This window comes from Pseudomonas sp. IT-P44 (assembly GCF_949768225.1).
GTDB classification, from domain to species: Bacteria; Pseudomonadota; Gammaproteobacteria; order Pseudomonadales; family Pseudomonadaceae; genus Aquipseudomonas; species Aquipseudomonas migulae.
Window position 1 is genome coordinate 1 of the sequence record NZ_CATKQM010000024.1, and the last position, 55,510, is coordinate 55,510.

Sequence of the window (55,510 nt, forward strand, 5' to 3'; positions counted from 1 at the left end):
CCGAGCATTAGCGAGGCACCGAACGAAAGGGGCAAAAGCGCTTGGTTACTTGGCGCTTCTCCAAGTGACTCGCCGTAAGGGCGAAACCCATATCCGCCATCACCAAACCAATGGATATGTACACCAGCCAAAGCCCGTGCAACCCAGAATCCCCCACAACCCCAGCATTAATTCGAAACAATCTCGCCGCTCTTTACCGGCTAAAGTAGTCAAAATGCCTCTTTTTTTGACCGCCATCCGAGTCGAGATCCCTCCATGCGAATCCATCTGCGTCTGGTCGCCCTGAGCGCCCTGTTCATTTCGTCCCTGGCCCAGGCCGCCGACCTCATCCCCATCGAGGTCCACCGCGACGCCAACTGCGGCTGCTGCAAAAAGTGGATCAGCCACCTGGAGGCCAATGGCTTCAAGGTCGAGGATCACGTCGAAGCCAACATGAGCGAATTCAAGCAACAACACGGCGTGCCGCCACGCCTGGCGTCCTGCCACACCGGTTTGATCAACGGCAAATTCGTCGAAGGCCATGTCCCGGCCGATCAGGTGCTGGCCTTGACCAAGCGTGACGATCTATTGGGCGTGGCCGCGCCCGGCATGCCGATGGGTTCGCCCGGCATGGAAATGGACGGCATGAGCGACGCCTATCAGGTGATCGGCCTGAAAAAGGACGGCGCTGACGTGGTGGTGGCGGACTACCCCGCCGCCCATTGATGTCTGCAGCGTACATCGGGCTGTTTTTCGCCGCATTCGGTGCGGCGACCCTGCTGCCGTTGCAGTCCGAAGCGGTCCTGGTGGGGCTGTTGCTCAGCGAGCAGTACTGGCTCTGGTCGCTGCTGGCAGTTGCGACGCTGGGCAACGTGCTCGGCTCGCTGCTGAACTGGTGGTTGGGTCGCGGTATCGAGCGGTTTCGCGAGCGGCGCTGGTTTCCGGTCAGCCCACGCCATCTGGACAAGGCCCGCATTCATTATCAGCGCTACGGTCATTGGTCGTTGCTGTTGAGTTGGGTGCCTGTCATCGGTGACCCACTGACGCTGGTCGCCGGCGTCATGCGCGAACCGCTGGGGCGCTTCCTGCTGATCGTGACGCTCGCCAAAGGCGCCCGTTACGGCGTGCTGGCCCTGGCGACTTTGGGCTGGATCGGTTGAACCATCACCCGCCGCGATTGCCTGTGCTTAATGCCGCCCTAATCATGCCGATCCAGCATCGCCGATTTCCTCTGGAGTCCACCCATGCCCCTCGCACGCTCCCGCTGGCTACCGAGCCTGCTGCTGACCGCCGCACTGCCGGCCATCGCGGCCGAAGGTCCGGAATATGGCCCCGAACTGCAAGGCTTCGAATACCCCTATACGCTCAAGCATTTCGCCTTTGAGTCCCAGGGCCAGTCCCTGCAAATGGGCTACATGGACGTCGCCGCGCACGGCAAGGCGAACGGGCGCAGCATCGTGCTGATGCATGGCAAGAATTTCTGCGGCGCAACCTGGGACACGTCGATCAAGGCCTTGAGCGACGCCGGTTACCGGGTCATCGCGCCGGACCAGATCGGTTTCTGCACCTCCAGCAAACCGGACAATTATCAGTACAGCTTCCAGCAACTGGCGGCCAACACCCAACAACTGCTCAAAGCACTCGGCATCCAGAAAGCCAGCCTGCTCGGGCATTCCACGGGCGGCATGCTCGCCACCCGCTATGCGCTGCAATATCCCGAGCAGGTCGAACAACTGGCGATGGTCAACCCAATCGGTCTTGAAGACTGGAAAGCCCTCGGCGTGCCGTATCGCACGGTGGATCAATGGTACGAGCGTGAGCTCAAGGTGACGGCGCAAGGCATTCACGACTATCAGCGCAACACTTATTACGACGGCCGCTGGAAACCCGAATTCGACCGCTGGGTAGACATGTACGCAGGTATGGCCAAAGGCCCGGGCAAAACCCGGGTGGCGTGGAACTCGGCACTGATTTACGACATGATCTTCACCCAGCCGGTGTACTACGAATTCAAGGACCTGAAGGTGCCGACGCTGTTGCTGATCGGCACTGCCGACTCCACGGCCATCAACAAGGACATCGCCTCACCCGAGGTCAAAGCGAAAATCGGTCACTACGACGTACTCGGCAAACAGGTGGCGAAACTGATTCCTCACTCGACGCTGGTTGAATTCCCCGGCATGGGCCACGCGCCGCAAATGGAAGAACCGGCAAAATTCCACCAGGCCCTGCTCGCCTGGCTGAACAATTCCAACCCCGTTCATTGATGAGGTAAGGCGGATGGCTGTGCAGATTGCGGTACTCGATGACTGGCAGGATGTGGCGCGGCAGGTGGTTGACTGGTCGGCACTGGACGCCATCGGCCAGGTGAGTTTCATCCATGACTACCCGGCGGATAACGAAACGCTGGCAGCACGGCTGGCCGGGTTTGAAGTGATCTGCGTAATGCGCGAGCGCACACGGTTCGATGAAGACCTGTTGCGTCGGCTACCGACCCTCAAACTGCTGGTCACCGGCGGCATGCGCAACGCTGCCCTCGACCTGAAAGCCGCTGCCGCGCTTGGCATTCAGGTCAGCGGCACCGACAGTTACAAACACGCCGCGCCGGAACTGACCTGGGCGCTGATCATGGCTGCCACCCGCAACCTGGTCGTGGAAGCCAACGCCCTGCGTGCAGGTAAATGGCAACAAGGGCTGGGTGGCGACCTGCACGGCAAGACCCTGGCGATTCTCGGTTTGGGCAGCATTGGCCAGCGAGTCGCCCAGTTCGGCCAGGTGTTCGGCATGCGGGTGATCGCCTGGAGCGAAAACCTCACAGCCGAACGCGCCGCCGAAGTGGGCGTGACCTACGTCAGCAAGCAGGCGTTGTTCGAACAGGCCGACGTGTTGTCGGTGCATCTGGTGCTCAGCGACCGCAGTCGCGGCTTGGTCGACGCGCAAGCGCTGGACTGGATGAAACCCACCGCACTGCTGGTCAACACGGCTCGCGGGCCGATTGTCGATGAGGCGGCGCTGATCAAGGCGTTGCAAAAACGACGGCTGGCCGGTGCGGCACTGGACGTGTTCGAGCAGGAACCCTTGCCGGCTCATCACCCGTTCAGGACGCTGGAGAATGTGCTGGCGACGCCGCATGTCGGGTACGTCAGCCAGCAGAACTACCATCAGTTCTTTTCGCAAATGATCGAGGACATTCAGGCCTGGTCAGCTGGAGAGCCGATCCGGTTGCTCAGCTGATACCCGGTCATCGTTCATCGCCGGCCAACCGGCGATGAACGCACTACAAATCTAACTGGCCCTCACCGCGACAAACGCCGCCGTCACATAAGGCACCGTCACCACATCCTTGCCCCGCAATTCGGGCTCTGCGGCGATCAGCCCGCGAATTTGCCCATCCACCTTCACCCGCTCCTGCGCGGATAAAGCCGCGACAAAACTAGTGGACACCCAGATCCACCACGAACCTGTGCGCGCGTGCCTCGAAAAGACCGCCAGAAAGAAATGAATAATTGTTCACCCTGCGGTGTTCATGACAGCGAAGACTCATCATTTCGGCCTGCGGGATAACACCTTGCGTGCATGTTGCCGGGGCGTGGTTGAACTGAAACGAATAAACCAGTGGAGATCATCCATGAATACCCGTCTTACTGTTTTTACCGTTCAGCTACTGCTCGCCTTTGCGTTGTCCGCTACCCTTGCATTGGCCAATGGTGAAGATGACGCACCGGCCAGGCCCAACTGCCCGAAAGGCCAGGTCTTCGACTCCAGGTCGCAAAAATGCGTGAGGCAGACCAGCGGCGAGGTATCCGATGCCGACCGCACCGATTACGCCTATCGGTTGGCAAAGGACGGTCGCTACGAGGAAGCCCTGGCACTGCTCGACACGCTGAAAGAACCCGACACCGCCAAGGCGCTCAACTATCGCGGCTACGCTACGCGTAAACTGGGGCGCACCGACGAGGGCATCGGTTACTACCTGCAATCGGTCAAACTCGACCCGCAGTACGCGCAAGTCCGCGAGTACCTCGGCGAGGCGTATGTGATCAAGGGTCGGCTGGATCTCGCCCAGGAGCAGTTGCAGCAGATAAAATCGATCTGCGGCAGCACCTGCGAGGAGTACCGGGACCTGGCTGAAGCCATCAACGATTCATCGAAAACCTGACAGGACGGAGGTCGCCATCGCCAGCGATCAGGCAATACGGGCAGAGCTGGGTCAGCACCTGGCGCGGTTATGGCGCTACGGCCTGCTGCTGTCCCGGCAGCGGCATGTCGCCGAAGACCTGGTGCAGGCCACCTGCGTGCGGGCGCTTGAGTGTGCCGGGCAATTTGCCCCCGGCAGCCGCCTGGACCGCTGGCTGCTGAGCATTCTGCATTCGATCTGGCTCAACGAAGTGCGCTCGCGCCGGGTGCGTCAGGGCCAGGGGCTGGTGGATGCCGACAACGCCTTGTCGTTCGACGGTGAATACGCCGCGCAAACTCACGTGCTCGCCACGCAGGTGATTCGGCGCGTCGATGCGCTACCTGAAGCGCAACGCGAAACGGTATTTCTGGCCTACGTGGAGGGCCTGTCCTATCGCGAAGTCGCCGAAGTCCTGGACGTGCCCATCGGCACGGTCATGAGCCGCCTGGCCGCGGCGCGGGCGAAACTGGCCGAGTACCCGCCCTTGCACGCGGTGTCGAACCCTTCCACAGGAGAACGTCGATGAACGATCACACGATGCCTACGGACGAGCAACTGGTGGCCTACCTCGACGACCAACTCGATAGCGATCAGCGCAGCCGCATCGACGCAGTCATCGCCGAAGACTCGATGCTCAACCTGCGCCTTCAATGGCTGGCCCGCAGCAGCCTGCCGTTCAAGGCCGCCTACGACGAACTGGCGCAACAGGCGCCCGTGGACCGCCTGCAAGCGATGCTCGACACCTTGCCCTCGCCTGCCCGGCCCGCGATAAATCGGCGCAGGTTCCTCGCGGCGGCAGCCGGCCTGGTGTTGAGCGGCGTGCTCGCGGACCGGTTGTTCCTTGGCTGGCAGGCGAGCCAGCACAAATCCAGCTGGCGAGGGCTGGTGGCGGACTACATGTCGATGTACGTGCCGCAAACCCTGGAACACTTGCCCAGCGACGAAGCCACTCAGCGCGCGCAATTGCACACCATCGACGCACGCCTGGGGCTGCGCCTTTTGCCGGCTCAACTGAGCCTGCCACGCGTTGAGCTCAAACGCGCACAAATCCTCGAATACGACGGCATGCCCATCGCCCAGATTACGTATCTGGACCCGGCGCACGGCCCCATGGCGTTGTGCGTCACCCGCTCAAACAGTGGCAGTCGCCACTTCGCCCACGAGCGTCGGCACGGAATGAACGTGGTGTATTGGGCGGACATGGAACATGCGTGGATGCTGATCGGGCACAACCCGGCGTCGGAGCTGGAGGAGATGGCGAAGGTGTTGCGCAGTCGGCTAAGCGCGTGACCTGTAGGAGCCGGCTTGCTGGCGATGGGGCCATCAGACATTGCGTTGAATTCAAGGACGCCATCGCCGGCAAGCCGGCTCCTACACAGGTTTTTCGGCGGTCATCAGGCCGGGATCGGTAACCACAAACGGAACCGTGCGCCGCCCAGCGGAGACGGTTCGACGGTGAGCGTACCGCCCTGTGCCTCCAGCGCCCGCCGACTGATCGCCAATCCCAGGCCAAAGCCGCCAGTCGCCCGATCGCGACTGCGATCCAGTCGATAAAACGGCTCGAAAATCCGCTCGCGTTCGTCATCGGGAATGCCGATCCCATCGTCATCGACCCAGATTTCACACCCCTTGGCACAGACCTGAACCCCGATCTGAATACGCTTCTCGCAATAGCGCATCGCGTTGCGCAGCAGGTTCTGAATCGCCCGGGCAGTCAGCCGAGGGTCGAGTGTGAAGCGTTCGAGCTGGCCGTGAAGCAGCACGTCGATCACGATTTCAGGGGATTCCAGCTCCTCATCGACACTGCCCAGAATGCTGTCGATGAACTCATCCAGCGACACTTCCACCTGTTCCGGTAGCCGGGCCGGATTTTGCAAGCGGCTATAGGACAGCAGCTCCAGCACCAACTCATCCAGTTCACGAATGTGCGCGACCAGCCCTTGCAGGCGCTCCCGACTGGCAGCCGGCAAATCGTCGGACAGTGCCAGCGCGAGGCCAAAATCCAGGCGGGTCAGCGGTGTGCGCAACTCGTGAGAAACCGCGTTGAGCAAATCCCGCTGCTGGTTCAGCAGGTTTTCGATATCGCCGGCCATGGTGTCGAAAACGTTGGCCAGGCTGCCGATGTTGGAGTGGGTGGGGATCTGGGTGCGCTCGCTCAAATGCCCCTTGCCGAAGCGCTCAGCCGTGCCTTTGAGCCGCTCCAGGTCGCGCCAGTGCGGGCGCAGCCACAGCAACAGGCACGCGAGCATGGTCGCGCCGATCAGCACGTTGATGCTCCAGTACAGCAAATTCACGTCCAGCGGGTCCGGCGGCACGACCATTTGCACGACGGTTTGCGAGTTCAACGGTGCCACCGCCAGCGTGCGCCAGCCCCAGTCGCCGATGCGCACGACATTCTCGCCACGCTGCAAACGTTTCTGTTCCGCCAGGGTCAGGCCGTCATCGTCATTGCGGCTGAGGACGATGTGCAGCGGGTTGAATTCCTTGTCCATCTCGGCCGCCAACGCTGGCCACTGCGTTTCGGGCACGGCGTGAAACTGCTTGACGATCAGCGACTGCAACCCGCGCGAGTAATCGAGGTTGTAGGTGACAAAGCGCTCCTGGAAGACCTTGATCACCACGTCCGGTACCAGGTAGATCGCCGCGCTGTACGAAATGATCGTCACCAGGTACAGGCGAAAGAGGATTCTGAACATCGCCTCAGCATTCCCACTCGGAACGGCTGAACAGGTAACCCTTGCCCCACACGGTCTTGATCTTGCGCGCCTCGCCGGCGTGGTCGTCGAATTTGCGTCGCAGTTTGGAAATCGCCACGTCCACCGAGCGGTCGGTGCCGTTGAATTCGATGCCGCGCAGGCGTTGCAGAATCTGGTCGCGGCTCAACACTTCGCCGGCATGCCGGGCCAGCACCACCAGCAAGTTGTATTCGCCGCTGGACAGCTCGACCAGTTGTTCACGCCAGGTCACGGTGCGTTCGGACAGGTCGATGCACAAATTGCCCATGAGGATGCGGTCATTGGCCGTCTGCGGTTCGCTGAGGCTGCTGCGGCGCAACAGTGTACGAACGCGGGCCAGCAACACGCGGGGTTCGCAGGGTTTGGTGACGTAGTCATCGGCGCCCATTTCCAGGCCCAGCACCTGATCGTGGCTGTCGTCACGGGCAGTGAGCATCAGGATCGGCAGCGTGGCCGAATCCGCGCGCAACAAGCGACAGACTTGCAGGCCGTCGAGCCCCGGCAACATCAGGTCGAGGATCACCAGGTCCGGCGGATTGACCCGCGCGCGCTCGCGCACGTGGTCGCCGCGGCTGATCACGCTGACGGAGTAGCCGTTGCGTTCCAGATAGCTGGAAATCAACTCGGAGAGCGCGGTGTCGTCTTCGACCAGGAGGATGTTGGGCATGGGTGTTTCCAGAGAGTGCAGTGGCGGCTGTTCAGGCCTCTTCGCGGGCAAGCCTCGCTCCTACAGGGATTGTTGTCGGTCATGGATTTCGCGGACGACACAAATCCTGTAGGAGCGAGGCTTGCCCGCGAAGGCGGCCTGACAGGCGCAATAAATTTCAAGCCGTGAAGGATATACGCCCTCACCCGTGCCTGAGCAAAACCATTACACAATTTCACACAGCACCAACAAAGCTTCACCGCTACCCTCGTCGCCTCCCCGTAGGATGCGGGAGTTCATTATTGGGGTATTTACATGTCGAAGAACCTGCTTGCCAAGCTCAGCCTGCTTGCCCTGGCGTTGACGCTGAGCGCGTGTGACAAATCCACGAGCGCTGAAGAGCAGGCGCCGTTGGCCACCGTGCGCATCGAGACCATCAAACCGCGGCCCCTGTCGATCACCAGCGAATTGAGCGGACGGATCGCCGCGCCACGGATTGCCGAAGTGCGCGCCCGGGTCGCCGGCGTGGTGTTGCAACGCGCCTTCCACGAAGGCAGCGACGTGAAAAAAGGCGACGTGCTGTTCCGCATCGATCCGGCACCGTTCAAGGCTGACCTGGACAGCGCCGAAGCCTCGCTGCGCAAGGCCGAGGCCAACGCCTTCCAGGCCAGGCTGCAAGAACAGCGCTACGCCCAGTTGATCGAAGGCAATGCCATCAGCGGCCAGGATTACGACAACGCCCGGGCCGCTGTACGGCAAACCGCCGCTGAAGTCGCGGCCAATAAAGCCGCCGTGGATCGAGCGAAACTGAATCTCGGGTACGCCACCGTCACCGCCCCCATTTCCGGGCGCATCGGCCGCGCACTGGTCACCGAAGGCGCATTGGTCGGGCAGAACGAAACCACGCCGCTGGCATTGATCCAGCAGTTGAACCCGATTCATGCCGACCTCACCCAGTCGACCCGCGAACTCAACGACCTGCGCCGCGCCTTCCGTTCCGGCCAGTTGCAGGAAGTGGGTCAGGGTCAGGCCAAAGCCACGCTGATTCAGGATGACGGTAGCCTCTATCCGCTGCCGGGCAAGCTGCTGTTCACCGACATCACCGTCGACCCGGGCACCGGCCAGATCATCCTGCGCAGCGAGTTTCCCAACCCGGACCTCGACTTGCTGCCGGGCAGCTTCGTGCGGGTGCGCCTGGAACAAGCGGTGAACCAGCAAGGCATCAGCGTGCCGCAACGCGCCATTCAACGCGACAGCGCGGGTGTTGCGCAGGTGCTGGTGCTCGATGCGGAACTGCGCGTCGGCCAGCAAACCGTAGAGCTGGGCGCCGTGCAAAACGATCGCTGGATCGTCACCGCAGGCCTCAAGTCTGGCGACCGCATCGTCATCGAAGGCCTGCAACACGCCAAGCCCGGCGAGAAAGTACAGATCGACGACTCCCCTCTTCCACTTGCCCAGGTTTCTGGTCAGTAAGCAGGACGCTTTTCTATGCCGCAGTTCTTTATCGACCGCCCGGTGTTCGCCTGGGTGGTTGCCCTGTTCATCCTGCTGGCCGGTGCCCTGTCCATTCCGCAGTTGCCGGTGGCGCAGTACCCCGATGTCGCGCCACCGCAGATCGAAATCTACGCCGTGTACCCGGGCGCCTCGGCGCAAACCGTGGACGAAAGCGTGGTCAGCCTGATCGAGGAAGAGCTCAACGGCGCCGATCACCTGTTGTATTTCGAATCGCAAAGCAGCCTCGGCAGCGCCACGATCAAGGCGACTTTTCAACCGGGCACCAACCCGGAAATGGCCCAGGTCGATGTGCAGAACCGCCTGAAAGTCATCGAGTCGCGCCTGCCGCAAGCGGTCAATCAGCAAGGTTTGCAGGTGGAGAAAGTCTCCGCCGGTTTCCTGCTGCTGATCACCCTGACCTCCACTGACGGCAAACTCGACGACGTGGCGCTCAGCGATTACCTGGCGCGCAACGTGATGAACGAGATCAAGCGCCTGGACGGTGTCGGCAAGGCGCAGCTGTATGGCGCCGAGCGGGCGATGCGGATCTGGATCGACCCGCAGAAACTGATCGGTTTCAACCTGACACCGGCCGACGTCAACGCCGCCATCGTTGCGCAGAACGCCCAGGTTTCGGCCGGCAGCATCGGCGACCTGCCGACCCGCACCACCCAGGAAATCACCGCAACCGTTCTGGTCAAAGGCCAGCTGTCGACCCCGGAAGAATTCGCCGACATCGTGCTCAAGGCCAATCCGGACGGTTCCACCGTGCGCATCGGTGATGTGGCGCGGGTCGAGATCGGCAGCCAGGAATACCAGTTTGGCACGCGTCTGAACGGCAAGCCGTCCACCGCTGTCGGCGTGCAATTGTCCCCCGGCGCCAACGCCCTCAGCACTGCGACGCTGGTGCGGGCGAAGATGGATGAACTGGCGCGCTACTTCCCGGCGAATGTGGAATACAAGATCCCGTACGACACCTCGCCTTTCGTCAAAGTCTCGATCACCAAAGTGGTTTACACCCTAATCGAAGCGATGGTGCTGGTGTTCGCGGTGATGTTCCTGTTCCTGCAAAACTTCCGCTACACGCTGATTCCGACCCTCGTGGTGCCAGTGGCGCTGATGGGCACCTTTGCGACCATGCTCGCGCTGGGGTTCTCGATCAACGTACTGACCATGTTCGGCATGGTGCTGGCCATCGGCATTCTGGTGGACGACGCCATCGTGGTGGTGGAAAACGTCGAACGGATCATGGCCACCGAAGGCCTGTCGCCCAAAGAGGCGACGCGCAAAGCGATGAAGCAGATCACCGGGGCGATCATCGGCATCACTCTGGTGCTGGTCGCCGTGTTTATTCCAATGGCGTTCATGCAGGGTTCGGTCGGGGTGATCTACCGGCAATTCTCGCTGTCGATGGCCACCTCGATTCTGTTTTCGGCCTTCCTCGCCCTGACCTTGACCCCGGCGCTCTGCGCAACGCTGCTCAAGCCGATTGCCAAGGGCGAGCATCACGCCAAGGGCGGCTTCTTCGGCTGGTTCAACCGACGCTTCGAGCAACTGACCGAGCGCTATCAGGGCTGGGTCGCTTATGCGCTGAAACGCAGTGGTCGTTACCTGCTGATCTACGGCGTGCTGCTGATTGGTCTGGGGCTGTGCTTCAGCCGTCTGCCCTCTTCGTTCCTGCCGGTGGAGGATCAGGGTTACACCATCACTGACATTCAACTGCCACCCGGCGCGAGCAAAAATCGCACGGTGCAGGTGGTCGAGCAGATCGAAGCGCACAACGCCACCGAACCGGGCGTCGGCGACAGCACGGTGATTCTCGGCTTCAGCTTCTCCGGCAGCGGGCAAAACGCGGCGCTGGCGTTTACCACGTTGAAAGACTGGTCGGATCGCGGCAGCGACGACTCGGCGAGTTCGATTGCCGACCGCGCCAACATCGCGCTGAGCCAGATCAAGGACGCCATGGCGTTCTCGGTCCTGCCGCCGCCGGTGGACGGCCTCGGCACCTCCAGCGGTTTCGAGTTCCGCTTGCAGGACCGTGGCGGCCTCGGCCATGCCACGCTGATGCAGGCGCGTACCGCGTTGCTGGCGGCCGCCGAGAAAAGTCCGATCCTGATGAACGTGCGCGAAAGCGCGCTGGCCGAAGCGCCGCAGGTGCAACTGATCGTCGACCGTAAACAGGCGAATGCGCTGGGGGTTTCGTTTACCGACATCGGCAGCGTGCTGTCCACCGCTGTCGGTTCGGCTTACATCAACGACTTCCCCAATCAGGGGCGGATGCAGCGGGTGGTGGTCCAGGCTGAAGGCGATCAACGCAGTCAGGTCGCCGACCTGCTGAAGATCCACGTGCGCAACAGCAGCGGGAAAATGGTGCCGCTGTCCGCCTTCGTCCAGGCCAAATGGACTCAGGGCCCGGCCCAATTGACCCGTTACAACGGCTATCCGGCGATCAGTATTTCCGGCGAGCCAAAACCGGGTCACAGCACCGGTGAAGCCATGGCGGAAATCGAGCGACTGGTCGCGCAAGGGCCAGCGGGCCTGGGCCAGGAATGGACCGGGTTATCGCTGCAGGAACGGCTGTCCGGCAGCCAGGCGCCGATCCTGCTCGGGTTGTCGCTGTTGATCGTGTTCCTGTGCCTGGCGGCGTTGTATGAGAGCTGGTCGATTCCGACTTCGGTGCTGCTGGTGGTGCCGCTCGGTGTGCTCGGCGCGGTGTTGGCCGTGACCTTGCGCGGGATGCCCAACGACGTGTTCTTCAAGGTCGGGCTGATCACCATCATCGGCCTGTCGGCGAAGAACGCGATCCTGATCATCGAGTTCGCCAAGAGCCTGTACGACGAAGGCCACGACCTGATCGACGCCACCCTGCAAGCTGCGCGCCTGCGCCTGCGGCCAATCGTCATGACGTCCCTGGCGTTCATCCTCGGCGTCGTGCCGCTGGCGATCGCCACTGGCGCGAGCTCGGCAAGCCAGCAAGCCATCGGCACCGGGGTGATTGGCGGGATGATCACCGCGACACTGGCGGTGGTGTTTGTGCCGGTGTTTTTTGTGGTGGTGATGAAACTGGTGCGCAAACGCCACAAGAAAACCTGACCGCACACATCCCCCTTGTAGGAGCGAGGCTTGCCCGCGAAGGCGTTGTAACAGTCAATAATTAACTCGACTGACACACCGCCTTCGCGGGCAAGTCGGATCGCCGCACCGCACGCTCCTACAGGGAATTGTGTGGGCCCGACGGGCCACGCTGGGCTAAGGTGTTTGCATACCCTGGCCCATCGAGTTCACATGCCCTTCCTCGCCCGCACCCACCCTCGCCTGTCCGCCGCTGCGACCCTCGGCGTCGCGGTGGGCATTCTGGCTCCGGCCGATTCGATCATCAGCAAAATCCTCTTCGGCTGGAACGCCGGGGTCTGGTCGTATCTGGTGCTGATGCTCTGGCTCGCCGCCCGCGCCAAAGCGCCGGATGTGAAACGCATTGCCGAAGTCGAAGACGAGAACGCCGGGCTGGTGCTGTTCGTGGTGTGCATCGCCGCCATCGCCAGCCTGGCGACCATCACCTTCGAACTGGTCGGCAGCAAGGACCTGGAAACCACCCGCAAGCTGTTGCATTACGGGTTTACCGCACTGACCGTCATCGGTTCATGGCTGTTGATCGGGGTGATTTTCAGCGTGCATTACGCCCGTCTGTTCTACACCTGGGCCGGCAAAGACCCGGCGCTGCGCTTCGCTGAAGGGCTGACCACCCCCAATTATTGGGACTTCCTGTATTTCTCGTTCACCATCAGCGCGGCGGTGCAGACCTCCGATGTCGGCGTGGCCACTCGGGAATTGCGCAAGATTGTGCTCGCGCAGTCGCTGATCGGTTTTCTGTTCAACACCGCGATTCTCGGGTTCTCGATCAACATCGCTGCGGGCCTGTTCAACTGAGCCGTGCACAAACGTTCTAGGCATCGCCCGCGCCACGAGCGTTAAATAACCCGGCAATCCGTCTCGCAGGTGCAGCATGACCACTCACAACTGGATCGACCTGGCCCAGGACGCCGACACCGGCATCGAGACGCTGCGCGCGCATTTCGAGGGCCACGCCTACGATCCGCACTGGCATGACAGCTATCTGGTGGGCGTCACCGAGCAAGGGGTGCAGCAATTCAACTGCCGGCGGGCCAGGCACCAGAGCACGCCGGGCAAAGTGTTTTTGCTCGAACCGGGTGACATCCACGACGGCGAAGCACCGACGGTCGATGGTTTCACCTACCGCATGCTGTACCTCGACCCGCAGTGGTTGAAGCGCGAGCTCAGTGCCGTGTTCGACAACGCGCCGGACAACAGTCAATTGAGCTTCGCCAATACCCTGGCCACCGACGTGCGCCTGGCCCACGCCACCAGCCTGGCGTTTCAGGCGCTGCACAACGGCGAGCTGAAAATCGTCCGCCAGACGGCCCTCGACAGCCTGCTCGAACGCCTCACCACTCACCTGCACTGGCGTGCCCGTTATGGCGAAGACCCGCGATTGCCGTTGGTGGCGCAGAAGGCTCGGGAGTATCTGCACGCCCATGCCCACGAGGACATCGGCCTCGACCAACTGGCCGCCGCAACGGGCGTCGATCGCTTTCGCCTGACCCGCGCCTTCAAGGCTGCTTACGGCATCGCCCCGCACGCCTATCTGGTGCAATTGCGCCTGGCCACGGCCCGCAGAATGCTCGCCCGAGGCGAACAACCGGCCACGGTGGCCATGACGCTGGGGTTCGCTGACCAGAGTCATCTGGGCCGCTGGTTCGTGCGGGCTTACGGCCTGACACCCGCGTTGTATCGCAAGCGCTGCTCAAATCTTCCAGACAGTTGACCGTGGGATTGTGAAGATCGACTTCAATGATCTTCACCGGAGTTTGCCCGCGATGCTGTCCACTTTCCCGACGTTACTGCCCTTCCTGTTGTTTGCGTTCGTGGCGTCGATCACGCCCGGCCCGACCAACATTCTGGTGTTGAGCAACAGTGCCCGATACGGCTTGGTGGCCGCCGTGCCGATCATCTTCGGCGCCTGTGCCAGCGCCGCGACAATTGTGTTGTTGGTCGGCAGCGGTGCCGGGGCGTCGTTGACCGCTTGGCCCTTCGTGCAAACCGCGATGCAGTGGATCGGCGTCGCCTGGCTGAGTTACCTCGCCTGGCAGATTTTCAACGCCCCGGCAGAGGCCGTCACCACGCAAAATGCCGACGCCCGGCTCGGTCTTTTGGGCGCTGCCGGCCTGCAACTGATCAACCCGAAAACCTGGATGATGGCGCTGGCGGTTGTCAGTGTATTTGCCGGCGGCGGTGAACAGCGCCTGACCCATGTGATGGTGTTGTCGCTGGCGTTCTTTCTGATTTCCCTGCCCTGCCTTGGGGTCTGGGCATTGCTCGGCGCGGGCTCCACGCGCTGGTTGCGCTCACCTCGCTCAATGCAACGCTTCAATCGCAGCATGGCCCTGTTGCTGTTGGGATCGGCCTGGTTGAGTCTTTGGGCCTGAATCCCATTCGTCGGCCATTGTCGGACAATCGACGATGCGGGGCTTGACGGCGTATTTGCTTTTGGTGTCTTCTGAAACCGGTTTCAGTGCGATCTCAAACGCACGGACCTTATAACTCCAATAAGAAGGTTTCAGACCGTGAACGATTTCTCCGCCGCCCAGCGCAGCCGCGTGACCATGCTTGATGTCGCCGAACATGCCAAGGTCTCCAAGGCCAGCGTGTCGCGGTTCATCGGCGAGGATCGCGCCTTGCTATCCGATGCGATTGCGTTGCGCATCGAACAGTCGATTGCCGAACTGGGCTATCGCCCGAACCAGATGGCTCGCGGTCTGAAACGTGGACGAACCCGCCTGATCGGTATGCTGGTCGCCGACATCCGCAACCCTTATTCGATTGCCGTGATGCACGGGGTGGAAACCGCCTGCCGTCAACACGGCTACAGCCTGGTGGTGTGCAACACCGACCGCGATGACGAGCAGGAATGCCAGCACCTGGCCCTGCTCCGCTCGTACAACATCGAAGGGCTGATCGTGAACACCCTCGGCCACCACCGCGACGAATTGCAGGAACTGCACCGCGAGATGCCGCTGGTGCTGGTGGACCGCAAGGTCGAGCACCTCGAAAGTGACATGGTCGGGCTGGACAACCCGGCAGCGGTCGAGATCGCCATCGCCCACCTTGAAGAACGCGGTTACCGCGATGTGCTGCTGGTCACCGAACCGTTTGACGGCACCAGTTCGCGGATAGAACGGGTCAGCAGTTTCAAGGCACAGATTGCCCGGCGTTCGGCGCTGCGCGGAACGATGATCGAAACCGGCAGTGACCTCACCGCAAACCTCAAAACCTTTCTCGATACACCCGGCCCCGGCCCGAAGGCGCTGTTCTGCGCGAACGGGATTGCGGCGCTGGCCGCGACCCATGCGTTGCGCGAATTGCAGTGCACGTTGTTCGAGGATGTCGGCTTGATCGCCCTCGATGATCTGGATTGGTACCCGCTGGTGGGCAGCGGCATCACCGCCCTCGCCCAACCGACGACCGAGATGGGCGCGAGTGCGTTTGAATGCTTGCTCAAGCGCTTGCGCGGGGATGGCGGGCCGGTGCGGACGATGGATTTTTCGGCGCGGTTGATTGTGCGTGGGTCGACCCTGGGAAATTCTCGGTGAATGTTTCGGCCCCTTCGCGGGCAAGCCTCGCTCCTACAGGACACCGACAACCCGTAGGAGCGAGGCTTGCCCGCGAAAGGGCCCGAAAGACCACCACAAAACCTCATCCTTTTTTTTGAACAAAAATGAAACCGGTTTCAGAGGTCCATGACAATGCATAAACCACCCGTTTCCATCAGCCTCTCCAGCTACGGCGCCGACCTCGTCCGCCAGCGCGGTCAAGGCCATTTCATCGATATCCTCGCAGCTGCGGGCGCCAGCCACATCGAATGGCGCGAAGAATTGCTGACCGTTGAAGACCCCGCCCAACTGGCCGATGCCACCCAGGCGCAAGGCCTCGAAAGCGTGTACTCCTCGCCGATGGAATTGTGGCTGGCCGGCCAGTCGAAACCCAATCCGCAACTGATCACCGCCCTGCAACGCGCCCAGGCCTTCGGCGCCAAATGGCTGAAGGTGTCCCTCGGTTACTTCACCGACACCAGCGACCTGCAAACCCTCGCCCGGATCCTGGGCAAAAGCGCCGTGCAACTGCTGGTGGAAAACGATCAGACCCTGCACGGTGGTCGCATCGAACCGTTCCAGCGTTTTTTCGCAGCGGTCGAGCAACACAATATGCCGATCAAAATGACCTTCGACATCGGCAACTGGCACTGGCAGGACCAGTCCGCCAGCAGCGCCGCGCGCCTGCTCGGGCGTCACGTCGGCTACGTGCACTGCAAAGCCGTGTCACGCCGGGCCGATGGCAAACTGGTTGCCATGCCGCCTGCTGCCGGCGACCTGCATTCGTGGGAACAACTGCTGCGGCACATGGCCCAAGGCGTGATGCGGGCCGCGGAATATCCGCTGCAAGCCGATGACCTGGTGCAGCTCACCACCGAGCATGTCGCCGCCCTCGCCCACTTGGGGCAAGCACGCCTGGAGAGCGCTCATGTCTGAGATCGATATCCTGTCGTTCGGCGAAACCATGGCGATGTTTGTCGCCGATCAAAATGGCGACCTCGCCAACGTCGACCACTTTCACAAACGCATTGCCGGGGCCGACAGCAACGTCGCCATCGGCTTATCGCGACTGGGGTTCAAGGTGACGTGGCTGAGCCGGGTCGGTGACGACTCTCTGGGCCGCTTCGTAATCGACACCTTGAAAAAGGAAGGCCTGGATTGCAGTAACGTTGCCCTCGATGCCGCACACCCGACCGGGTTTCAGCTCAAGTCACGTACCGACGATGGCGACGATCCCAGGGTCGAGTACTTTCGGCGCGGTTCGGCGGCGAGTCATTTGTCGCCGCAGTCGATCATCCCCGAACTGCTCAAGGCGCGGCACTTGCACGCCACCGGCATTCCTCCGGCGCTGTCCGAAACGGCGCGACAGATGTCTTTCGAACTGATGACGCGCATGCGCGAAGCCGGGCGCAGCGTGTCCTTCGACCCGAACCTGCGCCCGAGCCTGTGGGCCAGCACGCAACAGATGATCAGCGAAATCAACCGCCTCGCCGCCCTCGCCGACTGGGTGCTGCCGGGTTTGAGTGAAGGTCGTTTGCTGACCGGCTATGAAGACCCGGCTGACATCGCCGCGTTTTACCTCGACCAGGGCGCCGAAGCGGTGGCGATCAAGCTCGGCCCGCACGGCGCGTATTACCGCACGCGTCTGGATGACGGTTTCGTGGCGGGTGTGCCCGTGGAAACGGTGGTCGACACGGTCGGTGCCGGTGACGGGTTTGCCGTCGGCATGATCAGCGCGCTGCTGGAAAACCACAGCGTTGCCGACGCCGTGAAACGCGCCAACTGGATTGGCAGCCGTGCGGTACAGAGTCGTGGAGATATGGAGGGGTTGCCGACCCGATCCGAGATGTCCATCGAATTCGAGACCGCTGTTCGCGGGCAAGCCTCGCTCCTACAGGTTTAGCGCGAACCTGTAGGAGCGAAGCTTGCTCGCGAAGAGGCCATCACTACCACTGCAAAAGCTTGATCTGACCCGTTACCTGCTGCGACAAAAACAACAAGCTCAGGAGCACCACTCATGAAAACCGCAACGCTCGCCACCCGCCGCTGGTGGTACATCATGCCCATCGTGTTCATCACCTACAGCCTGGCGTACCTGGACCGCGCCAACTACGGATTCGCCGCCGCCTCCGGGATGGCCGCAGACCTGATGATCACGCCTGGCCTGTCGTCGATGCTCGGCGCACTGTTCTTCCTCGGCTACTTTTTCTTCCAGGTGCCCGGCGCGATCTACGCGCAAAAACACAGTGTGAAGAAGCTGATTTTCGTCAGCCTGATCCTCTGGGGCAGCCTGGCGACGCTCACAGGGATCGTCTCCAACGCCTACTGGCTGATCGTCATTCGCTTCATGCTCGGCGTGGTCGAAGCCGCGGTGATGCCAGCGATGCTGATCTACCTGTGCCACTGGTTCACCCGTGCCGAACGCTCGCGGGCCAACACTTTCCTGATCCTCGGCAACCCGGTGACCATGCTCTGGATGTCGGTGGTGTCGGGCTATCTGGTGCAGCATTACAGCTGGCGCTGGATGTTTATCATCGAAGGTTTGCCGGCAGTGCTCTGGGCGTTTATCTGGTGGCGCCTGGCGGATGATCGTCCGGCCCAGGCCAAGTGGCTCAGCGACGCCGAAAAGCACGATCTGGAAAGCGCCCTCGCCGCCGAACAGGTGGGCATCAAGGCGGTGAAGAACTACGCCGAAGCCTTCCGCTCGCCGAAAGTGATCATCCTGGCCCTGCAATTTTTCTGCTGGAGCATCGGCGTCTACGGCTTCGTGCTGTGGCTGCCGTCGATCCTCAAGGCCGGCGCGCAAATGGACATGGTCGAAGCCGGCTGGCTGTCGGCGCTGCCGTATCTGGCGGCGGTGATCGGGATGCTGCTGGTGTCCTGGGGCTCGGACAAACTGCAAAAGCGCAAACGCTTTGTCTGGCCGCCGCTGCTGATCGCCTCGATTGCGTTCTACGGATCGTACGCGCTGGGCGCCGAACATTTCTGGTGGTCGTACACCCTGCTGGTGATTGCCGGGGCCTGCATGTACGCGCCTTACGGACCGTTCTTCGCGATCATCCCGGAAATCCTCCCGGCCAACGTCGCCGGTGGCGCCATGGCGTTGATCAACAGCATGGGCGCGCTCGGCTCGTTTGGCGGCTCTTATCTGGTCGGTTACCTGAACAGCTCCACCGGTTCGCCGGGCGCGTCTTACCTGCTGATGAGCGGCGCGCTGATGTTTTCGGTGGTGCTGACGATTCTCCTCAAGCCCGGCGCCAGCGACCGGGAACGTCCTGCGGTTGCGCAAACACGCCCGACCGCCGCCCATCCTTGAATTGATGCAGAGATGAATACGATGAAAAAGCAGGTCGTGCTGTACAAGAAACTCTCACCGTTGCTGATGGCTCGCCTGCATGAGCAGACCGACGTGACGCTGATCGACAACCTCGACGCCGATGGCCTGGCGCAACTGCGCGAGGCCCTGCCCCGCGCTCACGGGTTGCTCGGTGCCAGTCTGAAACTGGACGCGGGCCTGCTGGATCTGGCGCCGAATCTACGCGCCATTGCCAGCGTTTCGGTGGGCGTCGACAACTACGACATCGACTACCTGACCGAGCGGCGAATCCTGCTCAGCAACACCCCGGACGTGCTCACCGAAACCACCGCCGACACCGGTTTTGCGCTGATCCTCGCGACGGCCCGGCGCGTGGTGGAACTGGCGAACATGGTTCGTGCCGGCCAGTGGAACCGCAACATCGGCCCCGTGCATTTCGGCAGCGATGTGCACGGTAAAACCCTGGGCATCATTGGCATGGGGCGGATCGGCGAAGCGTTGGCCCAACGCGGGCATTTCGGTTTCGGCATGCCGGTGATCTATCACAGCCACTCGCCGAAACCGGCGGTGGAACAGCGCTTCAATGCGCAATACCGCAGCCTGCCGGAGCTGTTGCAGCAGGCCGATTTCGTTTGCCTGACATTGCCGCTGACAGTGGAAACCGAGGGGCTGATCGGTGCTGAACAGTTTGCGCTGATGCGTCCAGAGACGATCTTCATCAACATTTCACGGGGCAAAGTGGTGGACGAAACGGCGCTGATCGAAGCGTTGCGTTCCGGGCAGATTCGCGCGGCGGGGCTGGATGTGTTCGAACGCGAACCGCTGAACCCGGACTCGCCGTTGTTGCAACTGAACAACGTGGTGGCGACGCCGCACATTGGCTCGGCGACCCATGAAACGCGCGAAGCGATGGCGACGTGTGCGGTGGACAATCTGCTGGCAGCGTTGACGGGTGAGCGGCCGAAGAATCTGGTGAATACCCGGGCGTGGAAGGATTAAGAGATTCGGCGCCTGCAAGTCAGTCTTCGCGGGCAAGCCTCGCTCCTACAGTAGTTCGCGATGCCCCGGTAGGAGCGAGGCTTGCCCGCGAAGAGGCCCTCAGGCGCGCCGAGCTTCCAAAAGATCCGCCGCACACAACGCAATCCGTCGACACGCATCCGCCAGTTTCCGTTGATCCACCACCAACCCGATCCGGATGTGCCCCGCCGCGCTCGGCCCGAACGCTTCGCCGGCCAGCACCGAAACGCCATAGCCCTCCAGTAGCCGCTCGGCGAAGTGCTGGGCAGACAACCCGGTCTGGCGCACATCAACCATCACAAACATCCCGCCATCCGGCCGTACCGCCCGCACCCCCGGGCACGCACTCAGGCTCGCGCACACCAGGTCACGGCGTTGACGGTATTCTTCGCGCATCATCGCCACTTCCGGCAGATCACCCTCCAGCGCAACCTGCGCCGCCTTCTGCACAAAGTCCGGAATGCCGAACAGCATGCACAACGACAGATGTTCCAGATGGTCAATCAAGGGTTTGGGCCCGATCACCCAACCGACCCGCCAGCCGCTCATGGCGTGGGATTTCGACAGGCTGTTGAGCGTCGCGGTGCGCTCGGCCATGCCGGGCAGGCTCGCCGGGCTGATGTGCTCGCCCTCGTACAACAGATCGCTGTAAACCTCGTCACTGATCAGCCACAGGTTGTGCCGAATGCACAGCGATGCCAGTTCCTGCCAGATCTTCAGCGACAGACTGGCACCGGAAGGGTTGTTCGGACTGTTGAGCAAAAGCGCGCGGGTTTTCGGCGTGATCAGCGCCGCGACATCCGTCGGATCAACGCGAAAGCCGTTCTCCGGACGCACCGCCACCGGCACCGCTTTCGCCCCGCAGGCACCGAACACGCCTTCATAAGTCACGTACATCGGTTCGGCGACGATCACTTCATCGCCCGGATCAAGCAGGCATTGCACGACCGAATACACCCCGCACTGGGCGCCGGGCGTCACAATCACCTGATCCGCATCGACCTCCTGACCGCTGCAACGCCGGTGACGGTTGACGATGCTGTCGCGTAGCCCGCGACTGCCGCGCACTTGCGAGTAATGCGTGTCGCCAGCCAACAGGCTGTCAATGCATGCCTGGACGATGGGACGCGGCGTATCGAAGTCCGGATCACCCACCGACAACAGCAACACATCGACGCCCTGCTCTCGTAATTCCAATGCTCGGTAATGAATCTGCCAGGCCGCAGCGCCGTCTCCGGCAATTCGTTGGGTCAAGGCTGAATAGCGCATGTATTTCTCCAATCGCGCGTGTTCCTAGTCTCAACCCTATCTCAAATCACGAAACGCGCCACCATGGCATTCAAATCAACAGCCAGGCGCGACAGTTCGTGGGTGGCAGCGCTGGTCTGGTTGGCCCCGGCAGCGGACTGGGTCGCCAGGTCGCGGATGTTCACCAGGTTGCGGTCAACTTCGCGGGACACCTGCGCCTGCTCTTCGGACGCGCTGGCAATTACCAGGTTGCGTTCGTTGATCAGATGGATCGACTGGGTGATCTGCTCCAGCGCGACACCGGCGGCTCGGGCCATTTCCAGGGTGCTGTGGGTGCGCTGATTGCTTTGCTGCATCGACGACACCGCCTCCCCCGTACCGTTCTGGATGCCGGCGACCATCTTCTCGATTTCCTGAGTCGATTGCGCCGTGCGATGCGCCAACGCCCGCACCTCGTCCGCCACCACCGCAAAACCACGCCCGGCTTCACCGGCACGGGCCGCTTCAATCGCGGCGTTCAGTGCCAGCAGGTTGGTCTGTTCGGCAATGGCGCGAATCACGTCCAGCACCTTGCCGATGTCCCGGCCCTGAGCGGCCAGGCCTTCGATCATCAGCGAGGTGTTCTGCACGTCGTGGGTCATGGTCTGGATCGCATCGACGGTTTCCACCACGCGGTCGCGACCTTCACGAGCAGCCTGGGTCGACTGGTTCGAGGCTTCGGAAGTCGACACGGCGTTGCGCGCCACTTCTTCCACGGCAGCGGTCATTTCGTTGACAGCGGTGGCGGCTTGTTCGATTTCATTGTTTTGCTGTTGCAGACCGCGGGACGCTTCTTGCGTGACCGTGCTCAGCTCTTCGGCGGCGGCGCCCAGTTGCGTGGCTGAACCGGCGATCTGCTCGATGGTTTTGCGCAAACTGGCCTGCATGGTGGACAAGGCGCCGAGCAAACGGGCCGGTTCATCCTTGCCATCGACTTCAATGACGTTGCGCAGGTTGCCGCCCGCGATGGTTTCAGCAGCCTGCAATGCACGGTTCAGCGGGGTGACGATGCTGCGGGTCAACAGCCAGGCCAGCAACACGGTCATCAGTGCGGCGATCACCGCAACGACCACGATGCCGGTGATGGCGTTGCTGTAGTGTTCGCCCGCTTCGGCCGATGCGGTCTTGGCGTCGCTGGTGTTGAGTGCCACCAGTTTATTGAGCTGCTCGCCCATCTGGTCGGTGCCGTCCTTGATCCGCGTATTGATCAGGGTGCGCATCTCATCCAGCTTGTTCTGCCGCGACAGTTCCATCATCTGGTTCTGCGCTTGCATATAGGTGTCGAGGGTGGCGGTGAACGTCTTGTATAGCGCGGCTTCTTCCGGCGGGGCGGGCAAGGCTGCGTAGCTGGCCTGGGCGCTGCGCAGCTTGTCGGTGAGGACGCCGATGCGAGTCTGGGCTTCTTGCAATGCGGCGGGTTCGCGGTTGACCAACACCCGGAACGAGAGGATGCGCATGCGCAGGACGTTTTCCGTCATGTTGCCCAAAAACCCGATGCTGGGCAGTTGCGTCGTCTCCATATCGACCGAGGCCTGGCGAATGGTCGTCATGCGGCTCACGGCAAATACACCCAGCACGATGACCAGCAAGGCAATGAAGGCAAAACCCAGGAAAGCTCGAGGCGCGATGTTCAGATTACGCAGGGACATAGGACGATACTCGGGTGATTGAGTCTTCGAGCGTCCTTGCCGTGATCACTGGCGGGCGGGCATTGAGGCGCACCGCTCAGGCTGGCGCCACTGTTGTAATAGGTTTGTGTGCGCCTGATATCTGTATCGGCTGGGGTTGAGGATTTTTGCGGGGATTTGCGAAATATATTTCAAGGGATTACGAGTGTTTCATCCGTGAAACACTGATCTTTGGTTCGCCGCGTCCCCCTGTAGGAGCGAAGCTTGCTCGCGAAGGTCGTCAACGATGACGCAGGTTGCCTGGATGAACGCGTTGCCCTCACGTTCTTCGCGAGCAAGCTTCGCTCCTACAATGGCCGTGGGGTATTCAGGTTTTGCGTTTGGCGATACGCCAGACCCGGGCGATGTCGCTCGCGCGCTCACGCAACAACCGTGGCGCCTCGGTGCACGCCTGCTCCAGGGTCATCGGCCCGCTAGCCAAGGCAAACGCGGCGTCGATGCCATGCGCGTACAGGGCCTGATAACCCTCGCCCAAGGTGCCGGCGATGACGATGACCGGTACGCCGTGTTGCCCGGCGATGCGTGCGACACCAAACGGTGTCTTGCCGCGCAGGGTTTGCGCATCGAAGCGGCCTTCGCCGGTGATCACCAGGTCGGCGCCCTTGACCGCATCGGCCAGTCCGACCAATTCGGCGACCACTTCAACCCCGGCCTTGAACTGCGCGCCCAGGAAGGCCTTGGCGGCAAACCCCAGGCCACCCGCCGCGCCGCTGCCCGGCTCGTCACGCACGTCATTGCCGAGAACCTGGGCGCAAAGCCCGGCGAAGTGCCCGAGGGCGCGATCCAGCTGCTCGACCTGCGCTGCCGTTGCGCCTTTTTGCGGGCCGAAAATCGCAGAGGCTCCGTGGGGGCCGCACAGTGGATTGTTGACGTCGGCGGCGATGTCGAAGCGCACGTCGGTCAGACGCGGATCGATGTCACTGAGATCGATGCGCGCCAGTTGCGCCAGTGCCAATCCGCCGGGCGCCAGGGTTTGGCCTTGTGCATCGAGCAGTTTCACGCCCAGCGCTTGCATCGCCCCCGCGCCGCCGTCGTTGGTGGCGCTGCCGCCAATCGCCAGGATCACCCGTTGCGCCCCGGCGTCGAGTGCCGCGCGGATCAACTCACCGGTGCCGAAGGTGCTGCTGATGCACGCATCGCGCTGCCCCGGCGGAACGAGTTGCAGGCCGCTGGCCTCGGCCATCTCGATGATGGCGGTGAGGCTCTGGGGCAACCAGCCCCACGCGGCGTCGACCGTTGTGCCCAGCGGCCCTTTGACGCGGGTGCGACGCAGTTGACCTTCGCAGGCAGCCAGAATCGACTCGACCGTGCCTTCGCCACCATCAGCCATTGGGCATTTGACCAGTTGCGCGTCCGGCCAGACTTCAACCAGACCAAGGGCAATGGCATCGGCCACGCCTTGTGCGCTGAGGCTGTCCTTGAACGAATCGGGGGCGATGACGATTTTCATGCGAATTCTCCAGTTCCAATGCCCCCATGCTGCCAGCCGGCCTGAACAATAACGCCGGTCCGCTGCACAAGTGGCACGGAGGATTATTGTTCATTTTCACAAAACGACAGGTTTACGCATCCCCCTGTAGGAGCCGGCTTGCTGGCGATGCGTGCGACGCGGTGAATCAGGAACACCGCGTTGAATCGATCGCCAGCAAGCCGGCTCCTACAGGGGCGGTGTTGTTTCGGTTTGTGGGAGTAGCTGCACGCCGAGGTACAGCGCCAGCATGCCATCGAGGCGCAACGGGTCGACGCCGCTGAGCTCGGCAATCCGCTCCATCCGGTAACGCAGGCTGTTGCGGTGAATGCCCAGCGCATCGGCGCAGGCCTGGCTCTGGCCATCGTGATCGCACCAACTGCGCAGCGTCGCCAGCAATTGGCCGTTGCCGTCCTTGGCGATGACTTTGCGCAAGGGCTTGAGCAATTCGTCCAGCGCATCATCGTTGCGATGGCGCCAGAGCATCACCGGCAATCGATAACGGGTCAGCGTCAACAGACGAGAATGCGGCAGTACATCGCGCCCATAGGCCAGCAAGTCGCCGACCCGCCGATAGCAACGGCGCAAACCCGACAAGCCATCGGCCTGCCCGCCCACGGCGATGCGCAAGATATTCCAGCCGAGGCCGTCGAGCTTCTCCAGCAAGCGGTCGTTCTCGATCGCCTGGTTGGCCGGCCGGCACCACAGCAACGACGACTTGGCCGAGCTTACGCACCAACTGTCCGGGTAACGCGAGGTCAGCCAGGCGCTCAGTGCGTCGACGGTTTGCCCCGGACCGTGCTCCATTCCCAGCTCGAACAAATACGGCACCCGCGTCAGTTGCGGCTTGAGCCCTAGCTGTTGCGCCTCATCGATCAAGCGCGGCGAATCCCCTGCCTCGCTGAGCAGCAACGCCAGCAAATCATCGCAACGCTGGCGCCGCCATTGCTGCTCGGCCTGCTGATTGCGCTGGCCCACCAGCATCTCGGCGGTCATGCGCACCAGTTCGGCGTAGGTGCGCAATTGTTCGGGTTCGCCGGTGATGCCGAGCACGCCAATCAGCCGTTGATCGAGCAACAGCGGCAGGTTGATACCCGGTTGTACGCCCTTGAGGTGGATAGCGGTTTGCGCATCGATTTCCACCACCCGCCCGTTGGCCAGTACCAGTTGCGCGCCTTCGTGCCGGGTGTTGACCCGCTCCGGTTCACCACTGCCGAGAATCAACCCCTGGCTGTCCATGACGTTGACGTTGTAAGGCAGGATGGCCATCGCCCGGTCGACGATGTCCTGGGCCAGGTCGTGATCGAGTTCGAACATTGTGGTGGTCCTTCAAAGCGCGGTTGTTCACCCGCACAGGGCTTGGTTGCAAACCCTGTGCTCAGGCACAAAGACAGCAGCCCTGAGGGTGGTCGAGACTCTCAGGGCGATCAACGTTACCCTTTGCATCGCAAAAAATCATAATAAAGAGAGAGCCCGCCATGTCACAGAGCGCCGCCGCTACCCAGGCCATCGTTGACGAAAAAAATGCCGTCTACAAACGCATTACCCTGCGTTTGATCCCCTTCATCTTCATCTGCTACCTGTTCAACTACCTCGACCGGGTGAACGTTGGATTTGCCAAGCTGCAGATGCTCGACGCGCTGAAATTCAGTGAAACCGTGTACGGCCTCGGCGCCGGGATCTTCTTTATCGGCTACGTGCTGTGCGGCGTACCGAGCAACCTGGCGCTGACCAAATTCGGCCCGCGCCGCTGGATCGCGCTGATGATGATCACCTGGGGCACGCTGTCGACCTGCCTGCTGTTCGTCACCACCCCGACCGAGTTCTACACCTTGCGCCTGTTCACCGGCGCGGCCGAAGCCGGGTTCTTCCCGGGCGTGGTGTTGTACCTCTCGCAGTGGTTCCCGACCTTCCGCCGTGGCCGCATCATGGCGCTGTTCATGTCGGCGATCCCGGTGTCCGGCCTGCTCGGCAGCCCGTTCTCTGGCTGGATCCTCAACCACTTCGCTGCGGGCCAGGGTGGCCTGGCCGGCTGGCAGTGGATGTTCCTGCTGCAAGGCATCCCGACCGTGATCCTCGGCGCCCTCGCCTACTTCCTGCTGAGCGACAGTTACGCCAACGCCAAATGGCTCACGCCGTTCGAGCGCTCGGTGCTGGAAGCCGACCACGCTGAAGACCTGGCCAACAAGCCGAAAACCACCACCGACTCGCTGCTGGCGGTGTTCAAGAACCCGGCGATCTGGGCGTTCGGTTTGATTTACTTCTGCATCCAGAGCGGGGTCTACGCGATCAACTTCTGGCTGCCGTCGATCATCAAGAACCTGGGTTTCAACGATAACCTGGTGATCGGCTGGTTGAGTGCGATCCCGTACCTGCTGGCGGCCGTGTTCATGTTGATGGTCGGCCGCTCGGCGGACTTGCGCAAAGAACGTCGCTGGCATTTGGTGGTGCCCATGTTGATGGGCGCAGTGGGCCTGCTGATTGCCGTGAACTTCGCGACCACGCCTGCCATCGCCATCCTTGGCCTGACGATCGCCACCATGGGCGCCCTCACCGGCCTGCCGATGTTCTGGCCGGTGCCGACCGCACTGCTGAGCGCCGGCGCGGCTGCCGGTGGTCTGGCGTTGATCAACTCGATGGGCCAGATGGCCGGCTTCCTCAGCCCGTACCTGGTCGGTTGGGTCAAGGACACTACTGGCTCGACCGATGCCGCGTTGTACTTGCTGGCGGGCGTGATTGTCTGCGGCAGCCTGCTGGCGTTGCGCATGACCCGCACCCTGCGCGTCTGACACCTGTCCCCTGTGGGAGCGAGCCTGCTCGCGATAGCGGAGTGTCAGTCAACATAGCTGTTGAATGTTGAACCGCAATCGCGAGCAGGCTCGCTCCCACATTTGATTGTGGGGGGGTCAATAATTGTGTTTGCCCCATGCGGTTGTTCTGGTATTTGATTGAGCCTTTCCCACTGGTAAAAGGATTTCGTCATGAGCTACCGCACGCTGGGTCACTCGGGATTGCAGGTGTCCACCCTGACCCTGGGGACCATGATGTTCGGCGAACAGACCAGCACCGAAGATTCCCTGCGGATCATCGACAAGGCCTGGGACCAGGGCATCAATTTCATCGACACCGCCGACGTCTACACCAACGGTCGCTCTGAAGAGATCGTCGGCGAAGCGATCGCCGGCAACCGCCACGAATGGGTGCTCGCCACCAAAGTCGGTTTCGGCCCGGTGGACGGTGTGCCGAACCGCAGCGGCCTGAGCCGCAAGCACATTTTCAATGGCATCGATGCCAGCCTCACGCGCCTGGGCACCGACTACGTCGACCTCTATTACCTACACCGCGAAGACCACAACACGCCGCTGGAAGTGACGGTGTCGGCCATCGGCGACCTGATTCGCCAGGGCAAAATCCGCAACTGGGGGTTGTCGAACTACCGTGGCTGGCGCATCGCCGAGGTCATTCGCGTGGCCGACCAGCTGGGTGTCGACCGCCCTGTCATCAGCCAGCCGCTGTACAACATCGTCAATCGCCAGGCCGAAACCGAACAGATCACCGCCGCGCAGAATTACGGCTTGGGCGTTGTGCCTTACAGCCCTTTGGCCCGCGGCGTGCTCAGCGGCAAATATGCGCCGGATGTAAAACCGGATGCCAACAGCCGCGCCGGGCGCGCCGACAAACGTATTCTGGAAACCGAATGGCGCGTCGAATCCCTGCGCATCGCCCAGCAGATCCAGCAGTACACGCAAGATCGCGGCGTCGGTATCGTCGAATTCGCGATTGCCTGGGTGCTGAACAACAGTGCCGTCACCTCGGCCATTGTCGGGCCGCGTACCGAAGAGCAATGGGACGCCTACACTAAGGCGCAGGCGGTGAAGATCACGGCGCAGGATGAAGCGTTTATCGACTCGCTGGTGACACCGGGGCATGCGTCCACGCCAGGGTTCAATGACGTGAGCCATTTCGTGTCGGGCCGTAAACCGCGCAACGCCTGAATCAACACAAGACTACTGTAGGAGTGAGCCTGCTCGCTCCCACAGGGTGTCGGGTGTTGTAAATATTGATCATCCGGACAATATTCAGCACAAAAACCACGTATCCTCCGCACCCCGTTTCACGTTCAACTTCGCGAGGACAGTTTGTCTAAAGGTATCGCTCTATCGGTTTCGGCCTCTGTGCTGTTTGCCGTCATGTATTACTACACCTCACTGCTCAACCCGTTGAGCGGTGTGGAAATTTTTGGCTGGCGCATGCTGCTGACAGTGCCGTGCATGACCGTGTTCATGGTGGTGTCCCGCGAATGGAAGCGTGTGGTCGAGCTCGTTCGCCGAGCCATCGCCCAGCCGAAACTGATTGCCGCCCTGATCGCCTCTTCGGCCCTGCTGGGCGTGCAACTCTGGCTGTTCATGTGGGCGCCGCTCAACGGCTACAGCCTTGATGTGTCGCTGGGCTATTTCCTGTTGCCACTGACCATGGTCCTGACCGGACGGCTCGCCTACGGTGAGCGCCTCTCCTATCTACAGAAAATTGCCGTGTTTTTTGCCTGCCTCGGTGTGATCAACGAGGTGTATCAGGTCGGTGGTTTTTCCTGGGCGACGTTGCTGGTATGCATCGGTTATCCAACGTATTTCATCCTGCGCAAGCGACTGGCGACGGACAACCTCGGCGGCTTGTGGCTGGACATGGCGTTGACGCTGCCGGTGGCCTTCTGGTTCGTACAGACCGGCGAGCAAGGTTTCAATGTGTTTGATCAGCATCCGTGGCTGTCACTGTTGATCCCGCTACTCGGCGTGATCAGTGCGTCGGCGCTGGTGATCTACATCATCGCCAGCCGGCTGTTGCCCTTCAGCCTGTTCGGGCTGTTGAGCTACGTCGAGCCGGTGCTGTTGCTTGGCGTTGCGTTGTTGCTCGGGGAAAGCATCAAGACCGGGGAATGGCTAACCTACATCCCGATCTGGATGGCGGTGCTGGTGCTGATGTTCGAAGGGTTCAAGCACATGATGCGACAGAGACGCGGTTCCATGTAGGAGCGAAGCTTGCTCGCGAAGGCGTCTTCGAAAACGCCAGAAGCTTCGCGGGCAAGTCGGATCGCCGCACCGCTCGCTCCTACAAGGATCTAAAGCGCTTAGTCGGTGGAGAGCACACCACGACGAACCTGGTCGCGCTCGATCGATTCGAACAGAGCCTTGAAGTTACCCTCGCCGAACCCGTCGTCACCTTTACGCTGGATGAACTCAAAGAACACCGGGCCCATCAGGGTTTCCGAGAAGATCTGCAACAACAGACGCTTGTCGCCCGACTCGGACGAACCGTCCAGCAGGATGCCTCGCGCTTGCAGTTGATCAACCGGTTCGCCGTGGTTCGGCAAGCGGCCTTCAAGCATTTCGTAATAGGTTTCCGGTGGCGCCGTCATGAAGCGCATGCCGATGCTTTTCAGGTGATCCCAGGTCTTGATCAGATCATCGCTGAGGAACGCCACGTGCTGGATGCCCTCGCCGTTGAACTGCATCAGGAACTCTTCGATCTGCCCGGCGCCCTTGGAGGACTCTTCATTCAACGGGATGCGGATCATGCCGTCCGGCGCGGTCATCGCCTTGGAGGTCAGGCCGGTGTATTCGCCCTTGATGTCGAAGTAGCGGATTTCACGGAAGTTGAACAGCTTCTCGTAGAAGTTCGCCCAGTACGCCATGCGGCCGCGATACACGTTGTGAGTCAGGTGATCGATGATCTTCAGGCCGGCACCGACCGGGTTGCGGTCAACGCCTTCGATGAACACGAAGTCGATGTCGTAGATCGAGCTGCCTTCACCGAAACGGTCGATCAGGTACAGCGGCGCGCCGCCGATGCCTTTGATCGCCGGCAGGTGCAGTTCCATCGGGCCGGTTTCGATGTGGATCGGCTGCGCGCCGAGTTCCAGCGCACGCTTGTAGGCCTTTTGCGAATCCTTGACGCGGAACGCCATGCCGCACACCGACGGGCCGTGCTCGGCCGCGAAGTACGAAGCGACGCTGTGGGGTTCGTTGTTGAGGATCAGGTTGATCGCGCCCTGGCGATACAGGTGCACGTCTTTGGAACGGTGGGTCGCGACTTTGGTGAAGCCCATGATCTTGAAGATCGGCTCCAGCGTGTTCGGGGTTGGCGATGCGAATTCAATGAATTCAAAGCCCATCAGGCCCATCGGGTTTTCGTATAAATCTGCCATGGTCGGCGCCTCATCATTTTCTGGTCAATTAACGAATCGTTAGTTGCTGGCAATGCTGAGACCGGCGGGTGGCGCGCAGGAGATGCCCCGCACGCTGCGCGCGAGGAAGTCACCGTAGATCAATTGAAACCCAAAACTCTTCATTGTCGACCCAAGGCTATTACGGGCGAGGCTTCTGCTGCCAGAAGCCATTTATTCTTATATGCGTAACCGGATTCTACACAGCGTAAATAGATTTGTCCGCCTTCTGTATCAAATCCCCTTTTTCCCTGCTCGCGCAAGGGGTTTGTTGCAGAGGAAAATCCCCGCCAGAATCAGCCCGCCGCCCAGACACATCGTCAGGGTCAATTGCTCGCCGAGCAGCAACGCACCCAGGATGACAGCGGTCAGCGGATTCAAGGCGATGAACACCCCGGAACGGGTCGCGCCGATTTTACGCAGGCCGTCGTAATAGCCAATATACGCCAGCGCCGAGCCCAACACGCCCAGATACATCAGGCTCAACCATTGCGCCGGGTCAAGGCTGACCAGCGCCGCAACACTCACCTCGCCCCTGACGGCACTGGCCACCCAGAGCATCACCGTGCCCAGCAAAATCGAATACGTCACCGTTTGCACCGGCCCCAGGGTTTGATTCAGATCCTTGGAGAACAGTGAGTAAATGCCCCAACCGAGCACGCAGCCGAAAATCAACAGATCGCCGAACCAGGCATCCGCCTGACCGGTCAGCAACTGCGGATGACGACTGACAATCACCAGGCTTGCCCCGGCAATGCAGATCGCGATGCCGCTGACTTTCGCTCGACTCAAGCGCTCCTTGAACAACAGCCACGAGGCCAGTCCGATCACGGCGGGGTTCAGCGCCACGATCAATGACGCCCGCGAGGCATTGATGTAGTGCAGGCCATAGAAGAAGCACAGGTTGTAGAAAAAAATTCCGAAAAAACCCAACAGCGCCAGTTGCAACCATTGCCGAGGACTCGGTCGGGCCAGTGGAATGCGCGCGAGCAGCAGAAACAGCAGCAGCGCCACGCTGGCCAGCAAAAAACGCAGGCTGGCGGCGAACAACGGGCTGAGGCTGTCCGCCAGAAACCGTCCCGCGACAAAGGTGCCGCCCCAAATCATGGTGACCGCCGCGAGTTTGAAATAAACCGCGACATCGGAAGGCTCCGACAGGCTTTGCTCACATGCAGTCATAAGTCTCCAGAACGACAGATCGATTCGATGACGTATCATTTCGCTAATATTCGATCATCGTAAAATGAGTAAAAGCTCATGACCCTCACTCAGCTGGAGATCTTCTCGCTCGTTGCCGAACTTCACGGCTTTACGGCGGCGGCCAATCGTCTGGGCATTTCTCAATCCGCGGTGTCTCACGCCCTCAAGTCGCTGGAACAGGAACTGGGCGTCGAACTGTTGCGGCGGCATCAGTCTCAGGTCGAACTCAGTGACATCGGCCAACAGCTGCTGTTGCGCGCCCGGGCAATGCTCGGGCTGGCCAATACCTTGCGCCAGGAAGCAGCGGATGCCCGCGGCATGAAGCGCGGCACATTGCGCATCGGCTCGTTTGGCCCGACCTCATCGATCAAGTTGCTGCCGACGATTCTGCAGCACTACCGCGCCGCTCACCCCGGCATCGAGGTGCACATTGATGAAGGCCCCGACCGCCAGGTGATCCAGTGGCTGGAAGAGCGACGCATCGACATCGGCTTCGTGGTGTTGCCCGAGGAGCGCTTCGACACCTTTGCGTTGTTCGAGGACCAGATGGTCGCGTTGCTGCCCGCCCATCATCCGCTGGCGGCTCATGCCAGCCTGACCCTGGGCGATTTGTGTCACGACCCGTTCGTGCTGACCGAGGCCGGCTCTTCGGAGCTGGTGTCCCGCTTGTTCAGTGCCGCGCGGTTGACGCCGAACATTCGTTATCGCTGCTCGCAGTTGCTCAGCACGCTGGATACCGTTGGCCGGGGCGATGCCTTGACCGTGGTCGCCGAAGGCTCGCTGCCCACGCATCACGACGACCGCTACCTGAAAAAACCGCTATCGCCAGCGATCGCACGCCAGGTCGGCCTGGCCGTGCTCGACCAACGCCAGAGTTCACCGGCGGCACTGGCCTTTATCAAACTGGCCACAAGCCTGGCCTACCGTTGAGCGGCATAAGCCACAAAGGCCAACTATCATGGCCTCTGACCGAACTCTTTTGGGGAGGCGTGCCGTTGTCCTGCCTGCATTTGAGAGCCCTATTTCATCGCTACAGGTTTCGCAAATGCCACTGACTGTAAAAACCCGCCGCCAACGCGGCAGACGGATTATTGTCACCGTACTGAGTGGTTTGCTCCCGATGTTGCTCGGGTTCGCCATTCTTTACCTGCAAGCTGAGCGCGCGCTTGAGCAAAGCACCCGACTGACCGCCGAAGAAGCCATCCGCCAATTCGAACTGATGCTCGACAACACCGCGCAGGCCGCACGCGAATTGCTGCCGCTGGCCGGGAAAAGTTGTATTGACGTCAATCTGGCCTTGCGCGAGCAAGTCACCCGCCGTCCGTTTGTGCGCTCGACCAATCTGGTGTGGGACGACACCAATTACTGCAGTTCTTTGTTCGGCGACTTCCGCGAAAAAATCGAGGCAGGCGACTACAGCAACGGCACGTTGCAACTGATGAAAGGCAATCTGGTCACGCCCGATTCCGCAGTGTTGGTGTATCGCATCGGCGAAGGAAAAAAGGGCGCGCTGAGCACGCTGGACGGTTATCACTTGAGCAACGTACTGCGCATGATCGGCCGCTCGACAATACTGATGCTGCAAGTCGGCCCCCATTGGCTGACCGCCGATGGCCAGTTCCATCAAGACCCCCTCCCCACTTTGCCCGTGGCGCAAACCAGACTCGGCTCCTCGCGCTACGCGTTCTCTGTAACAGCCGGATTTCCCGAAGGCGAAACGTGGCGCTACATGAGTAGCGAATATCCGCCGCTGTTCAGCTTGCTGATCTTCTTCGGCGTGGTGTCAGGTTCCATCGGGCACTTTGTGCAGAAGCGCTCTTCGTCGCCGAGCCATGAACTACAGCGAGCACTGGAAGCGGCGGAGTTCGTTCCGTACTTTCAGCCGGTGGTTCATGGCGACAGCAAAAAGTGGTCTGGCACCGAGGTGCTGATGCGCTGGAAGCACCCGAAGGAAGGGCTGGTTCGTCCCGATCTGTTTATTCCGTTCGCCGAGCACTCCGGGCTTATCGTGCCCATGACCCGTTCTTTAATGCAGCAAACCGCCGCATTGCTGGCGCCCCTGTCGACCTCATTCGAAAGCCCGTTTCACGTGGGCATCAACATCACTGCCAGCCACTGCAAGAACCTGGAACTGGTCGAAGATTGCCGGACATTCCTGGGCAACTTTGCGCCGGGGTCCATTCACCTGGTACTGGAGCTGACCGAGCGCGAACTGATCGAGCCCACCGCCATCACGTTGCAGTTGTTCGAGCAACTTCATGCGCTGGGCGTGATGATCGCCATCGACGACTTTGGCACCGGTCATTCAAGCCTGGGTTATCTGCGCCAGTTCAATGTCGACTTCCTGAAAATCGACCAGAGCTTTGTCGCCCTGATCGGCGCCGACGCCCTCTCCCGGCACATTCTGGACACCATCATCGAACTCTCGGCCAAGCTCGATCTGGGCATCGTCGCCGAAGGCGTGGAAACCGAAGAGCAAAGTGACTACCTCACCGCCCATGGCGTGAACTTTCTGCAAGGATATCTGTTCGGCAGGCCGATGCCCGGTGAAGACTTCATTAAGGCATTAAGTCACCATTAACTAATGGCATTAAGCGACGAGACAACGGCGATGCGCACCAAATTGAATCAAAAGACTACTCTCGTTACATGAAGAAAAAGTCAGGATTTACTCTTTGCTCATTAACTACTACAATTTTTCATGCCTGCTATAAATTGGCAGGTGAGCCACTATCACCGAGTCGCTACAAGGCTCTTGGCTTATAGCTTTGTTTGCGGTTGGTATCAGCCAAACACACTATTGGAGTAAAGATATTGTCCAGACTCGCTGAATTTCGTGCAGCTGAAAAGGCCCTTCAAGAGCAGCTCAAGCAGCTGGAATCCCTGAAGAACGATGCCGGGCTCAAGAAAGAAATCGAATTCGAAGAAAAGCTCCAGGGGCTGATGAAAACCTACGGCAAGAGCTTGCGCGACATCATCGCCATTCTCGATCCGAACCCGGCAAAATCCGGTCTGCAGCAGGCCGCCGCGCCTAAAACCCGCCGCGCTCGCGTGGTCAAGGTTTATCAGAATCCGCACACCGGTGAACTGATTGAAACCAAGGGCGGCAACCACCGCGGCCTGAAAGCCTGGAAGGAACAATACGGTGCTTCCACCGTTGACTCCTGGCTTCGCGGCTAAGCACTCGCGGTGACAAAAAAAGCCCTGCATCAAGCAGGGCTTTTTTTATGGATACCTGTTAAATGCAACGATTGAAATCGATCAATTCGCTACATATCGACTAACTTTGTGCTTAATCCCTTTGGGTATCTAAACATTGCGAAATGCACGACCGTGCAAACCGTTATCTAAAGTTTCAAGCTGTTACGAGCAGCCTCTATTTCACCCAGGCTTGCCTTGTAAGCCTCTGCCTGCCCTGCGTACGAAAGAACATAAGCCTTATCGGCATCCACCGCCGCGACCAATGTTTGCGAAAGCACGTGGCGTCCGTTCTGCGTAATGGTGCAGGTAGTTTCCAGTGCCGCCAGACGGCTCAACGTTGCCGGATGGATTTTGTTGCACACGCTTTGATAACCGCCCTGAAAGAAGTCCTTCTGCACGGACTTGCGCATTTCCAGCAGCACACCTTGCAGATTGACCTGATGACCGCTTTCCACTGTCGTCATGGTCAACTCCATGACCATCAACGGCGCACCGCCCTGATCGTTTTTCACCGCGCGTTGCCGGGACACCTGAGGCGTGGCCTGATCTGGCGGGGTCGCTTCGACTTCCCAGCCATCTGGCCAAGTCACGATCGGCGCATCCGCATGAGCACAGGTAACGCCTGACAACAGGAAAATCAGAACGAACAGCGATTTACAGGATCGGATCATTGCAATGAATACTCACGGATTGAGCGATAAAGTCTGAGCCTCGTCCGCCTGTCAGGCAATAGCGGGTGGTTTGGGTTTGGTGATGCCTGCGCCCTTGCGTATCATTGACGCCATTCGTTAGCCCCACTTATTTTCCGGAGGGCCCATGAGCCTGCACGAATTGAACACCTTCCCAGGCGTCACCGCCCAACCTGACACCGCAACGCAGAACTTCGTGTTCAACCACACAATGCTGCGGGTCAAAGACATCACCAAGTCCCTGGATTTCTACACGCGGGTCCTCGGTTTCTCGCTGGTGGAAAAGCGCGACTTCCCGGAAGCCGAGTTCAGCCTGTACTTCCTGGCGCTGGTCGACAAGAACCAGATCCCGGCCGATGCCGCAGCCCGCACCCAATGGATGAAGTCGATCCCCGGCATCCTTGAGCTGACCCACAACCACGGCACCGAAAACGATGCGGATTTCGCCTACCACAACGGCAACACCGACCCGCGCGGTTTCGGCCACATTTGCATCTCGGTCCCGGACATCGTCGCTGCGTGCGAACGCTTCGAAGCGCTGGGCTGCGATTTCCAGAAGCGCCTGAACGACGGCCGCATGAAGAGCCTGGCATTCATCAAGGACCCGGATGCTTACTGGGTCGAGATCATCCAGCCAGCGCCACTCTGAAACACACCGCCCTACTGTAGGAGCCGGCTTGCTGGCGATCCGTCGCAAAGCGGCGGCCATCCCAATGGTTGTAACAGTGAAATCGCCATCGCCAGCAAGCCGGCTCCTACAGGGATCTGCCGCGCATAAAAAAACCCCATGATCACTCATGGGGTTTTGTGTTTTCAGCGTCCGGTTTATGCCGGGGCCGATGTCCGGATCAAGTGATCGAATGCACTCAGGGAAGCCTTGGCGCCCTCGCCTACTGCAATCACGATCTGCTTGTACGGCACGGTCGTCACGTCACCGGCAGCGAACACGCCCGGCATCGAGGTTTCACCACGGGCATCGACGATGATCTCGCCGCGAGGCGACAACTCGATGGTGCCTTTGAGCCAGTCAGTGTTAGGCAGCAGACCGATCTGCACGAAGATACCTTCAAGGTTCACCGTGTTGAACTCACCCGAATCGCGATCCTTGTAGACCAGCCCGGTCACCTTCTGGCCGTCACCCTTCACTTCACTGGTCAGTGCGCTGGTGATGACATCGACGTTGGGCAGGCTGAACAACTTGCGTTGCAACACCGCATCGGCGCGCAACTTGCTGTCGAATTCCAGCAGCGTGACGTGGCTGACAATACCGGCCAGATCGATCGCCGCTTCAACGCCGGAGTTACCGCCGCCGATCACCGCTACGCGCTTGCCTTTGAACAGCGGACCGTCGCAGTGCGGGCAGAAGCACACGCCTTTGGCTTTGTATTCCTGCTCGCCCGGCACGCCCATTTCACGCCAGCGGGCGCCGGTGGCGAGGATCAGTGCCTTGGTCTTGAGGGTCGCGCCACTTTCGAAGCGAACCTCGTGCAACTCGCCTGGATTCTTCGCCGGGATCAGCGCGGTGGCCCGTTGCAGGTTCATGATATCGACGTCGTATTGCTTGACGTGCTCTTCGAGCGCGCTGGCCAGTTTCGGCCCTTCGGTCTCCTGCACGGAGATGAAGTTCTCGATGGCCATGGTATCCAGTACCTGCCCACCAAAACGTTCAGCTGCCACACCGGTGCGAATGCCTTTACGGGCGGCGTAGATCGCTGCCGAAGCACCGGCCGGGCCACCGCCGACCACCAGCACATCAAAGGCTTCTTTGGCGCTGATTTTCTCGGCCTGACGCTCGGCGCCGCTGGTGTCGATCTTGGCGAGGATTTCTTCCAGGCCCATGCGGCCCTGGCCGAAAATCTCGCCGTTCAGGTAAATGCTTGGCACAGCCATGATCTTGCGATCATCAACTTCGGCCTGGAACAACGCGCCGTCGATAGCGACGTGACGGATGTTCGGGTTGAGCACGGCCATCAGGTTCAGCGCTTGAACGACGTCCGGGCAGTTCTGGCAGGACAGCGAGAAGTAAGTCTCGAAGCTGAACTGGCCTTTGAGCGAGCGGATCTGTTCGATCACTTCCGCACTGGCTTTCGAAGGGTGGCCACCGACTTGCAGCAGGGCCAGCACCAGCGAGGTAAATTCGTGGCCCATCGGGATGCCGGCGAAACGCAGGCTTATGTCGGCACCGGGGCGATTGATCGAGAACGATGGTTTACGCGTGTCGTCACCGTTGTCGAGCAAAGTAATTTGGCTGGAAAGACTGGCAACGTCTTTCAGCAGTTCGAGCATTTCCCGGGATTTCGCACCGTCGTCGAGGGATGCAACGATCTCGATCGGCTGGGTGACCCGTTCCAGGTACGATTTCAACTGGGCTTTAAGATTGGCGTCCAACATACGGGCGATTTCCTTTGCTTTTCTTGAGGCGAAAAAAAGCCCGAGCGAATCTCGCCCGGGCTTTTCTATTGGGCGGTGCAGCTTACTGAGTAGGTGCGGAGTTCCGCCCTTTGAAGCGTGTCACAGACTTAGATCTTGCCGACCAGGTCCAGGGACGGAGCCAGAGTGGCCTCGCCTTCTTTCCACTTGGCTGGGCAAACCTGACCTGGGTGAGCAGCGACGTACTGGGCAGCCTTGATTTTGCGCAGCAGCTCGGAAGCGTCACGGCCAACGCCGCCATCGTTCAATTCAACGATCTTGATCTGGCCTTCAGGGTTGATCACGAAGGTGCCACGGTCAGCCAGACCAGCTTCTTCGATCAGTACGTCGAAGTTGCGGGAGATAGCGTGGGTCGGGTCGCCGATCATGGTGTACTGGATTTTGCCGATGGCTGGCGAAGTGTTGTGCCAGGCAGCGTGGGCAAAATGGGTGTCAGTGGAAACGCTGTAGATCTCGACGCCCAGTTTCTGGAACGCGTCGTAGTTGTCAGCCAGGTCTTCCAGTTCGGTCGGGCAAACGAAGGTGAAGTCTGCTGGGTAGAAGAATACAACCGACCACTTGCCTTTCAGGTCAGCGTCCGAGACTTTTACGAAGTCGCCGTTTTTGAATGCGTCAGCTTTGAATGGTTTAACTTGGCTGTTGATGATAGGCATCGTTGACTCTCCGTCAGGGGTTAAGAAGTTGATGGAGTGAACTCTACCCACTCGACGGACGGATGGCTCATTGGCAAACCTCATGCTGCTGATTGGTTTTCGCTATTAGCAGACAGTATTAATAGAAGGAAAAGGTATCTAGGGCGCCAACGGCTTTTCCGAAATCCGCGTCATCCCCAGAAACGGACTGGCTTCTACGTAACGCATGGCCGATTTCATATCCTTCCAGCCGACGTAACTCATCAGCGATTTCAAATCCCAACCGCTTTGATGAGCCCACGTGGCAAAACCCCGTCGCAACGAATGGCTGGTGTAGTGCTCGGCCGCAATGCCGGCGCGCTCCAGTGCCTGGCGCAATAACGGGATGATGCTGTTGGCGTGCAAGCCCTCCTCGCTCAAATGGCCCCAGCGGTCGATGCCACGGAACACCGGCCCGCGCACCAATGCGGCCTCGGTCATCCAGTCGATGTATGCCTGCACCGGACACAATCGCTGCAACGCCGGTGTCTGGTAAGTCTTGCCAAGGTTTTCGCGGTCGCTCTTGCTGCGAGGCAGATACAGGGTGATGCCTGAACCGGCACTGGCCTGCACGTGTTCAATCTGCAGGCGGCATAGCTCGTCGCTGCGGAAACCGCGCCAGAAGCCCAGCAAGATCAGCGCCCTATCGCGCCGAGCTCTTAACAGCGCCGGTCGGTCGTCTTTTGATTTCGCGGTTTGTGCCTCGTGCTCAAGCCAGGCCACCACTTGCTCCAGATGCTGAAGCTGCAATGGCTCAGCCTGCTTCTCCTGCACCGGGTGCAGCGCGCGAATGCCTTTGAAGACTTTGCGCACCACGGGCGCCTTGGTCGGATCGGCAAACCCCTGGCTGTTGTGCCACTGCGCCAGCGCCGACAACCGCAGCTTTAACGTATTGATCGATAACTCACCCGCATACGCCACCAGATAACGCGCAACGCTGTCAGCCGTGGCCGGTAGAAACCCGCCCCAATCGACTTCGAAATGTTCGATGGCCGCCCGGTAGCTTCGGCGAGTGTTGTCGCGCGTGGCGGCTTGCAGGTAACGATCCAGATCGCTCATGGCGGTGACTCCTGTAGGAGCGAGCTTGCTCGCGATGGACGTAAACGATGACGCTAACTGCCTGAGTGATCGCGGTGCCTGGAGGTTTTTCGCGAGCAGGCTCGCTCCTACAGGAGGGTTGTGTACGGAAATGGAGCTGCGAACAATTCAGGATCGCTGTCACACGGGGTAATACCAGTATATCCCGTGTGAATACTTAACGTATTTAATGTTGTCTATTGGCGTGGTACATTGCGTACTTTAGTGGTACGTACCACAGTACGAAATCGTAGGAGAGTTCATGGCACGCGGTGGTGTTAACAAAGCAGTGGTGCAAGCGGCACGCTTGGCAATTCTGGCTCGCGGTGAAAACCCCAGCATCGATGCAGTACGGATCGAAATGGGCAATACCGGCTCGAAAACCACTATTCACCGGTACTTGAAGGAGCTGGATGACGGCGCCGAGCCGGTAGCGTCCTCCTCCGAACCCATCGATGACGAGCTGGCCGGGCTGGTCTCGCGCCTTGCACAACGGCTCAAAGAGCAGGCGCAGGAACCCATCGATCAGGCACGCGCGCAGTTCGAACAGCAACGAAAAGACCTGGAAAGCCAGCTGACAGACGCCCAAGAAGCCAACAGCGAATTGCAGCAACAGTACGAGATTCAAACCCTGGCGCTGACGCAGGAGTCCGACACCCTGCACAACACCCTGTCGATGCTGCAGACCGAGCAAACCCGCAACGCCGGAATGAACCAGGCGCTCGCTGATTTCGAGTTGCGCTTGCAGGACAAGGACGAGCAGATCCGCTCCCTTGAGGAAAAACACCTGCACGCCCGTGACGCACTGGAGCACTATCGCAACGCCGTCAAAGAGCAGCGCGAGCAGGAACAAAGCCGCCATGAAGGCCAGGTGCAGCAGATTCAGATGGAGTTGCGCCAGGCCCAGCAAAGCGCCCTGGTGCGCCAGGATGAAATCACCCAGTTGCACCGCGACAACGAACGCCTGCTGACCGAAAACCGCGGCACATTGCGCGAGCTGAGCCTGTTGCAGGAACAACTCAAGCACACCCATACCCGCCAGGATCAACTGCTGGAACAGGTCAATCGGATCGACAGCGAACGCACCCTCCTCCAGGAACGCCTGCGCGCAGCACTGCTGGAGAGCCAGTCGCTGAAGCAGAACGTCGAGGAGCAGTCGCAGATAAACAAAGCGCTGGAAATTGAACTACTGAAGACTCAGGCGAGCCTCGATGAAAGCGTGCGCCTGGCAGCGGTCATTGCGACAGCGCCAGACGCAGCCAAGGCCGATTAACCCGCGACCGGTGTACGCATGGTGACGAACTCTTCGGCGGCCGTCGGGTGCACGCCGATGGTTTCGTCGAAGTCGCGCTTGGTAGCGCCCGCCTTCAAGGCAATCGCCAGACCTTGCACGATCTCGCCGGCATCCGGTCCGACCATGTGGCAACCCAACACCTTGTCGGTTTTGCCGTCCACCACGAGCTTCATCAGCGTGCGTTCCTGACATTCGGTCAGGGTCAGCTTCATCGGGCGGAAACGGCTTTCGAAAATCACCACGTCATGGCCGGCCTCGCGAGCCTCTTCTTCCGTGAGGCCGACTGTGCCGATGTTCGGCAAGCTGAACACGGCCGTCGGGATCATCTTGTAATCCACCGGGCGATACTGCTCAGGCTTGAACAAGCGACGCGCAATGGCCATGCCTTCAGCCAGCGCAACCGGCGTGAGCTGAACCCGGCCAATCACATCGCCCAGTGCGAGGATCGACGGTTCGGCGGTCTGGTATTGCTCATCGACCTCGACGAAGCCTTTCTTGTCGAGTTTGACCCCGGTGTTTTCCAGCCCCAGGTTGTCCAGCATCGGACGCCGGCCAGTGGCGTAGAACACGCAATCCGCCTCCAGTTCGCGACCGTCCTTGAGCGTTGCCTTCAAGCTGCCGTCGGCGAGCTTTTCAATGCGCTCGATGTCGGCATTGAATTGCAGGTTCATGCCACGTTTGGTCAGTTCTTCCTGCAAGTGCTTGCGCACCGCGCCGTCAAAACCGCGCAGGAACATATCCCCGCGATACAGCAACGTGGTGTCGGCGCCCAGGCCGTGGAAAATACCGGCGAACTCAACGGCGATGTAACCGCCACCGACAACCAGCACACGTTTTGGCAGCTCTTTGAGGAAGAATGCCTGGTTGGAGCTGATCGCGTGTTCATGCCCCGGAATCTCCGGAATCTGCGGCCAGCCGCCCGTGGCGATCAGGATGTTCTTTGCAGTGAAGCGCTCGCCATTAATCTCGACCGTATTAGGATCGACGATCTTCGCGTGGCCTTCATGCAAGGTCACACCGCTGTTGACCAGCAGGTTGCGATAGATACCGTTCAGGCGATTGATCTCGCGATCCTTGTTGGCAATCAGCGTCGCCCAATCAAACTGTGCTTCGCCCGGCGTCCAGCCAAAGCCCGAAGACTGCTCGAAGTCTTCGGCGAAGTGCGCACCGTAGACCAGCAACTTCTTCGGCACGCAGCCGACGTTCACGCACGTACCGCCCAGATAGCGACTCTCGGCCACGGCCACTTTCGCGCCAAACCCGGCCGCGAATCGCGCAGCCCGCACACCGCCGGAACCGGCACCAATCACATAAAGGTCAAAATCGTAGGCCATTTTCAATCTCCTCGGCAGGCAAACAGCATACCCGCAGACGTCCGTTGGGCAAGCGCTGCAAACGATATGGGGCCGGAAAATGAAAAAGCCACCCGAAGGTGGCTTTTAAGAAACAAGCAGGTCAAACGCTATCAGTAAGCCTTGCCAGTCTTGTAGAAGTTCTCGAAGCAGAAGTTGGTTGCTTCGATGTAGCCTTCAGCACCACCGCAGTCGAAACGCTTGCCTTTGAATTTGTAGGCAATGACGCAACCGTTTTGCGCCTGTTTCATCAGGGCGTCGGTGATCTGGATCTCGCCGCCCTTGCCTGGCTCGGTTTGCTTGATCAGGTCGAAGATGTCCGGGGTCAGGATGTAACGACCGATGATCGCCAGGTTCGACGGCGCGTCTTCCGGGGCTGGTTTCTCGACCATGTTGCGAACGCGGTAGAGGTCATCACCGATCAGGTCACCGGCAATTACGCCGTACTTGTTGGTTTCCTGCGGATCGACTTCCTGGATCGCAATGATCGAGCAGCGGTACTGTTTGTACAGCTTGACCATCTGCGTCAGTACGCCGTCACCGTCGAGGTTGACGCACAAGTCATCCGCCAACACCACGGCGAAAGGTTCGTCGCCGATCAGCGGACGACCGGTCAGGATGGCATGACCCAGGCCTTTCATTTCGGTCTGGCGAGTGTAGGAGAAAGAACACTCGTCGAGCAGTTTGCGGATACCGACCAGGTATTTCTCTTTGTCGGTGCCCTTGATCTGGTTTTCCAGCTCGTAGCTGATGTCGAAGTGGTCTTCCAGGGCGCGCTTGCCACGACCGGTAACGATGGAGATTTCGGTCAAACCGGCATCCAGAGCTTCTTCGACGCCGTACTGGATCAGTGGCTTGTTTACCACCGGCAGCATTTCTTTGGGCATGGCTTTAGTCGCTGGCAGGAAGCGAGTACCGTAACCGGCTGCTGGGAACAAGCATTTCTTGATCATAAAAGTCCTTGAAAGGGCTGTGTGTACGAGTTTCGGCGCAGTCTAATCAGGCGGCGTGCACCTTACAATGCCCCGCACTGGCTAACCGATGCCAACATAGAGAAATATTCTTGCGGATAGTTCCGCAGAACGTCGCGATGCCTCTTATAGATAGCAGATTTTCGGGGCTGCACAGGCGACAACCGAGCATGCAATCGCACCCACCCTACACCCATCAACACCGATTGCGTGCGTTTGGCGTTATCATTGCGCAATTGAACCAGCCAACGAGGCAGATAGATGTCGGTAGCAAAAAGTGTCAACGGGTTCCTGATCAATCAGGCGAAAGACGGCCAGTGGTGGGTAGACAGCGTCAGCGGCGAGAATATCGCCGGGCCATTCCCGACTGAAGCGTTGGCGATTGAAGTGGCGTCTGTATTGGAACTCGAACACCCGGAGCCCAAGCGTCGCGGCAAGGACAAGTCCTGATCCGGAGCCGATTTGCATGACCAAGCCCTGCCTCGCGCAGGGCTTTTTTGTGATTGGATGAAACGAAGTGGCCTTTCGCTATAACCTTTTGATTCCGGCGCTGTCACAGGCTTAGCCCCATCACCCTGACGACGACCACGACATGAATAGATTTTTGCCTTTGATTGCGATATTGGCCCTGAGCGGCTGTGCCACCTCTGAAAAGACTTACCTGGGCAATGGCGAAACGGGCCTGTCCATCGACTGCTCCGGCGAAGCCAATTCCTGGGCCTCCTGCTATGAAAAAGCCGATGCCTCCTGCGCCGGCACCGGCTATCGAATCGTTGGCACCGACGGAACCCCGTCGACCAAGGAAAGCGACAAGACCCTCGGCGTCGACGTAGGCAACTACAAAAACCGCAGCGTCGTGGTGGTCTGCAAGTAAGGCGCCCTGCCCTACATGTGAATTTCGGCGAACTTGATCCCGAGACCGCGCACGGTCTCGATCAGATCGTCGAGACGACTGAAGGATTCGACTTCATCGTTATCGTCCACCAGAAAATAGCTGCGCCCGGCGCTTTTCTTGAAAAACACGATCCATTCCCCCGGATCAGCCGGATTTTGAATCACATGGGTAGCAGAGATGTGACCCTCTGCGTGCCGTTCCCGTACCTGCTCTCGCTTCATGCTCGACTCCAGAAATGACAATGCCGCCAAAGCGTTGCTTTGACGGCATCGATGCTGACTGTCGCCAGTCTATCAGCCGGAAATGCACGCCGTGGCGGCATCGCGCACATCCATGGGGCGTAATGGCACATTGGAGATGCGCTCATGCAGCTTGATGCTGCTGCCACTGGAACGTTCTTCGATATCGAATACAGCGGCCGGACCCGAGGAGAACTTCTGCGGCACAATGACCCGCACGCCGTCTTTGCCCTGCGGCTCGACTTGCAGGGCACCGCGGCTGCCGGCCAGTTTCTCGGTCAGGCATTGCGCGTACTCATGGGGCTTCTTGCCTGAAATCACGTTCATGGTGGGCAGCGTCTCGTTGATTTCCGAGACACTCGCACAACCACTCATCGCCAACGCCAATGGCAAAACCCACGCACCCCACTTCATAAAAAACCTCCGATAAAGCCCCTCCGACAGCACAAACGCTGGTTTTCTCCGAGGCCCACTGCTTTTATCGCTCATAGAATTCCGAATAACTGTTTTTAATTGTCAAAGCGGAGCCCGACGACCGGATAATAACCCGTTCGGGCTGATAAACTGCGCCCATCGTCCATGCTATCGTTTTGATTTTGTAGAAAAAGCCCTTCTGGAGGCGCCTCATGAAATTTATCCACCAGCGCGAGCACCTCAATGAAGACGACATCGTCGTCATCCAGTGCTCGCAAATGTGCAACATCCGCTTGATGAACGACGCCAATTTCCGCAGCTTCAAGAATGGCGGCCGTCACACTTACCATGGTGGTGCATTCGACACCTTCCCGGCCCGAATTACTGCACCAAGCACCGGTTTCTGGAACATCACCATCGACACCGTCAACCGTCGGGCGATCAGCGTGACCCGCAAACCGACCTTGTCCCACTCGATCAAGATCATCCGCCGCTCCACCACGAAACTGAGCTGAGCACCGCCCGACTCGAACACAGGCAGATATGACCGTGACCCAAACAACCAAGTACGTCATCAAATACAAACTCAACGGCGAACGCCGCTTCGAATTTGCCCAGCTTGAAAACGGCACCGAAGCAGAAGCCAAAGCCGCGCTGGACGCCATTCATGGCCAGGGCGAAGACGTCATCAGCGAGATCAGCGTCAGCAAAGCGCTGTAACGGGATTCGGAGCGACAACCGGGATGTCTGCTCCGTCCGTTGAATTCGACCGCAAGCGCCGGAGTGTTCACGACGGCAGCGCTCCCTAGACTGGCCACCTCAACCCTGGGTTAAGGAGTCAGCACATGTTTAACGAGCGTACGCTCGATGCACTCGACTGGGACAGCCTGTACCAGCAACTCGATCAGGATGGCTGCGCCATCATCCGGTCATTGCTGAGTGCCGAAGAGTGTGACGACATCAGCGCGCTCTATGCAAAACCAGAGCCTTTCCGCTCCCAGGTCATGATGGCCCGCCACGGCTTTGGCCGCGGCGAGTACAAATACTTCCGCTATCCGCTACCGAATCTCGTCTGCCGAATGCGCAATGCGCTTTACCCGCGACTGGTGCCGATTGCCAATCGCTGGTACGAGCAGATGGACTTGCCGATCCGCTTCCCTCCCGGGCACGAGGCGTTCCTTGAGCGCTGTCATGCCGCCGGTCAGGAGCGCCCAACGCCGTTGTTGCTGCAATATGGGCCACAGGACTACAACTGCCTGCATCAGGATCTGTACGGTGAACACGTTTTTCCACTGCAAGTGGCGATTCTTCTGTCAGAGCCAGGCGAAGATTTCACCGGCGGTGAGTTTGTACTGACCGAGCAACGGCCACGGATGCAGTCTCGCCCCCAGGTGATTGGCCTGAAGAAAGGTGACGGGCTGATCTTTGCCGTCAACCAACGGCCGGTCAAAGGCGTTCGCGGTTTCTACCGGGTCACCTTGCGCCATGGGGTGAGTCGCCTGCACAGCGGAAAACGGCATACCCTTGGAATCATCTTTCACGATGCAACATGACCCCATGACCCCGAGCACATTCGACCTGTTTGCCGACGCCGAGCCCGAGCAGCTACCTCGGCGCGAGCAGATCGGCGAACAGTCCTGCGTACTGAGAGGCTTTGCCCTGCCCTGGCTGGATCGTTTGCTGCCTGCACTGGAATCGGTTCTGGCCGCCGCGCCGCTTCGGCAGATGGTCACGCCCGGCGGCTTCATCATGTCGGCAGCCATGAGCAGTTGCGGCACCTGGGGCTGGACCACCGACCGCAGCGGTTATCGCTACACCCGCAATGATCCGCAAACCGACGCGCCCTGGCCGGCTATGCCCGCAGTGTTTTTGGCGCTCGCACAAGCGGCAGCGCGCGAAGCCGGTTTTGCTGGTTTCGTACCTGATTCCTGCCTGATCAACCGTTACGTCCCCGGCGCCAAAATGTCATTGCATCAAGACAAGGATGAAGCGTCCTACGCGGCGCCGATCGTTTCGGTCTCCCTGGGCTTGCCGGCGATGTTCCTGTTCGGCGGGTTTGAACGCAGCGATAAAAGCCAGCGAGTCCCACTGTTGCACGGCGATATCGTGGTCTGGGGCGGCGTTGATCGCTTGCGTTATCACGGTGTCTTGCCGATCAAGGACGGTCAGCACCCGCGAATGGGCGAGCAACGGATCAACTTCACGTTTCGTACCGCAAAATGAATCCCCGAATTTGACCGCAAGCCCCGGAGTGCGACGACTGCGCCGGCTGGCTAATCTGAATCAAACAGGTCAACGGACAAGAAGCCATGACACGCCAATCGACAAGAATCGCCACCGAAAACGATCCGCGCTGGGCCGCCGTCGTCGCACGCGATCCCCGCGCAGACGGGCAGTTTGTGTATGCAGTGAAAACCACCGGCATCTATTGCAGCCCCAGCAGTCTGGCGCGCTTGCCCAAGCCGCAGAACGTCGAATTTTTCGACACCGCCGAGCAAGCCCAGGCGGCCGGTTACCGCCCGAGCAAACGCGCAGCGAAGGATCAAAGTGACGTCGCCGCGCAACATGCCGCAACGGTGGCTGCCGCGTGCCGTCAGATCGAGACCGCAGAGCATCTGCCGGCATTGAGTGAACTGGCCGACGTGGCGGGCCTGAGCAGCTTCCACTTTCACCGAGTGTTTAAAGCCGTAACCGGATTGACGCCCAAGGGCTATGCCACGGCCCACCGCTCACGCAAGGTTCGCCAACGCTTGATCGATGGAGGTTCGGTGACCGATGCCTTGTATGACGCCGGTTTCAATTCCAATAGCCGATTTTATGAGGCGGCGGATCAATTGCTGGGGATGAAACCTGGCGACTACCGCGCCGAAGGCCAGAACAACGACATTCGGTTTGCCGTCGGCCAGTGTTCTTTAGGGGCGATTCTGGTGGCGCAAAGCGAACGCGGGGTGTGCGCGATTCTGCTGGGTGATGATCCGCACCAATTGGTGTGCGACCTGCAGGACAAGTTTCGGCGGGCCAACCTGATCGGCGCCGACCACGGGTTCGAGCAGTTGATCGCCCAGGTCGTCGGGTTTATCGAAGCGCCGGCCATCGGCCTGGACTTGCCTCTGGATGTGCGCGGCACGGCGTTTCAGGAGCGCGTCTGGCAAGCCCTGCGGGAAATTCCTGTCGGCAGCACCGCCAGTTACGCCGATGTCGCGCAGCGCATCGGCTCACCGAAAGCGGTGCGCGCCGTGGCCCAGGCCTGCGGCGCGAACAGCCTGGCGGTGGCGATCCCGTGCCACCGCGTGGTGCGCAGTGACGGCAACTTGTCGGGGTATCGTTGGGGCGTGGAGCGCAAGCGGCAGTTGTTGGAGCGCGAAAGCCAATAAATCAAAAGATCGCAGCCTGCGGCAGTCGCAGGCTGCGATTTTTGCTTTCAGCGATTCACATCCACCACCACACGGCCACGCAGCTGACCGGCGAGCAATCGCGGTGCCGCATCGATCGCCTCACTCAAACCGATTTCGTGGCTGATCAGCGGCAGCAAGGCAAAGTCCAGATCCTTGGCCAGACGGTTCCATGCCAATACCCGCTTGGCTTTGGGTTGGGTCACGCTGTTGATTCCGGCCAGGGTCACGCCGCGCAAAATGAACGGGGCGACAGAGGCCGGAAAGTCCATGCCTTGCGCCAAACCACACGCGGCGACAGTGCCGTTGGCTTTCGTGCTGGCACAGGCGTTGGCCAGGGTGTGACTGCCGACCGAGTCGATCACAGCCGCCCAACGCTCCTTGGCCAGTGGTTTTCCCGGCTCGGACAATGTCGCGCGGTCGATGATTTCGCTGGCACCCAATTGCTTGAGGTAGTCGTGTTCAGAGGTGCGGCCAGTGGACGCGACCACCCGGTAGCCGAGCTTGTTCAGCAGCGCGATGGCGAAACTGCCTACACCACCGTTGGCACCCGTGACCAGAACGTCACCCTGCTCAGGCGTCACACCGTTATGTTCCAAAGCCAGGATGCTCAGCATCGCCGTGTAACCGGCCGTGCCGATCGCCATTGCCTGGGCAGCGGTGAATTCCCGAGGCAGCGGAATCAGCCAGTCGCCATTCAGGCGCGCCTTCTGCGCCAATCCGCCCCAGTGCCCTTCACCGACTCCCCAGCCATTGAGTACGACTTGATCACCGACCTTGTAGTCCGGATGCCCACTGACTTCGACAGTCCCCGCCAGATCAATGCCCGGCACCATCGGGAATTTTCGCACCACCGGGCTGCTGCCGGTGATCGCCAGACCGTCCTTGAAGTTCAGCGTGCTGTACGCCACACGCACTGTCACATCGCCCTCGGGCAGTTGATCGTCATTGATCTCTTGCAGTGTGGCCCGGTAACCGCTGTCGTCTTTGTCGATCAAAATGCCTTGGAACATTGTCGTCTCCTGTCAGATCATTCAGTTGTCGTGCTACTGGAATATCACACTGCAACCTTTTGCCGTACCCGACTTTAAGCCAATCCAGGAATGCCCCATCCTGAAACCCGATGGGTCTTGCGCCTGTCTTTGCTGATACAAGTCCCGTCCTGCAGCCCTGCCCCGTTATGACCCGGAGAACCTTGAAATGAGCCAATGGCCAGATACCCGAATTATCGATTTGCTGGGGATCGAACTGCCGATCATCCAGGCTCCGATGGCTGGCGCAACCGGTTCGGCCATGGTGATCGCCGCGAGCAATGCCGGCGGCCTGGGCTCGATGCCCGCAGCCATGCTGACCACCGAGCAGTTGCGCGAAGAACTGAAAACCATTCGCCAACACACTCAACGCCCGATCAACGTCAACTTCTTCTGCCATCAGCCGCCCCCTGCCGACGAGCAGCGTGCCCGGGACTGGAAGAATCTGCTGGAACCCTACTACCGCGAACTCGGCGTGGATTTCGACGCGCCGACGCCCGTGTCCAATCGCGCGCCGTTCGATAACGCGACCTGTGAAGTGATCGAAGAATGTCGCCCCGAAGTGGTGAGCTTTCACTTCGGCCTGCCGGAAAAATCCCTGCTGGATCGCGTCAAGGCGACCGGGGCGAAAGTGCTGTCTTCGGCGACGACTGTCGAAGAAGCCGTCAGGCTTGAGCAGCATGGCTGCGACGCGATCATCGCCATGGGTTACGAAGCCGGTGGCCATCGAGGCATGTTTCTCAGCGACGATTTGAGCAGCCAGGTGGGCCTCTTCGCGCTGCTGCCGCAAATTGTCGACGCGGTGAAAGTGCCGGTGATTGCCGCTGGCGGCATTGCCGATGCACGGGGCGTGGCGGCGGCGTTTCTGTTGGGCGCGTCCGCGGTGCAGGTCGGCACGGCGTATTTGTTTACACCGGAAGCCAAGGTCAGTGCCTCTCACCACAAGGCGTTGCGCACGGCCAAAGAAAGCGAGACAGCCGTCACCAACATTTTCACCGGCCGCCCGGCACGCGGGATTCTCAATCGCGTGATGCGCGAACTCGGACCGATCTGCGATAAAGCACCGGCCTTCCCGTTGGCGGGTGGGGCGTTGATGCCATTGCGGGCAAAGGGCGAAGCGGATTTCAGCAACCTCTGGGCCGGGCAGGCGTTCAGGTTGGGGGTTGAGATGACGACAGCAGAATTGACGCAGCGTCTGGCCCAAGACGGCTTGGCGAAACTGTTGCACCGCTAGGCACAAGACCTGGGGCGAGGCGTTTCGCCGCAATGCAATCGAGATCAACACATTCCGTTTGCAGGCAATTCGCTATATATTCCGCTATATAGCGTTTTAACCCCTCGCTGTCCCTGCCTACAACGGAGCCGTTTCATGACCATTCGTGCCTCACGTTTTGCCCCTACTTGCCTGGCGAGCCTGCTTGCTGTGTTCGCCATTGGCGCAGCCCAGGCGGACGAAGTCCAGGTCGCCGTCGCGGCCAACTTCACCGCGCCGATCCAGGCTATCGCTGCTGATTTCGAGAAAGACACCGGGCACAAACTGGTCACCTCCTTTGGTGCAACCGGCCAGTTCTATACGCAGATCAAGAATGGCGCGCCGTTTGAAGTGTTTCTGTCGGCGGACGACACCACCCCGCAAAAACTCGAAGCCGAAGGCGACATCGTCAAGGGCTCGCGCTTCACCTACGCCGTTGGCACCCTGGCGTTGTGGTCGGCTAAAGAAGGTTACGTCGATGCCAAAGGGGACGTGCTGAAAAAGAACGAATATCAGCATCTCTCCATCGCCAACCCGAAAGCCGCCCCTTACGGCCTGGCTGCCACCCAGGTTTTGGCCAAGCAGGGCCTGACCGACAAGGTCAAAGACAAGATCGTTGAAGGCCAGAACATCACCCAGGCTTATCAGTTTGTCTCAACCGGTAACGCAGAACTGGGCTTTGTCGCCTTGTCGCAGATCTACAAAGACGGCAAAGTCACCAGCGGTTCGGCGTGGATCGTTCCAGCCAGCCTGCACGACCCGATCAAACAAGACGCGGTGATCCTCAACAAAGGCAAGGACAACCCGGCTGCCAAGGCGCTGGTTGACTACCTCAAAGGTCCGAAAGCCGCTGCTGTCATCAAATCCTACGGTTACCAACTCTAAATGACCCTGTCGAGTGCCGATTTTTCCGCCATCTGGCTGACCCTGAAACTGGCGTCCCTGACGACGGTTATCCTGCTGGTGATCGGCACTCCGATTGCGTTATGGCTTTCGCGCACCCAATCCTGGCTGCGCGGCCCGGTCGGGGCGATTGTCGCCCTGCCCCTGGTGCTGCCGCCCACGGTGATCGGTTTTTATCTGTTGCTGGCGCTGGGCCCTAACGGCTTTATCGGCCACTTCACTCAATCGCTGGGGCTCGGCACCCTGACGTTCAGTTTTGCCGGATTGGTGATCGGCTCGGTGCTCTATTCGATGCCGTTCGTGGTCCAGCCGTTGCAAAACGCTTTTTCTGCCATTGGCACCCGCCCACTGGAAGTGGCTGCGACCTTGCGCGCCAATCCCTGGGACACTTTTTTCAGCGTGATCCTGCCTCTGGCCCGACCGGGGTTCATCACCGCCGCGATTCTCGGTTTCGCCCACACCGTCGGCGAGTTTGGCGTGGTGCTGATGATCGGCGGCAACATCCCCGACAAGACCCGCGTGGTCTCGGTGCAGATCTACGATCACGTCGAAGCCATGGAATACGCCCAGGCCCACTGGCTGGCCGGGGCGATGCTGGTGTTCTCGTTTGCCGTGTTGCTGGCGCTGTACTCCAGCCGTAAAACCAAAGCGGGCTGGAGCTGATCGATGATTCAAACACGTCTGAAACTGAGGTATTCGGGGTTCGCCCTGAATGTGGACTTGCAACTGCCCGGCCGTGGCGTCACCGCGCTTTACGGTCATTCCGGCTCGGGCAAGACCACTTGCTTGCGCTGTATCGCGGGCCTGGAACGGGCCGAACAAGGCTTTATCCAGGTCAACGATGAAGTCTGGCAGGACAGCGACAAGAAGATTTTCGTAGCGCCGCACAAACGCGCGATCGGCTATGTCTTCCAGGAAGCAAGTCTGTTTACGCACTTGTCGGTGTTGGCGAACCTGCAGTTCGGCCTAAAGCGAATCCCCAGACACCAACGCCGGGTCGACATGGCGCACGCGACGGAACTGTTGGGCATCAGTCATCTGCTGGACCGCCATCCGCAGCACTTGTCGGGTGGCGAGCGACAGCGTGTCGGCATTGCCCGCGCACTGCTCACCAGCCCGAAACTGTTGCTGATGGACGAACCGCTGGCGGCGCTGGATTCGCAACGCAAAAGCGAAATCCTGCCCTACCTGCAAAGGCTGCACGATGAGCTGGATATCCCGGTGCTGTACGTCAGCCATTCCCAGGATGAAGTGGCGCGACTGGCCGACCACATCGTCCTCCTCAGCAACGGCAAAGCCCTGGCCAGCGGCCCTATCGGCGAAACGCTGGCCCGGCTCGATTTGCCTTTGGCGCTGGGCGATGACGCCGGCGTGGTGATCGAGGGCCACGTCAGTGCCTATGACGCCGACTATCAGTTGCTGACCTTGCAACTGCCAGGCACCGCTCTGAACATCCGCGTGACGCACACACCGATGGACCTCGGCCAGGCGCTGCGTTGCAAGGTTCAGGCGCGCGATGTCAGCCTGAGCCTGCACAGCGCCGAGCAAAGCAGCATCCTCAACCGTCTGCCGGTGACCGTGATCAGTGAAATGGGTGCAGACAACGCCGCCCACGTGCTGATCCGTCTGGATGCGGCCGGCACACCGCTGCTGGCGCGAATCACCCGCTACTCCCGGGATCAGTTGCACGTGCATCCCGGCCAACAGCTCTGGGCGCAAATCAAAGCGGTGGCGGTGCTGGCGTAAACCCGCTGGCACGACTGCACTGGCACGCGGTCAATGGCTGTAACGGCCCCTGATTCGTCGCCAAGGACTACCGCCATGCCCGATTCCGCGCTGACTGATGTGCTGCCACCTGACCTGCATTATGTCGATGACACCCAGCCCGGCATCGCCCGCAAGAAACTGCGTGGCAAGTTCTGCTACTTCGACCCGGACGGAAAACGCATCACCGACCCCAACCAAATCAAACGTATCAATGCCCTCGCCGTCCCCCCGGCCTACACCGACGTTTGGATTTGCGCCGATCCACGTGGGCATCTGCAAGCCACTGGCCGTGATGCCCGGGGGCGCAAGCAATACCGTTATCACCCGCGCTGGCGCGAAGTGCGCGATGCCGACAAATATTCGCGCCTGCGGGATTTCGGGCTCGCCCTGCCGAAACTGCGCAAACAGCTTGAAAAGCTGTTGGCCGCCCCGGGCTTCAGCCGTGACAAGGTCATGGCCACGGTCATTACCTTGCTCGACGCGACATTGATTCGGGTCGGCAACACGCAGTACGCCCGGGATAACCGCTCGTATGGGCTGACCACGCTGCGCAACCGGCACGTCGAGATCAACGGCAGTGCGATCCGGTTCCAGTTCCGGGGCAAGAGCGGCGTCGAGCACCAGATCACCGTGAAAGACCGGCGCCTGGCACGAATCATCAAACGCTGCCAGGAGATTCCCGGCCAGAACCTGTTTCAGTATCTGGATGAAAGCGGTGAGCGGCACACCGTCAGTTCCTCCGACGTCAACGCCTACCTGCAAACCCTCACCGGCGCCGACTTCACCGCCAAGGATTACCGCACCTGGGCAGGTAGCGCGCAGGCGTTGGCGGTGTTGCGCAGTTTGCAGTGGGAACCGGAATCAGACGCCAGGCGGCATGTGGTGGAGATGGTCAAGAACGTCGCCAGGCAACTCGGCAACACCCCGGCGGTTTGTCGCAAGTGCTACATCCACCCGGCGGTGCTCGAGGGTTTCCTGATAGGGGCATTGGCCGAGTTACCGCGCCCGAGAACACGTAAAGGCTTGAGGGCCGAGGAAGTCGGGCTGGCGATGTATTTGGAGAAGATGGTCGAGGCGACTCAACCGACGAACTGACCTGTTCATTTTTTGCGCGATCACCAATGGCTTCTATAGTTGTTGTGACACAAATTAGCTTCGAGTGAAGCCATGGAAGACATTTACGTTGTTAAGCGTTGCAACAAGATCATCATTCATGGGCGTCGAGCCGGGGAAGCCGGTCATACGCCACCAGACGCAGAAGTCTGGTATCGCATCGCCGATACCCGTACCGATGGCTTTATCGGCGACGGTTTTGATTCCGAAGAAGATGCCCTTCGCGCCTGCCATCTATTCAATGCCCGATCGCAAGTGCTGGCCCGACAAGGCTGAAGTCCGGGTCTATACTGAAAAATGGCTGAGGGAACAGCGACCCCATCGGCAGAAAGCTCGCTCCTTGCGGGCTTTTTGCTGCCACTGCCAGGTTTCTTGAACGGAGGTGTTTGCCATGTCCGAAAAAGAGTCCATCACCACCCTGCTCACCCTGCTCGACTCGCGCCAGGTTCGCTTGGCCGCAGCGTGCAAGGAAATCGCCGACTGGGTCGATCATCAAGGCGGGCATCCGACCGCCCTCAGGATTCGTGATCGCCTGAACGACATCGAGAAGGACACGCCGCTGATTCGTAACACGCTGTCTTCGCTCAAACCTGTCGAGCCGCCGCTGCCGCGGTTCAGATGATTCGGTCTGGACTCCGGACACGAGAGCACGGCCAGGACGCATGAACGGCGACGATGATCGTCACCGGGTGCGTCCTTGCCTGATCACCTGCTGCTGAATCCCAAACCCGGCCCTGTACCGGGATTTTTTTTGTCCGGTCATTTCACACAGCCTTCACAACTCAAGCCGTACTGTAGCCCTACTCCTTTTGAAATATCCCTTGGCCCGCCCGCATGCGGGCCTTCTTTTTGCCCGCCTGCGCTCAACGAACGTCATCACTCGCGTGAGGTCAAACGCTCACACGTCACGAAGGAGGCGTCTGA

The 55,510-nt window shown here is 60.2% G+C and carries 57 protein-coding genes and 1 pseudogene (1 of these 58 cut by a window edge); 40 read left to right on the plus strand and 18 right to left on the minus strand.

The window, feature by feature from the left end:
• Window positions 1-255: 255 nt before the first annotated feature.
• The 4 genes from ACM6IO_RS13510 to ACM6IO_RS13525 all read left to right on the plus strand — a co-directional run bounded on the left by ACM6IO_RS13510 (window position 256) and on the right by ACM6IO_RS13525 (window position 3,213).
• Window positions 256-705, plus strand: a complete 450-nt coding sequence (locus ACM6IO_RS13510) for a DUF411 domain-containing protein (protein WP_414911621.1) — start codon at window positions 256-258, stop codon at window positions 703-705.
• Complete coding sequence (locus tag ACM6IO_RS13515; RefSeq protein WP_414911622.1) at window positions 705-1,139, plus strand: YqaA family protein; 435 nt, start codon at window positions 705-707, stop codon at window positions 1,137-1,139. The genes ACM6IO_RS13510 and ACM6IO_RS13515 overlap by 1 nt, the downstream gene beginning before the upstream one ends.
• An 84-nt stretch (window positions 1,140-1,223) precedes the next feature.
• On the plus strand, window positions 1,224-2,246 hold the full coding sequence (locus ACM6IO_RS13520; protein ID WP_192229989.1) for an alpha/beta fold hydrolase: 1,023 nt from the start codon (window positions 1,224-1,226) through the stop codon (window positions 2,244-2,246).
• 13 nt (window positions 2,247-2,259) lie between these two features.
• Window positions 2,260-3,213: a D-2-hydroxyacid dehydrogenase family protein gene (locus ACM6IO_RS13525; RefSeq protein WP_008036836.1), complete on the plus strand. Its 954-nt coding sequence runs from the start codon at window positions 2,260-2,262 to the stop codon at window positions 3,211-3,213.
• Between the two features lie 51 nt (window positions 3,214-3,264).
• On the opposite strand, the pseudogene ACM6IO_RS13530 reads toward ACM6IO_RS13525, so the two are convergent.
• A pseudogene (locus ACM6IO_RS13530) lies at window positions 3,265-3,420 on the minus strand (SAM-dependent methyltransferase); the annotation flags it as partial.
• 187 nt (window positions 3,421-3,607) lie between these two features.
• Between ACM6IO_RS13530 and ACM6IO_RS13535 the strand changes: the two are divergent.
• From ACM6IO_RS13535 to ACM6IO_RS13545, 3 genes are read left to right on the plus strand one after another with little or no spacing between them, the layout of a single operon-like run.
• Window positions 3,608-4,138 (plus strand): tetratricopeptide repeat protein, encoded by a 531-nt coding sequence (locus ACM6IO_RS13535; protein WP_192227075.1) that lies wholly within the window; start codon window positions 3,608-3,610, stop codon window positions 4,136-4,138.
• A 46-nt stretch (window positions 4,139-4,184) separates the two neighbouring features.
• On the plus strand, window positions 4,185-4,682 hold the full coding sequence (locus ACM6IO_RS13540) for an RNA polymerase sigma factor (RefSeq protein WP_414911782.1): 498 nt from the start codon (window positions 4,185-4,187) through the stop codon (window positions 4,680-4,682).
• Complete coding sequence (locus tag ACM6IO_RS13545; RefSeq protein ID WP_008036838.1) at window positions 4,679-5,446, plus strand: anti-sigma factor family protein; 768 nt, start codon at window positions 4,679-4,681, stop codon at window positions 5,444-5,446. The genes ACM6IO_RS13540 and ACM6IO_RS13545 overlap by 4 nt, the downstream gene beginning before the upstream one ends.
• 104 nt (window positions 5,447-5,550) lie before the next feature.
• Here the strand turns inward: ACM6IO_RS13545 and ACM6IO_RS13550 are convergent, their stop codons facing one another.
• A complete protein-coding gene (locus tag ACM6IO_RS13550; RefSeq protein WP_008031131.1) occupies window positions 5,551-6,852 on the minus strand; it encodes an ATP-binding protein in 1,302 nt (433 codons plus the stop codon).
• 4 nt (window positions 6,853-6,856) lie between these two features.
• Window positions 6,857-7,558, minus strand: a complete 702-nt coding sequence (locus ACM6IO_RS13555) for a response regulator transcription factor (RefSeq protein WP_008031130.1) — start codon at window positions 7,556-7,558, stop codon at window positions 6,857-6,859.
• 294 nt (window positions 7,559-7,852) lie between these two features.
• On the opposite strand from ACM6IO_RS13555, the gene ACM6IO_RS13560 reads away from it, so the two are divergent.
• The 10 genes from ACM6IO_RS13560 to ACM6IO_RS13605 all read left to right on the plus strand — a co-directional run bounded on the left by ACM6IO_RS13560 (window position 7,853) and on the right by ACM6IO_RS13605 (window position 20,014).
• A complete protein-coding gene (locus ACM6IO_RS13560; protein WP_414911623.1) occupies window positions 7,853-9,010 on the plus strand; it encodes an efflux RND transporter periplasmic adaptor subunit in 1,158 nt (385 codons plus the stop codon).
• A gap of 15 nt (window positions 9,011-9,025) precedes the next feature.
• Window positions 9,026-12,124 (plus strand): multidrug efflux RND transporter permease subunit, encoded by a 3,099-nt coding sequence (locus tag ACM6IO_RS13565; protein ID WP_414911624.1) that lies wholly within the window; start codon window positions 9,026-9,028, stop codon window positions 12,122-12,124.
• 192 nt (window positions 12,125-12,316) lie between these two features.
• Window positions 12,317-12,958, plus strand: coding sequence for a DUF1345 domain-containing protein (locus tag ACM6IO_RS13570; RefSeq protein ID WP_414911625.1), 642 nt, complete (start codon window positions 12,317-12,319; stop codon window positions 12,956-12,958).
• Window positions 12,959-13,034: 76 nt separating this feature from the next.
• Window positions 13,035-13,874 (plus strand): AraC family transcriptional regulator, encoded by an 840-nt coding sequence (locus ACM6IO_RS13575; protein WP_192227070.1) that lies wholly within the window; start codon window positions 13,035-13,037, stop codon window positions 13,872-13,874.
• 52 nt (window positions 13,875-13,926) lie between these two features.
• Window positions 13,927-14,535 carry a LysE family translocator gene (locus ACM6IO_RS13580; protein WP_414911626.1) on the plus strand — a complete coding sequence of 203 codons (609 nt, stop codon included), beginning with the start codon at window positions 13,927-13,929 and terminating at the stop codon, window positions 14,533-14,535.
• Between the two features lie 138 nt (window positions 14,536-14,673).
• Complete coding sequence (locus tag ACM6IO_RS13585; RefSeq protein ID WP_414911627.1) at window positions 14,674-15,699, plus strand: LacI family DNA-binding transcriptional regulator; 1,026 nt, start codon at window positions 14,674-14,676, stop codon at window positions 15,697-15,699.
• A gap of 153 nt (window positions 15,700-15,852) precedes the next feature.
• Entirely contained in the window at window positions 15,853-16,635 is a 783-nt protein-coding gene (locus ACM6IO_RS13590) for a sugar phosphate isomerase/epimerase family protein (RefSeq protein WP_414911628.1), read from the plus strand.
• Window positions 16,628-17,602 (plus strand): sugar kinase, encoded by a 975-nt coding sequence (locus ACM6IO_RS13595; protein WP_414911629.1) that lies wholly within the window; start codon window positions 16,628-16,630, stop codon window positions 17,600-17,602. The genes ACM6IO_RS13590 and ACM6IO_RS13595 overlap by 8 nt, the downstream gene beginning before the upstream one ends.
• Before the next feature lie 114 nt (window positions 17,603-17,716).
• Window positions 17,717-19,015, plus strand: a complete 1,299-nt coding sequence (locus ACM6IO_RS13600; protein WP_008036856.1) for an MFS transporter — start codon at window positions 17,717-17,719, stop codon at window positions 19,013-19,015.
• Window positions 19,016-19,036: 21 nt separating this feature from the next.
• Window positions 19,037-20,014 carry an NAD(P)-dependent oxidoreductase gene (locus ACM6IO_RS13605; RefSeq protein ID WP_414911783.1) on the plus strand — a complete coding sequence of 326 codons (978 nt, stop codon included), beginning with the start codon at window positions 19,037-19,039 and terminating at the stop codon, window positions 20,012-20,014.
• 99 nt (window positions 20,015-20,113) lie between these two features.
• Here ACM6IO_RS13605 and ACM6IO_RS13610 read toward each other — a convergent pair whose 3' ends face one another.
• From ACM6IO_RS13610 to ACM6IO_RS13625, 4 genes are all read right to left on the minus strand, one after another.
• Entirely contained in the window at window positions 20,114-21,301 is a 1,188-nt protein-coding gene (locus ACM6IO_RS13610; protein ID WP_414911630.1) for a pyridoxal phosphate-dependent aminotransferase, read from the minus strand.
• A gap of 41 nt (window positions 21,302-21,342) precedes the next feature.
• Entirely contained in the window at window positions 21,343-22,968 is a 1,626-nt protein-coding gene (locus tag ACM6IO_RS13615) for a methyl-accepting chemotaxis protein (protein ID WP_414911631.1), read from the minus strand.
• Window positions 22,969-23,314: 346 nt separating this feature from the next.
• Complete coding sequence (locus ACM6IO_RS13620; RefSeq protein WP_414911632.1) at window positions 23,315-24,457, minus strand: glycerate kinase; 1,143 nt, start codon at window positions 24,455-24,457, stop codon at window positions 23,315-23,317.
• A 207-nt stretch (window positions 24,458-24,664) separates the two neighbouring features.
• Window positions 24,665-25,792 (minus strand): sugar diacid recognition domain-containing protein, encoded by a 1,128-nt coding sequence (locus ACM6IO_RS13625; protein WP_008031099.1) that lies wholly within the window; start codon window positions 25,790-25,792, stop codon window positions 24,665-24,667.
• 161 nt (window positions 25,793-25,953) lie between these two features.
• Here ACM6IO_RS13625 and ACM6IO_RS13630 point away from each other — a divergent pair, with 161 nt between their 5' ends.
• From ACM6IO_RS13630 to rarD, 3 genes are all read left to right on the plus strand, one after another.
• Window positions 25,954-27,264: an MFS transporter gene (locus ACM6IO_RS13630; RefSeq protein WP_008031098.1), complete on the plus strand. Its 1,311-nt coding sequence runs from the start codon at window positions 25,954-25,956 to the stop codon at window positions 27,262-27,264.
• A gap of 192 nt (window positions 27,265-27,456) precedes the next feature.
• Window positions 27,457-28,470 (plus strand): aldo/keto reductase, encoded by a 1,014-nt coding sequence (locus ACM6IO_RS13635; protein WP_207284406.1) that lies wholly within the window; start codon window positions 27,457-27,459, stop codon window positions 28,468-28,470.
• 144 nt (window positions 28,471-28,614) lie between these two features.
• A complete protein-coding gene (rarD, locus tag ACM6IO_RS13640; protein ID WP_414911633.1) occupies window positions 28,615-29,502 on the plus strand; it encodes an EamA family transporter RarD in 888 nt (295 codons plus the stop codon).
• A gap of 98 nt (window positions 29,503-29,600) precedes the next feature.
• Here rarD and hppD read toward each other — a convergent pair whose 3' ends face one another.
• Both hppD and ACM6IO_RS13650 read right to left on the minus strand, forming a co-directional pair.
• Window positions 29,601-30,677 carry a 4-hydroxyphenylpyruvate dioxygenase gene (hppD, locus tag ACM6IO_RS13645; protein WP_008031092.1) on the minus strand — a complete coding sequence of 359 codons (1,077 nt, stop codon included), beginning with the start codon at window positions 30,675-30,677 and terminating at the stop codon, window positions 29,601-29,603.
• 252 nt (window positions 30,678-30,929) lie between these two features.
• Window positions 30,930-31,874, minus strand: a complete 945-nt coding sequence (locus tag ACM6IO_RS13650) for a DMT family transporter (RefSeq protein ID WP_414911634.1) — start codon at window positions 31,872-31,874, stop codon at window positions 30,930-30,932.
• Between the two features lie 78 nt (window positions 31,875-31,952).
• On the opposite strand from ACM6IO_RS13650, the gene ACM6IO_RS13655 reads away from it, so the two are divergent.
• The 3 genes from ACM6IO_RS13655 to ACM6IO_RS13665 all read left to right on the plus strand — a co-directional run bounded on the left by ACM6IO_RS13655 (window position 31,953) and on the right by ACM6IO_RS13665 (window position 35,075).
• Window positions 31,953-32,825, plus strand: coding sequence for a LysR family transcriptional regulator (locus ACM6IO_RS13655; RefSeq protein WP_223552355.1), 873 nt, complete (start codon window positions 31,953-31,955; stop codon window positions 32,823-32,825).
• 115 nt (window positions 32,826-32,940) lie between these two features.
• Window positions 32,941-34,476: an EAL domain-containing protein gene (locus ACM6IO_RS13660; RefSeq protein WP_414911635.1), complete on the plus strand. Its 1,536-nt coding sequence runs from the start codon at window positions 32,941-32,943 to the stop codon at window positions 34,474-34,476.
• Window positions 34,477-34,709: 233 nt separating this feature from the next.
• On the plus strand, window positions 34,710-35,075 hold the full coding sequence (locus ACM6IO_RS13665; protein ID WP_008031084.1) for a histone-like nucleoid-structuring protein, MvaT/MvaU family: 366 nt from the start codon (window positions 34,710-34,712) through the stop codon (window positions 35,073-35,075).
• 167 nt (window positions 35,076-35,242) lie between these two features.
• On the opposite strand, the gene ACM6IO_RS13670 is transcribed toward ACM6IO_RS13665, so the two are convergent.
• Window positions 35,243-35,767 carry a DUF4946 domain-containing protein gene (locus ACM6IO_RS13670; RefSeq protein WP_223449930.1) on the minus strand — a complete coding sequence of 175 codons (525 nt, stop codon included), beginning with the start codon at window positions 35,765-35,767 and terminating at the stop codon, window positions 35,243-35,245.
• 145 nt (window positions 35,768-35,912) lie between these two features.
• On the opposite strand from ACM6IO_RS13670, the gene gloA reads away from it, so the two are divergent.
• On the plus strand, window positions 35,913-36,434 hold the full coding sequence (gloA, locus tag ACM6IO_RS13675; protein WP_008031081.1) for a lactoylglutathione lyase: 522 nt from the start codon (window positions 35,913-35,915) through the stop codon (window positions 36,432-36,434).
• Between the two features lie 176 nt (window positions 36,435-36,610).
• On the opposite strand, the gene ahpF is transcribed toward gloA, so the two are convergent.
• The 3 genes from ahpF to ACM6IO_RS13690 form a co-directional block, all read right to left on the minus strand.
• Window positions 36,611-38,176, minus strand: coding sequence for an alkyl hydroperoxide reductase subunit F (gene ahpF / locus ACM6IO_RS13680; RefSeq protein WP_223449928.1), 1,566 nt, complete (start codon window positions 38,174-38,176; stop codon window positions 36,611-36,613).
• Between the two features lie 128 nt (window positions 38,177-38,304).
• Window positions 38,305-38,868 carry an alkyl hydroperoxide reductase subunit C gene (gene ahpC / locus ACM6IO_RS13685; protein ID WP_007975937.1) on the minus strand — a complete coding sequence of 188 codons (564 nt, stop codon included), beginning with the start codon at window positions 38,866-38,868 and terminating at the stop codon, window positions 38,305-38,307.
• A gap of 138 nt (window positions 38,869-39,006) precedes the next feature.
• Window positions 39,007-39,945: a site-specific integrase gene (locus ACM6IO_RS13690; RefSeq protein WP_192227056.1), complete on the minus strand. Its 939-nt coding sequence runs from the start codon at window positions 39,943-39,945 to the stop codon at window positions 39,007-39,009.
• Window positions 39,946-40,225: 280 nt separating this feature from the next.
• Between ACM6IO_RS13690 and ACM6IO_RS13695 the strand changes: the two genes are divergently transcribed.
• Window positions 40,226-41,236 carry a DNA-binding protein gene (locus ACM6IO_RS13695; RefSeq protein WP_414911636.1) on the plus strand — a complete coding sequence of 337 codons (1,011 nt, stop codon included), beginning with the start codon at window positions 40,226-40,228 and terminating at the stop codon, window positions 41,234-41,236.
• Here ACM6IO_RS13695 and gorA read toward each other — a convergent pair.
• Window positions 41,233-42,591 carry a glutathione-disulfide reductase gene (gene gorA, locus ACM6IO_RS13700; protein WP_414911637.1) on the minus strand — a complete coding sequence of 453 codons (1,359 nt, stop codon included), beginning with the start codon at window positions 42,589-42,591 and terminating at the stop codon, window positions 41,233-41,235. The two genes, ACM6IO_RS13695 and gorA, sit on opposite strands and share 4 nt — an antisense overlap.
• 131 nt (window positions 42,592-42,722) lie before the next feature.
• Window positions 42,723-43,562: a UTP--glucose-1-phosphate uridylyltransferase GalU gene (galU, locus tag ACM6IO_RS13705; RefSeq protein WP_008036893.1), complete on the minus strand. Its 840-nt coding sequence runs from the start codon at window positions 43,560-43,562 to the stop codon at window positions 42,723-42,725.
• Between the two features lie 279 nt (window positions 43,563-43,841).
• Between galU and ACM6IO_RS13710 the strand changes: the two genes are divergently transcribed.
• Both ACM6IO_RS13710 and ACM6IO_RS13715 read left to right on the plus strand, forming a co-directional pair.
• Entirely contained in the window at window positions 43,842-44,030 is a 189-nt protein-coding gene (locus tag ACM6IO_RS13710) for a hypothetical protein (protein ID WP_414911638.1), read from the plus strand.
• Window positions 44,031-44,172: 142 nt separating this feature from the next.
• Window positions 44,173-44,454: a hypothetical protein gene (locus ACM6IO_RS13715; protein WP_008036896.1), complete on the plus strand. Its 282-nt coding sequence runs from the start codon at window positions 44,173-44,175 to the stop codon at window positions 44,452-44,454.
• An 11-nt stretch (window positions 44,455-44,465) separates the two neighbouring features.
• Here ACM6IO_RS13715 and ACM6IO_RS13720 read toward each other — a convergent pair whose 3' ends face one another.
• Both ACM6IO_RS13720 and ACM6IO_RS13725 read right to left on the minus strand, forming a co-directional pair.
• Window positions 44,466-44,696, minus strand: coding sequence for a hypothetical protein (locus ACM6IO_RS13720; RefSeq protein WP_008031064.1), 231 nt, complete (start codon window positions 44,694-44,696; stop codon window positions 44,466-44,468).
• 72 nt (window positions 44,697-44,768) lie between these two features.
• Window positions 44,769-45,128, minus strand: coding sequence for a hypothetical protein (locus ACM6IO_RS13725; RefSeq protein ID WP_192227053.1), 360 nt, complete (start codon window positions 45,126-45,128; stop codon window positions 44,769-44,771).
• A gap of 212 nt (window positions 45,129-45,340) precedes the next feature.
• Between ACM6IO_RS13725 and ACM6IO_RS13730 the strand changes: the two genes are divergently transcribed.
• The 5 genes from ACM6IO_RS13730 (at window position 45,341) to ada (ending at window position 48,502) form a co-directional block, all read left to right on the plus strand.
• Window positions 45,341-45,643, plus strand: a complete 303-nt coding sequence (locus ACM6IO_RS13730; protein ID WP_008031060.1) for a DUF1883 domain-containing protein — start codon at window positions 45,341-45,343, stop codon at window positions 45,641-45,643.
• A gap of 34 nt (window positions 45,644-45,677) precedes the next feature.
• Entirely contained in the window at window positions 45,678-45,848 is a 171-nt protein-coding gene (locus tag ACM6IO_RS13735; RefSeq protein WP_162130704.1) for a hypothetical protein, read from the plus strand.
• 125 nt (window positions 45,849-45,973) lie between these two features.
• A complete protein-coding gene (locus tag ACM6IO_RS13740) occupies window positions 45,974-46,681 on the plus strand; it encodes a 2OG-Fe(II) oxygenase (RefSeq protein WP_414911639.1) in 708 nt (235 codons plus the stop codon).
• Entirely contained in the window at window positions 46,671-47,351 is a 681-nt protein-coding gene (alkB, locus tag ACM6IO_RS13745) for a DNA oxidative demethylase AlkB (RefSeq protein ID WP_414911640.1), read from the plus strand. The genes ACM6IO_RS13740 and alkB overlap by 11 nt, the downstream gene beginning before the upstream one ends.
• An 86-nt stretch (window positions 47,352-47,437) precedes the next feature.
• Entirely contained in the window at window positions 47,438-48,502 is a 1,065-nt protein-coding gene (ada, locus tag ACM6IO_RS13750; protein WP_192227050.1) for a bifunctional DNA-binding transcriptional regulator/O6-methylguanine-DNA methyltransferase Ada, read from the plus strand.
• A gap of 47 nt (window positions 48,503-48,549) precedes the next feature.
• On the opposite strand, the gene ACM6IO_RS13755 is transcribed toward ada, so the two are convergent.
• Window positions 48,550-49,533 carry an MDR family oxidoreductase gene (locus ACM6IO_RS13755; RefSeq protein ID WP_192227049.1) on the minus strand — a complete coding sequence of 328 codons (984 nt, stop codon included), beginning with the start codon at window positions 49,531-49,533 and terminating at the stop codon, window positions 48,550-48,552.
• 187 nt (window positions 49,534-49,720) lie between these two features.
• On the opposite strand from ACM6IO_RS13755, the gene ACM6IO_RS13760 reads away from it, so the two are divergent.
• The 8 genes from ACM6IO_RS13760 to ACM6IO_RS13795 form a co-directional block, all read left to right on the plus strand.
• Window positions 49,721-50,785, plus strand: coding sequence for an NAD(P)H-dependent flavin oxidoreductase (locus ACM6IO_RS13760; protein WP_192227048.1), 1,065 nt, complete (start codon window positions 49,721-49,723; stop codon window positions 50,783-50,785).
• Window positions 50,786-50,920: 135 nt separating this feature from the next.
• Window positions 50,921-51,688 (plus strand): molybdate ABC transporter substrate-binding protein, encoded by a 768-nt coding sequence (gene modA / locus ACM6IO_RS13765; protein WP_008031048.1) that lies wholly within the window; start codon window positions 50,921-50,923, stop codon window positions 51,686-51,688.
• Window positions 51,689-52,369: a molybdate ABC transporter permease subunit gene (gene modB / locus ACM6IO_RS13770; protein WP_192227047.1), complete on the plus strand. Its 681-nt coding sequence runs from the start codon at window positions 51,689-51,691 to the stop codon at window positions 52,367-52,369. It abuts the gene before it with no gap.
• Window positions 52,370-52,372: 3 nt separating this feature from the next.
• A complete protein-coding gene (gene modC, locus ACM6IO_RS13775) occupies window positions 52,373-53,452 on the plus strand; it encodes a molybdenum ABC transporter ATP-binding protein (protein WP_414911641.1) in 1,080 nt (359 codons plus the stop codon).
• A 75-nt stretch (window positions 53,453-53,527) separates the two neighbouring features.
• Window positions 53,528-54,568, plus strand: a complete 1,041-nt coding sequence (locus ACM6IO_RS13780; protein ID WP_414911642.1) for a DNA topoisomerase IB — start codon at window positions 53,528-53,530, stop codon at window positions 54,566-54,568.
• A 72-nt stretch (window positions 54,569-54,640) separates the two neighbouring features.
• Window positions 54,641-54,862, plus strand: a complete 222-nt coding sequence (locus tag ACM6IO_RS13785; protein WP_192227044.1) for a hypothetical protein — start codon at window positions 54,641-54,643, stop codon at window positions 54,860-54,862.
• A gap of 115 nt (window positions 54,863-54,977) precedes the next feature.
• Window positions 54,978-55,208, plus strand: coding sequence for a hypothetical protein (locus ACM6IO_RS13790; protein ID WP_008031039.1), 231 nt, complete (start codon window positions 54,978-54,980; stop codon window positions 55,206-55,208).
• A 301-nt stretch (window positions 55,209-55,509) separates the two neighbouring features.
• Window position 55,510 carries a 1-nt sliver of a hypothetical protein gene (locus ACM6IO_RS13795; protein ID WP_414911643.1) on the plus strand. 284 nt of this gene lie beyond the right edge of the window, so just 1 of its 285 coding nucleotides falls inside the window; the start codon is cut by the window's right edge — 1 of its three bases falls inside, at window position 55,510; its stop codon lies off the right edge, out of view.

Bases quoted from the DNA above. Each gene is read 5' to 3' on its own strand.
- ACM6IO_RS13510 (WP_414911621.1), top strand. From the start codon at position 256: ATGCGAATCCATCTGCGTCTGGTCGCCCTGAGCGCCCTGTTCATTTCG.
- ACM6IO_RS13515 (WP_414911622.1), top strand. From the start codon at position 705: ATGTCTGCAGCGTACATCGGGCTGTTTTTCGCCGCATTCGGTGCGGCG.
- ACM6IO_RS13520 (WP_192229989.1), top strand. From the start codon at position 1,224: ATGCCCCTCGCACGCTCCCGCTGGCTACCGAGCCTGCTGCTGACCGCC.
- ACM6IO_RS13525 (WP_008036836.1), top strand. From the start codon at position 2,260: ATGGCTGTGCAGATTGCGGTACTCGATGACTGGCAGGATGTGGCGCGG.
- ACM6IO_RS13535 (WP_192227075.1), top strand. From the start codon at position 3,608: ATGAATACCCGTCTTACTGTTTTTACCGTTCAGCTACTGCTCGCCTTT.
- ACM6IO_RS13545 (WP_008036838.1), top strand. From the start codon at position 4,679: ATGAACGATCACACGATGCCTACGGACGAGCAACTGGTGGCCTACCTC.
- ACM6IO_RS13550 (WP_008031131.1), bottom strand. From the start codon at position 6,852: ATGTTCAGAATCCTCTTTCGCCTGTACCTGGTGACGATCATTTCGTAC.
- ACM6IO_RS13555 (WP_008031130.1), bottom strand. From the start codon at position 7,558: ATGCCCAACATCCTCCTGGTCGAAGACGACACCGCGCTCTCCGAGTTG.
- ACM6IO_RS13560 (WP_414911623.1), top strand. From the start codon at position 7,853: ATGTCGAAGAACCTGCTTGCCAAGCTCAGCCTGCTTGCCCTGGCGTTG.
- ACM6IO_RS13565 (WP_414911624.1), top strand. From the start codon at position 9,026: ATGCCGCAGTTCTTTATCGACCGCCCGGTGTTCGCCTGGGTGGTTGCC.
- ACM6IO_RS13570 (WP_414911625.1), top strand. From the start codon at position 12,317: ATGCCCTTCCTCGCCCGCACCCACCCTCGCCTGTCCGCCGCTGCGACC.
- ACM6IO_RS13575 (WP_192227070.1), top strand. From the start codon at position 13,035: ATGACCACTCACAACTGGATCGACCTGGCCCAGGACGCCGACACCGGC.
- ACM6IO_RS13580 (WP_414911626.1), top strand. From the start codon at position 13,927: ATGCTGTCCACTTTCCCGACGTTACTGCCCTTCCTGTTGTTTGCGTTC.
- ACM6IO_RS13590 (WP_414911628.1), top strand. From the start codon at position 15,853: ATGCATAAACCACCCGTTTCCATCAGCCTCTCCAGCTACGGCGCCGAC.
- ACM6IO_RS13595 (WP_414911629.1), top strand. From the start codon at position 16,628: ATGTCTGAGATCGATATCCTGTCGTTCGGCGAAACCATGGCGATGTTT.
- ACM6IO_RS13600 (WP_008036856.1), top strand. From the start codon at position 17,717: ATGAAAACCGCAACGCTCGCCACCCGCCGCTGGTGGTACATCATGCCC.
- ACM6IO_RS13605 (WP_414911783.1), top strand. From the start codon at position 19,037: ATGAAAAAGCAGGTCGTGCTGTACAAGAAACTCTCACCGTTGCTGATG.
- ACM6IO_RS13610 (WP_414911630.1), bottom strand. From the start codon at position 21,301: ATGCGCTATTCAGCCTTGACCCAACGAATTGCCGGAGACGGCGCTGCG.
- ACM6IO_RS13615 (WP_414911631.1), bottom strand. From the start codon at position 22,968: ATGTCCCTGCGTAATCTGAACATCGCGCCTCGAGCTTTCCTGGGTTTT.
- ACM6IO_RS13620 (WP_414911632.1), bottom strand. From the start codon at position 24,457: ATGAAAATCGTCATCGCCCCCGATTCGTTCAAGGACAGCCTCAGCGCA.
- ACM6IO_RS13625 (WP_008031099.1), bottom strand. From the start codon at position 25,792: ATGTTCGAACTCGATCACGACCTGGCCCAGGACATCGTCGACCGGGCG.
- ACM6IO_RS13630 (WP_008031098.1), top strand. From the start codon at position 25,954: ATGTCACAGAGCGCCGCCGCTACCCAGGCCATCGTTGACGAAAAAAAT.
- ACM6IO_RS13635 (WP_207284406.1), top strand. From the start codon at position 27,457: ATGAGCTACCGCACGCTGGGTCACTCGGGATTGCAGGTGTCCACCCTG.
- hppD (WP_008031092.1), bottom strand. From the start codon at position 30,677: ATGGCAGATTTATACGAAAACCCGATGGGCCTGATGGGCTTTGAATTC.
- ACM6IO_RS13650 (WP_414911634.1), bottom strand. From the start codon at position 31,874: ATGACTGCATGTGAGCAAAGCCTGTCGGAGCCTTCCGATGTCGCGGTT.
- ACM6IO_RS13655 (WP_223552355.1), top strand. From the start codon at position 31,953: ATGACCCTCACTCAGCTGGAGATCTTCTCGCTCGTTGCCGAACTTCAC.
- ACM6IO_RS13660 (WP_414911635.1), top strand. From the start codon at position 32,941: ATGCCACTGACTGTAAAAACCCGCCGCCAACGCGGCAGACGGATTATT.
- ACM6IO_RS13670 (WP_223449930.1), bottom strand. From the start codon at position 35,767: ATGATCCGATCCTGTAAATCGCTGTTCGTTCTGATTTTCCTGTTGTCA.
- gloA (WP_008031081.1), top strand. From the start codon at position 35,913: ATGAGCCTGCACGAATTGAACACCTTCCCAGGCGTCACCGCCCAACCT.
- ahpF (WP_223449928.1), bottom strand. From the start codon at position 38,176: ATGTTGGACGCCAATCTTAAAGCCCAGTTGAAATCGTACCTGGAACGG.
- ahpC (WP_007975937.1), bottom strand. From the start codon at position 38,868: ATGCCTATCATCAACAGCCAAGTTAAACCATTCAAAGCTGACGCATTC.
- ACM6IO_RS13690 (WP_192227056.1), bottom strand. From the start codon at position 39,945: ATGAGCGATCTGGATCGTTACCTGCAAGCCGCCACGCGCGACAACACT.
- ACM6IO_RS13695 (WP_414911636.1), top strand. From the start codon at position 40,226: ATGGCACGCGGTGGTGTTAACAAAGCAGTGGTGCAAGCGGCACGCTTG.
- gorA (WP_414911637.1), bottom strand. From the start codon at position 42,591: ATGGCCTACGATTTTGACCTTTATGTGATTGGTGCCGGTTCCGGCGGT.
- galU (WP_008036893.1), bottom strand. From the start codon at position 43,562: ATGATCAAGAAATGCTTGTTCCCAGCAGCCGGTTACGGTACTCGCTTC.
- ACM6IO_RS13710 (WP_414911638.1), top strand. From the start codon at position 43,842: ATGTCGGTAGCAAAAAGTGTCAACGGGTTCCTGATCAATCAGGCGAAA.
- ACM6IO_RS13715 (WP_008036896.1), top strand. From the start codon at position 44,173: ATGAATAGATTTTTGCCTTTGATTGCGATATTGGCCCTGAGCGGCTGT.
- ACM6IO_RS13720 (WP_008031064.1), bottom strand. From the start codon at position 44,696: ATGAAGCGAGAGCAGGTACGGGAACGGCACGCAGAGGGTCACATCTCT.
- ACM6IO_RS13725 (WP_192227053.1), bottom strand. From the start codon at position 45,128: ATGAAGTGGGGTGCGTGGGTTTTGCCATTGGCGTTGGCGATGAGTGGT.
- ACM6IO_RS13730 (WP_008031060.1), top strand. From the start codon at position 45,341: ATGAAATTTATCCACCAGCGCGAGCACCTCAATGAAGACGACATCGTC.
- ACM6IO_RS13740 (WP_414911639.1), top strand. From the start codon at position 45,974: ATGTTTAACGAGCGTACGCTCGATGCACTCGACTGGGACAGCCTGTAC.
- alkB (WP_414911640.1), top strand. From the start codon at position 46,671: ATGCAACATGACCCCATGACCCCGAGCACATTCGACCTGTTTGCCGAC.
- ada (WP_192227050.1), top strand. From the start codon at position 47,438: ATGACACGCCAATCGACAAGAATCGCCACCGAAAACGATCCGCGCTGG.
- ACM6IO_RS13755 (WP_192227049.1), bottom strand. From the start codon at position 49,533: ATGTTCCAAGGCATTTTGATCGACAAAGACGACAGCGGTTACCGGGCC.
- ACM6IO_RS13760 (WP_192227048.1), top strand. From the start codon at position 49,721: ATGAGCCAATGGCCAGATACCCGAATTATCGATTTGCTGGGGATCGAA.
- modA (WP_008031048.1), top strand. From the start codon at position 50,921: ATGACCATTCGTGCCTCACGTTTTGCCCCTACTTGCCTGGCGAGCCTG.
- modB (WP_192227047.1), top strand. From the start codon at position 51,689: ATGACCCTGTCGAGTGCCGATTTTTCCGCCATCTGGCTGACCCTGAAA.
- modC (WP_414911641.1), top strand. From the start codon at position 52,373: ATGATTCAAACACGTCTGAAACTGAGGTATTCGGGGTTCGCCCTGAAT.
- ACM6IO_RS13780 (WP_414911642.1), top strand. From the start codon at position 53,528: ATGCCCGATTCCGCGCTGACTGATGTGCTGCCACCTGACCTGCATTAT.
- ACM6IO_RS13785 (WP_192227044.1), top strand. From the start codon at position 54,641: ATGGAAGACATTTACGTTGTTAAGCGTTGCAACAAGATCATCATTCAT.
- ACM6IO_RS13790 (WP_008031039.1), top strand. From the start codon at position 54,978: ATGTCCGAAAAAGAGTCCATCACCACCCTGCTCACCCTGCTCGACTCG.